General features: G+C 36.6%; 64 protein-coding genes, 1 other RNA gene, 1 pseudogene, 2 riboswitches and 2 other annotated features (1 of these 70 running past the window's edge). Of the genes and pseudogenes, 15 read left to right on the forward strand and 51 right to left on the reverse strand.

What is annotated here, in order from left to right; genetic code table 11:
• From gcvPB to comGA, 10 genes are all read right to left on the reverse strand, one after another.
• Window positions 1–44 carry the 5' end (the start) of an aminomethyl-transferring glycine dehydrogenase subunit GcvPB gene (gene gcvPB, locus O7776_RS12310; RefSeq protein WP_241368867.1) on the reverse strand. 1,441 nt of this gene lie to the left of the window's left edge, so the window shows 44 of its 1,485 coding nt (coding positions 1–44); the start codon lies at window positions 42–44; its stop codon lies beyond the left edge, outside the window.
• On the reverse strand, window positions 37–1,383 hold the full coding sequence (gcvPA, locus tag O7776_RS12315; protein ID WP_274307351.1) for an aminomethyl-transferring glycine dehydrogenase subunit GcvPA: 1,347 nt from the start codon (window positions 1,381–1,383) through the stop codon (window positions 37–39). The genes gcvPB and gcvPA overlap by 8 nt, the downstream gene beginning before the upstream one ends.
• Before the next feature lie 24 nt (window positions 1,384–1,407).
• The gene (gene gcvT, locus O7776_RS12320) at window positions 1,408–2,511 is read right to left on the reverse strand and encodes a glycine cleavage system aminomethyltransferase GcvT (RefSeq protein ID WP_274307352.1); all 1,104 of its coding nucleotides are present in this window, start codon (window positions 2,509–2,511) and stop codon (window positions 1,408–1,410) included.
• 161 nt (window positions 2,512–2,672) lie between these two features.
• A riboswitch (glycine riboswitch) is annotated at window positions 2,673–2,775 on the reverse strand.
• A 3-nt stretch (window positions 2,776–2,778) separates the two neighbouring features.
• A riboswitch (glycine riboswitch) is annotated at window positions 2,779–2,872 on the reverse strand.
• Between the two features lie 129 nt (window positions 2,873–3,001).
• Window positions 3,002–3,514 carry a shikimate kinase gene (locus O7776_RS12325; RefSeq protein WP_274307353.1) on the reverse strand — a complete coding sequence of 171 codons (513 nt, stop codon included), beginning with the start codon at window positions 3,512–3,514 and terminating at the stop codon, window positions 3,002–3,004.
• A 198-nt stretch (window positions 3,515–3,712) separates the two neighbouring features.
• Window positions 3,713–4,171 (reverse strand): competence type IV pilus minor pilin ComGF, encoded by a 459-nt coding sequence (gene comGF, locus O7776_RS12330; RefSeq protein ID WP_274307354.1) that lies wholly within the window; start codon window positions 4,169–4,171, stop codon window positions 3,713–3,715.
• Complete coding sequence (locus tag O7776_RS12335) at window positions 4,162–4,362, reverse strand: hypothetical protein (RefSeq protein WP_274307355.1); 201 nt, start codon at window positions 4,360–4,362, stop codon at window positions 4,162–4,164. The genes comGF and O7776_RS12335 overlap by 10 nt, the downstream gene beginning before the upstream one ends.
• Before the next feature lies 1 nt (window position 4,363).
• Complete coding sequence (comGD, locus tag O7776_RS12340; RefSeq protein ID WP_274307356.1) at window positions 4,364–4,906, reverse strand: competence type IV pilus minor pilin ComGD; 543 nt, start codon at window positions 4,904–4,906, stop codon at window positions 4,364–4,366.
• A 1-nt stretch (window position 4,907) separates the two neighbouring features.
• Window positions 4,908–5,225, reverse strand: a complete 318-nt coding sequence (gene comGC, locus O7776_RS12345; protein WP_274307357.1) for a competence type IV pilus major pilin ComGC — start codon at window positions 5,223–5,225, stop codon at window positions 4,908–4,910.
• A 13-nt stretch (window positions 5,226–5,238) separates the two neighbouring features.
• Window positions 5,239–6,315 (reverse strand): competence type IV pilus assembly protein ComGB, encoded by a 1,077-nt coding sequence (gene comGB / locus O7776_RS12350; protein ID WP_274307358.1) that lies wholly within the window; start codon window positions 6,313–6,315, stop codon window positions 5,239–5,241.
• Window positions 6,296–7,303, reverse strand: coding sequence for a competence type IV pilus ATPase ComGA (gene comGA / locus O7776_RS12355; protein WP_274310497.1), 1,008 nt, complete (start codon window positions 7,301–7,303; stop codon window positions 6,296–6,298). Before comGA ends, comGB begins: the two co-directional genes overlap by 20 nt.
• Before the next feature lie 179 nt (window positions 7,304–7,482).
• Between comGA and O7776_RS12360 the strand changes: the two genes are divergently transcribed.
• Together O7776_RS12360 and O7776_RS12365 are read left to right on the forward strand one after the other, a co-directional pair.
• Window positions 7,483–8,181, forward strand: coding sequence for a helix-turn-helix transcriptional regulator (locus tag O7776_RS12360; protein ID WP_274307359.1), 699 nt, complete (start codon window positions 7,483–7,485; stop codon window positions 8,179–8,181).
• Between the two features lie 120 nt (window positions 8,182–8,301).
• On the forward strand, window positions 8,302–8,544 hold the full coding sequence (locus tag O7776_RS12365; protein ID WP_274307360.1) for a DUF2626 family protein: 243 nt from the start codon (window positions 8,302–8,304) through the stop codon (window positions 8,542–8,544).
• Between the two features lie 44 nt (window positions 8,545–8,588).
• Here the strand turns inward: O7776_RS12365 and O7776_RS12370 are convergent, their stop codons facing one another.
• Window positions 8,589–9,233 carry an MBL fold metallo-hydrolase gene (locus O7776_RS12370; protein WP_274307361.1) on the reverse strand — a complete coding sequence of 215 codons (645 nt, stop codon included), beginning with the start codon at window positions 9,231–9,233 and terminating at the stop codon, window positions 8,589–8,591.
• 174 nt (window positions 9,234–9,407) lie between these two features.
• Between O7776_RS12370 and O7776_RS12375 the strand changes: the two genes are divergently transcribed.
• Window positions 9,408–9,587, forward strand: a complete 180-nt coding sequence (locus O7776_RS12375) for a DUF2759 domain-containing protein (protein WP_241368791.1) — start codon at window positions 9,408–9,410, stop codon at window positions 9,585–9,587.
• 263 nt (window positions 9,588–9,850) lie between these two features.
• Here O7776_RS12375 and O7776_RS12380 read toward each other — a convergent pair whose 3' ends face one another.
• The 4 genes from O7776_RS12380 to rpmG all read right to left on the reverse strand — a co-directional run bounded on the left by O7776_RS12380 (window position 9,851) and on the right by rpmG (window position 13,192).
• Window positions 9,851–11,743, reverse strand: coding sequence for an LTA synthase family protein (locus O7776_RS12380; protein WP_274307362.1), 1,893 nt, complete (start codon window positions 11,741–11,743; stop codon window positions 9,851–9,853).
• Between the two features lie 293 nt (window positions 11,744–12,036).
• Complete coding sequence (locus tag O7776_RS12385) at window positions 12,037–12,240, reverse strand: YqgQ family protein (protein WP_274307363.1); 204 nt, start codon at window positions 12,238–12,240, stop codon at window positions 12,037–12,039.
• 3 nt (window positions 12,241–12,243) lie between these two features.
• The gene (locus tag O7776_RS12390) at window positions 12,244–12,822 is read right to left on the reverse strand and encodes a 5-formyltetrahydrofolate cyclo-ligase (protein ID WP_274307364.1); all 579 of its coding nucleotides are present in this window, start codon (window positions 12,820–12,822) and stop codon (window positions 12,244–12,246) included.
• 220 nt (window positions 12,823–13,042) lie between these two features.
• Window positions 13,043–13,192, reverse strand: a complete 150-nt coding sequence (rpmG, locus tag O7776_RS12395; protein WP_008408521.1) for a 50S ribosomal protein L33 — start codon at window positions 13,190–13,192, stop codon at window positions 13,043–13,045.
• Window positions 13,193–13,354: 162 nt separating this feature from the next.
• Between rpmG and O7776_RS12400 the strand changes: the two genes are divergently transcribed.
• Both O7776_RS12400 and O7776_RS12405 read left to right on the forward strand, forming a co-directional pair.
• The gene (locus O7776_RS12400) at window positions 13,355–13,813 is read left to right on the forward strand and encodes a hypothetical protein (RefSeq protein WP_274307365.1); all 459 of its coding nucleotides are present in this window, start codon (window positions 13,355–13,357) and stop codon (window positions 13,811–13,813) included.
• Window positions 13,810–14,328 carry an MltG/YceG/YrrL family protein gene (locus O7776_RS12405; protein ID WP_274307366.1) on the forward strand — a complete coding sequence of 173 codons (519 nt, stop codon included), beginning with the start codon at window positions 13,810–13,812 and terminating at the stop codon, window positions 14,326–14,328. The genes O7776_RS12400 and O7776_RS12405 overlap by 4 nt, the downstream gene beginning before the upstream one ends.
• A gap of 28 nt (window positions 14,329–14,356) precedes the next feature.
• Here the strand turns inward: O7776_RS12405 and O7776_RS12410 are convergent, their stop codons facing one another.
• Entirely contained in the window at window positions 14,357–15,241 is an 885-nt protein-coding gene (locus O7776_RS12410; RefSeq protein WP_274307367.1) for a LysR family transcriptional regulator, read from the reverse strand.
• 136 nt (window positions 15,242–15,377) lie between these two features.
• Between O7776_RS12410 and O7776_RS12415 the strand changes: the two genes are divergently transcribed.
• Complete coding sequence (locus O7776_RS12415) at window positions 15,378–16,589, forward strand: MFS transporter (RefSeq protein ID WP_274307368.1); 1,212 nt, start codon at window positions 15,378–15,380, stop codon at window positions 16,587–16,589.
• A 104-nt stretch (window positions 16,590–16,693) separates the two neighbouring features.
• Here the strand turns inward: O7776_RS12415 and O7776_RS12420 are convergent, their stop codons facing one another.
• Window positions 16,694–17,545 (reverse strand): DegV family protein, encoded by an 852-nt coding sequence (locus O7776_RS12420; protein WP_274307369.1) that lies wholly within the window; start codon window positions 17,543–17,545, stop codon window positions 16,694–16,696.
• 329 nt (window positions 17,546–17,874) lie between these two features.
• On the opposite strand from O7776_RS12420, the gene O7776_RS12425 reads away from it, so the two are divergent.
• Window positions 17,875–18,354, forward strand: coding sequence for a glutathione peroxidase (locus tag O7776_RS12425; protein ID WP_274307370.1), 480 nt, complete (start codon window positions 17,875–17,877; stop codon window positions 18,352–18,354).
• Between the two features lie 102 nt (window positions 18,355–18,456).
• Entirely contained in the window at window positions 18,457–19,191 is a 735-nt protein-coding gene (locus O7776_RS12430; protein ID WP_274307371.1) for a glucose 1-dehydrogenase, read from the forward strand.
• Between the two features lie 48 nt (window positions 19,192–19,239).
• On the opposite strand, the gene O7776_RS12435 is transcribed toward O7776_RS12430, so the two are convergent.
• The 9 genes from O7776_RS12435 to cymR form a co-directional block, all read right to left on the reverse strand.
• Window positions 19,240–20,109: a hypothetical protein gene (locus tag O7776_RS12435; protein WP_274307372.1), complete on the reverse strand. Its 870-nt coding sequence runs from the start codon at window positions 20,107–20,109 to the stop codon at window positions 19,240–19,242.
• Window positions 20,102–20,596 carry an RNA polymerase sigma factor gene (locus tag O7776_RS12440; protein WP_274307373.1) on the reverse strand — a complete coding sequence of 165 codons (495 nt, stop codon included), beginning with the start codon at window positions 20,594–20,596 and terminating at the stop codon, window positions 20,102–20,104. Before O7776_RS12440 ends, O7776_RS12435 begins: the two co-directional genes overlap by 8 nt.
• 105 nt (window positions 20,597–20,701) lie before the next feature.
• On the reverse strand, window positions 20,702–21,070 hold the full coding sequence (locus O7776_RS12445) for a DUF5071 domain-containing protein (protein WP_274307374.1): 369 nt from the start codon (window positions 21,068–21,070) through the stop codon (window positions 20,702–20,704).
• Window positions 21,067–21,648 (reverse strand): anthranilate synthase component II, encoded by a 582-nt coding sequence (locus O7776_RS12450; RefSeq protein WP_274307375.1) that lies wholly within the window; start codon window positions 21,646–21,648, stop codon window positions 21,067–21,069. The genes O7776_RS12445 and O7776_RS12450 overlap by 4 nt, the downstream gene beginning before the upstream one ends.
• A complete protein-coding gene (gene trpE, locus O7776_RS12455) occupies window positions 21,645–23,030 on the reverse strand; it encodes an anthranilate synthase component I (RefSeq protein ID WP_274307376.1) in 1,386 nt (461 codons plus the stop codon). The genes O7776_RS12450 and trpE overlap by 4 nt, the downstream gene beginning before the upstream one ends.
• A 53-nt stretch (window positions 23,031–23,083) precedes the next feature.
• Window positions 23,084–23,287 (reverse strand) — a binding site (T-box leader).
• 113 nt (window positions 23,288–23,400) lie between these two features.
• The gene (locus tag O7776_RS12460) at window positions 23,401–24,066 is read right to left on the reverse strand and encodes a tetratricopeptide repeat protein (RefSeq protein WP_274307377.1); all 666 of its coding nucleotides are present in this window, start codon (window positions 24,064–24,066) and stop codon (window positions 23,401–23,403) included.
• A 60-nt stretch (window positions 24,067–24,126) separates the two neighbouring features.
• Complete coding sequence (gene mnmA / locus O7776_RS12465) at window positions 24,127–25,245, reverse strand: tRNA 2-thiouridine(34) synthase MnmA (RefSeq protein ID WP_274307378.1); 1,119 nt, start codon at window positions 25,243–25,245, stop codon at window positions 24,127–24,129.
• Between the two features lie 57 nt (window positions 25,246–25,302).
• Window positions 25,303–26,448, reverse strand: coding sequence for a cysteine desulfurase family protein (locus O7776_RS12470; protein ID WP_274307379.1), 1,146 nt, complete (start codon window positions 26,446–26,448; stop codon window positions 25,303–25,305).
• A gap of 25 nt (window positions 26,449–26,473) precedes the next feature.
• Window positions 26,474–26,893 carry a cysteine metabolism transcriptional regulator CymR gene (gene cymR / locus O7776_RS12475; RefSeq protein ID WP_241368772.1) on the reverse strand — a complete coding sequence of 140 codons (420 nt, stop codon included), beginning with the start codon at window positions 26,891–26,893 and terminating at the stop codon, window positions 26,474–26,476.
• Window positions 26,894–27,012: 119 nt separating this feature from the next.
• Here cymR and O7776_RS12480 point away from each other — a divergent pair, with 119 nt between their 5' ends.
• Window positions 27,013–28,293: a replication-associated recombination protein A gene (locus O7776_RS12480; RefSeq protein ID WP_274307380.1), complete on the forward strand. Its 1,281-nt coding sequence runs from the start codon at window positions 27,013–27,015 to the stop codon at window positions 28,291–28,293.
• 269 nt (window positions 28,294–28,562) lie between these two features.
• On the opposite strand, the gene O7776_RS12485 is transcribed toward O7776_RS12480, so the two are convergent.
• Together O7776_RS12485 and O7776_RS12490 are read right to left on the reverse strand one after the other, a co-directional pair.
• A complete protein-coding gene (locus O7776_RS12485; protein WP_274307381.1) occupies window positions 28,563–29,054 on the reverse strand; it encodes a GTPase in 492 nt (163 codons plus the stop codon).
• 172 nt (window positions 29,055–29,226) lie between these two features.
• On the reverse strand, window positions 29,227–29,631 hold the full coding sequence (locus O7776_RS12490) for an aminopeptidase (RefSeq protein ID WP_274307382.1): 405 nt from the start codon (window positions 29,629–29,631) through the stop codon (window positions 29,227–29,229).
• Between the two features lie 169 nt (window positions 29,632–29,800).
• Here O7776_RS12490 and O7776_RS12495 point away from each other — a divergent pair, with 169 nt between their 5' ends.
• Complete coding sequence (locus O7776_RS12495) at window positions 29,801–31,258, forward strand: methyl-accepting chemotaxis protein (RefSeq protein ID WP_274307383.1); 1,458 nt, start codon at window positions 29,801–29,803, stop codon at window positions 31,256–31,258.
• 43 nt (window positions 31,259–31,301) lie between these two features.
• Here the strand turns inward: O7776_RS12495 and O7776_RS12500 are convergent, their stop codons facing one another.
• The 4 genes from O7776_RS12500 to hisS form a co-directional block, all read right to left on the reverse strand.
• Window positions 31,302–32,063, reverse strand: coding sequence for a tRNA threonylcarbamoyladenosine dehydratase (locus tag O7776_RS12500; RefSeq protein WP_274310498.1), 762 nt, complete (start codon window positions 32,061–32,063; stop codon window positions 31,302–31,304).
• A gap of 156 nt (window positions 32,064–32,219) precedes the next feature.
• Window positions 32,220–32,419, reverse strand: a non-coding RNA gene (gene ssrS / locus O7776_RS12505) — 6S RNA.
• A gap of 247 nt (window positions 32,420–32,666) precedes the next feature.
• Window positions 32,667–34,436 (reverse strand): aspartate--tRNA ligase, encoded by a 1,770-nt coding sequence (gene aspS, locus O7776_RS12510; RefSeq protein WP_274307384.1) that lies wholly within the window; start codon window positions 34,434–34,436, stop codon window positions 32,667–32,669.
• A 15-nt stretch (window positions 34,437–34,451) separates the two neighbouring features.
• The gene (gene hisS / locus O7776_RS12515) at window positions 34,452–35,720 is read right to left on the reverse strand and encodes a histidine--tRNA ligase (protein ID WP_274307385.1); all 1,269 of its coding nucleotides are present in this window, start codon (window positions 35,718–35,720) and stop codon (window positions 34,452–34,454) included.
• 167 nt (window positions 35,721–35,887) lie between these two features.
• Window positions 35,888–36,123 (reverse strand) — a binding site (T-box leader).
• A gap of 249 nt (window positions 36,124–36,372) precedes the next feature.
• Here hisS and O7776_RS12520 point away from each other — a divergent pair.
• A complete protein-coding gene (locus tag O7776_RS12520) occupies window positions 36,373–37,971 on the forward strand; it encodes an N-acetylmuramoyl-L-alanine amidase family protein (RefSeq protein ID WP_274307386.1) in 1,599 nt (532 codons plus the stop codon).
• 213 nt (window positions 37,972–38,184) lie between these two features.
• Here the strand turns inward: O7776_RS12520 and O7776_RS12525 are convergent, their stop codons facing one another.
• From O7776_RS12525 to O7776_RS12545, 5 genes and pseudogenes are all read right to left on the reverse strand, one after another.
• A complete protein-coding gene (locus O7776_RS12525) occupies window positions 38,185–38,787 on the reverse strand; it encodes an SET domain-containing protein (RefSeq protein ID WP_274310499.1) in 603 nt (200 codons plus the stop codon).
• 252 nt (window positions 38,788–39,039) lie between these two features.
• Window positions 39,040–39,403 (reverse strand): annotated as a pseudogene (locus O7776_RS12530) (ATP-binding cassette domain-containing protein); the annotation flags it as partial.
• Window positions 39,404–39,484: 81 nt separating this feature from the next.
• Window positions 39,485–40,684: an iron-containing alcohol dehydrogenase gene (locus tag O7776_RS12535; protein WP_274307387.1), complete on the reverse strand. Its 1,200-nt coding sequence runs from the start codon at window positions 40,682–40,684 to the stop codon at window positions 39,485–39,487.
• A gap of 141 nt (window positions 40,685–40,825) precedes the next feature.
• Window positions 40,826–41,611, reverse strand: coding sequence for a hypothetical protein (locus O7776_RS12540; RefSeq protein ID WP_274307388.1), 786 nt, complete (start codon window positions 41,609–41,611; stop codon window positions 40,826–40,828).
• A 148-nt stretch (window positions 41,612–41,759) separates the two neighbouring features.
• The gene (locus O7776_RS12545; protein ID WP_241368761.1) at window positions 41,760–41,981 is read right to left on the reverse strand and encodes a phosphate-starvation-inducible protein PsiE; all 222 of its coding nucleotides are present in this window, start codon (window positions 41,979–41,981) and stop codon (window positions 41,760–41,762) included.
• Between the two features lie 399 nt (window positions 41,982–42,380).
• On the opposite strand from O7776_RS12545, the gene O7776_RS12550 reads away from it, so the two are divergent.
• Window positions 42,381–43,286: a hypothetical protein gene (locus tag O7776_RS12550; RefSeq protein WP_274307389.1), complete on the forward strand. Its 906-nt coding sequence runs from the start codon at window positions 42,381–42,383 to the stop codon at window positions 43,284–43,286.
• A 158-nt stretch (window positions 43,287–43,444) separates the two neighbouring features.
• On the opposite strand, the gene O7776_RS12555 is transcribed toward O7776_RS12550, so the two are convergent.
• The 9 genes from O7776_RS12555 to O7776_RS12595 form a co-directional block, all read right to left on the reverse strand.
• Window positions 43,445–44,008 (reverse strand): NUDIX hydrolase, encoded by a 564-nt coding sequence (locus O7776_RS12555; protein WP_274307390.1) that lies wholly within the window; start codon window positions 44,006–44,008, stop codon window positions 43,445–43,447.
• A 113-nt stretch (window positions 44,009–44,121) separates the two neighbouring features.
• Entirely contained in the window at window positions 44,122–44,550 is a 429-nt protein-coding gene (locus O7776_RS12560; RefSeq protein ID WP_274307391.1) for a GatB/YqeY domain-containing protein, read from the reverse strand.
• 214 nt (window positions 44,551–44,764) lie between these two features.
• Window positions 44,765–45,418, reverse strand: coding sequence for a phosphate signaling complex protein PhoU (gene phoU / locus O7776_RS12565; protein WP_274310500.1), 654 nt, complete (start codon window positions 45,416–45,418; stop codon window positions 44,765–44,767).
• Between the two features lie 19 nt (window positions 45,419–45,437).
• Window positions 45,438–46,253, reverse strand: a complete 816-nt coding sequence (gene pstB, locus O7776_RS12570) for a phosphate ABC transporter ATP-binding protein PstB (protein WP_274307392.1) — start codon at window positions 46,251–46,253, stop codon at window positions 45,438–45,440.
• Between the two features lie 11 nt (window positions 46,254–46,264).
• Complete coding sequence (gene pstA, locus O7776_RS12575) at window positions 46,265–47,143, reverse strand: phosphate ABC transporter permease PstA (protein ID WP_274307393.1); 879 nt, start codon at window positions 47,141–47,143, stop codon at window positions 46,265–46,267.
• A 1-nt stretch (window position 47,144) separates the two neighbouring features.
• Window positions 47,145–48,089: a phosphate ABC transporter permease subunit PstC gene (pstC, locus tag O7776_RS12580; RefSeq protein ID WP_274307394.1), complete on the reverse strand. Its 945-nt coding sequence runs from the start codon at window positions 48,087–48,089 to the stop codon at window positions 47,145–47,147.
• A 125-nt stretch (window positions 48,090–48,214) separates the two neighbouring features.
• Window positions 48,215–49,180 (reverse strand): PstS family phosphate ABC transporter substrate-binding protein, encoded by a 966-nt coding sequence (locus tag O7776_RS12585; protein WP_274307395.1) that lies wholly within the window; start codon window positions 49,178–49,180, stop codon window positions 48,215–48,217.
• 221 nt (window positions 49,181–49,401) lie between these two features.
• On the reverse strand, window positions 49,402–49,815 hold the full coding sequence (locus O7776_RS12590; RefSeq protein ID WP_274307396.1) for a response regulator: 414 nt from the start codon (window positions 49,813–49,815) through the stop codon (window positions 49,402–49,404).
• A 54-nt stretch (window positions 49,816–49,869) separates the two neighbouring features.
• Window positions 49,870–52,083: a peptidoglycan D,D-transpeptidase FtsI family protein gene (locus O7776_RS12595; RefSeq protein ID WP_274307397.1), complete on the reverse strand. Its 2,214-nt coding sequence runs from the start codon at window positions 52,081–52,083 to the stop codon at window positions 49,870–49,872.
• A 187-nt stretch (window positions 52,084–52,270) separates the two neighbouring features.
• On the opposite strand from O7776_RS12595, the gene crcB (O7776_RS12600) reads away from it, so the two are divergent.
• Both crcB (O7776_RS12600) and crcB (O7776_RS12605) read left to right on the forward strand, forming a co-directional pair.
• Entirely contained in the window at window positions 52,271–52,639 is a 369-nt protein-coding gene (gene crcB, locus O7776_RS12600; protein ID WP_274307398.1) for a fluoride efflux transporter CrcB, read from the forward strand.
• On the forward strand, window positions 52,636–52,974 hold the full coding sequence (gene crcB, locus O7776_RS12605) for a fluoride efflux transporter CrcB (protein ID WP_274307399.1): 339 nt from the start codon (window positions 52,636–52,638) through the stop codon (window positions 52,972–52,974). The genes crcB (O7776_RS12600) and crcB (O7776_RS12605) overlap by 4 nt, the downstream gene beginning before the upstream one ends.
• A 38-nt stretch (window positions 52,975–53,012) precedes the next feature.
• On the opposite strand, the gene O7776_RS12610 is transcribed toward crcB (O7776_RS12605), so the two are convergent.
• Window positions 53,013–53,456: a universal stress protein gene (locus O7776_RS12610; protein WP_274310501.1), complete on the reverse strand. Its 444-nt coding sequence runs from the start codon at window positions 53,454–53,456 to the stop codon at window positions 53,013–53,015.
• Between the two features lie 401 nt (window positions 53,457–53,857).
• Window positions 53,858–54,616 (reverse strand): SDR family oxidoreductase, encoded by a 759-nt coding sequence (locus O7776_RS12615; protein WP_274307400.1) that lies wholly within the window; start codon window positions 54,614–54,616, stop codon window positions 53,858–53,860.
• 156 nt (window positions 54,617–54,772) lie between these two features.
• Between O7776_RS12615 and O7776_RS12620 the strand changes: the two genes are divergently transcribed.
• On the forward strand, window positions 54,773–55,339 hold the full coding sequence (locus tag O7776_RS12620; RefSeq protein WP_274307401.1) for a TetR/AcrR family transcriptional regulator: 567 nt from the start codon (window positions 54,773–54,775) through the stop codon (window positions 55,337–55,339).
• A 34-nt stretch (window positions 55,340–55,373) separates the two neighbouring features.
• Here the strand turns inward: O7776_RS12620 and O7776_RS12625 are convergent, their stop codons facing one another.
• The 3 genes from O7776_RS12625 to O7776_RS12635 form a co-directional block, all read right to left on the reverse strand.
• Complete coding sequence (locus O7776_RS12625; protein ID WP_274307402.1) at window positions 55,374–55,811, reverse strand: DUF1801 domain-containing protein; 438 nt, start codon at window positions 55,809–55,811, stop codon at window positions 55,374–55,376.
• Window positions 55,812–56,023: 212 nt separating this feature from the next.
• Complete coding sequence (locus tag O7776_RS12630) at window positions 56,024–56,629, reverse strand: superoxide dismutase (protein WP_274307403.1); 606 nt, start codon at window positions 56,627–56,629, stop codon at window positions 56,024–56,026.
• Between the two features lie 201 nt (window positions 56,630–56,830).
• Window positions 56,831–57,310: a DUF456 domain-containing protein gene (locus tag O7776_RS12635; protein ID WP_274307404.1), complete on the reverse strand. Its 480-nt coding sequence runs from the start codon at window positions 57,308–57,310 to the stop codon at window positions 56,831–56,833.
• Between the last annotated feature and the right edge of the window lie 180 nt (window positions 57,311–57,490).

Consider the following 57,490-nt stretch of genomic DNA (forward strand, 5'->3'; position numbering starts at 1 on the left):
GGTTTTGTAATTTCAAAGATAAGTGATTGGTTTTCGTTAAGCATTGTAAGCCCCCATCTCTGCAACTAGTGCATCAATTTCTTCTTTCGTACGGATCTCTGTAACTGCGATTAACGCATGATTTGCTAATTCCGGGTAAACGCGACCTAAATCGAAACCACCGATAATGCCTTTTTCAATTAATTTTTTATTGATATCTGTAACGCTTGCATTTGTTTTCACAACGATTTCGTTGAAGTGCGAACCTTGATATGCTACTTCAAATCCAGCTGCTTCAAAGGCATTTTTCGCATAGCGTGTTTTTACGATGTTTTGCTTCGCCATTTCTTGTACACCTTGTTTACCAAGTGCAGTCATTGCAACAGAAGCTGCTAATGCTAATAACGCTTGGTTCGAACAAATGTTAGAAGTCGCTTTGTCACGGCGGATATGTTGCTCACGAGCTTGTAATGTTAAAACGTAACCACGACGGCCATCTTGGTCAACTGTCTCACCAACTAAACGGCCTGGTACTTTACGCATTAATTTGTTTGTTACTGCGAAGAAACCACAGTGAGGACCACCGAATGCTTCAGCGATACCGAATGGTTGTGCATCACCAACTGTAATGTCTGCGCCTAATTTACCTGGTGGTGTTAATACGCCAAGTGCTAATGGGTTTGAAGAAACGATAAATAACCCTTTTGCATCATGTGTAATATCCGCTAATGGCTGTAAGTTCTCCACTTGGCCAAAAAAGTTCGGATATTGAACGATTACACCAGCAGTTTGATCATCTACTAAGCCTTTTAATGCTTCGATGTCTGTTACGCCGTCTTTTGTTGGAATTGTAATAACTTCAATTGATTGACCATATGCATAAGTCGCAACAACATCTTTATATTCTGGGTGTACTGCACCAGAAACTAATAATTTTTTACGACGTGTATGACCTGCTGCTAACATACCAGCCTCTGCTAAAGACGTACCGCCATCATACATAGAAGAGTTTGCTAAATCCATACCTGTTAATTCAGCAATCATTGTTTGGAATTCAAAAATCGCTTGTAATTCCCCTTGAGAAATTTCAGGTTGGTATGGAGTATATGCTGTGTAAAACTCTGAACGAGAAATTACATGATCTACGATAATTGGTTTGTAGTGATTATATACCCCTGCACCAAGAAATGATACGTTTGTTGCTGTATCTTTGTTTTTTGCTGCTAATTGTGCTAACTCTTTCATTAAAGCTGCTTCTGATTTTGCTTCTTTAATGTTGTATTGGCCTTTAAATCGTACTTTTTCTGGAATGTCTGCGAAAAGTTCATCGATTGTAGCAACACCAATAGTTGCTAGCATTTCTTGCTGATCTTGTTCCGTCATTGGTAAATAACGATGTTTCATTACATAACCCTCTTTTCAAAAGTTTTATTTATTACGTTTATAAAATGGTGTTTCAACAATTACTGCTTTTGCGAGTTTACCGCGAATTTCGATTTCTACTTCTATTCCGACTTCAGCAAATTTTGCGTCAATTAATACCAACCCGATGTTACGCTTTGTCATTGGCGATTGTGTACCAGTTGTCACGATTCCAATTTCTACGCCGTCTTTAAATACTTTATAGTCATGACGTGGAATCCCTTTATCAATCATTTCAATTCCAACTAACTTACGCGGTAAACCCTTTTCTTTTAATTCGATTAATGCTTGTTGACCGATAAATTGTGGCTCTTTCGCTAATTTCACTGCAAAGCCGATACCCGCTTCAAGTGGAGTAATATCTTTTGATAATTCTTGACCGTAAAGTGGTAAGCAAGATTCAAAGCGCAATGTATCACGAGCACCTAAGCCTGCTGCTACAACACCTTTGTCTTTACCAGCTTCTAAAATTTTGTTCCAAAGATCCTTGATTGCTGCTGGTGTCCCGTAAATTTCAAAACCGTCTTCACCAGTATATCCAGAGCGGGATACAAGAACTGAATAACCGCCAACTGTTACGTTATCTTGGAATTTGAAATACTTAATAGTTGATAAATCTGTGTCCGTTAATGTTTGTAAAACTTCTTCAGATACAGGACCTTGCAATGCAATTTGAGCGTAGTCAGCTGATGCATTTGTTAGTGTTACATCACCTTCAACATGTTGTTGTAACCATTCAAAATCTTTTTCAATATTTGCAGCGTTAACACAAAGCAAATAACGATTATCTTCTAAACGGTACGTTAATAAATCATCTACAACGCCACCATTTTCGTAGCAAAGCGCACTATATTGAGCTCCACCAATTGCAATTTTTGAAATATCATTTGATAACATTTTTTGTAAGTAGCTTAACGCATCTGTACCTTCTACAAAAATTTCACCCATGTGAGATACATCAAATAGACCAGCGCGATTACGAACTGCATCATGCTCTTCTTTAATTGATGAAAATTGAACAGGTAACTCCCAACCACCAAAATCAATTGTTTTGCCACCATATTTTGCATATTCATCGAAAAGCGGTGTACGTTTTAACTCATTTGTCATGTTCAAAGTCCTCCTTATTGTTATGTATTTTTTAGGTTTTTTAATATAAACCTGCTGGAAAAACACTTTTCGTTTCAAATAATGTATTTCCTATGTGGATATGAGAGTTGATAATCTCAAATCCACAAAAAAAAGACAGACGAACCCCTTATCAAGAGATTCTCTGTCCTTGCACCTGAAAGTTACACCTATTGTTGAATTTCGATCACACAATAGGCTTTCCCCTTTGGTGGCTGTATTGTACTAATACAGCACTCTCCAGAGTTGCGTCCAATACGAGTCTTTTTGCCTGAGAGATTCATAGCACTTGCTACTTGCTCCTTCGGCGACGTGACTTCACGTTCTCTCCCCGTATCATCATCCGCGTTAGCTTCAATTAATTAAATCATTAAGATTACTCTCAGCAATATCCTAACATTGAACGCTATATAAACGCAATCTTTTTTTAATTTTACTTCAAAACCGAACGATTATTGATTTTATTGTTTTTTCATTCGCCTTTCAAACGATTTACCTGAAATGCAATATACTCTACAATTTGACGTAATGTACGACTGGGAGTTAAAACCTGTATATGACCTGCATCACGATAAGATCTCCGTCTGTTGTTATACAGTATTTCTAATTCCTGCTCGGTGGACTTTTGGACAATTGGACGGTTTTTATCATTACGGATTCGCATATAAATGTCCTCAAATTTAGCATCCAGGAAAAATACTAATCCTGTGTGACGCATAATTTTACGATTTTCTTCATTGACTGCTACCCCTCCGCCAGTGGCAATTATGCATGCTTCATCACGAAAACTTTTCAAAAATTCCGTTTCTATTTCGCGGAACCGCGCCTCACCGAATTTTTCAAAGAGTTCAGGAATCGACATTCCCTGTTGTCGGACAATTTCATGATCCATATCATAATAAGGCATTTTCAAGTAATAACTTAACCGTCTACCAATTGCACTTTTCCCGCATCCCATAAATCCTACTAAATATATTTTTCGCATGCCAATCACCTTCTTCTAATTACGAACTACTCCATCTAACTTTACTCACTATTAAGTATATTTATCGTAGCACGAACGTAAATAGATTCCAATGAATTATATATCATAAATTGGCTAGAAAATGCATTTGTATAAAATAAAGCAGCTCCCGTAACAATAAATAACAAAAAAACTGCTAAAAGAAATAAAAAGCCACGTTCATTCACGAGGTAACGGCAAAACAATGACCCTTTCCCGTAATTTCCCATCTTGTGTCACAACTTTCATAATAATTTCATTTCCTTCTTGTCTATATTGTAAACCTTGCACGTTTGGAAGCATGATTTCATTGCCGCCCTTATTTGAACGTTTACGCACGTGATTATTCGGCTGTTCAATATAAAATTCACGATTATCTGGATCATTAGCTGGCTCTAACATCAATATTTTAGGCGAAACAATTTCCCCTGATATAGAATTTTCATTGTATTGATGCACATCATAGACAAAAAGTTCCCAATTTACATCATGCTTTATTTGGTTAATATTTTGAATATCTCGCACCCAAATAACAATCAATAAACTAATCGAAGCAAACAATACGAGCACAGCTAAATGAAATAAACTTTCTAATAATGTAAAGCCACGCTGATTTTTTATTTTCGAAATTAAACACATCGCTCCTTTATCACTCCATTTAGCTCATATGTTACACATATTTGTCCCTCATTATAAATCCATGAATAGAATGTGCCTTCAATTTGCTGATCACCTGACACTTCTTGATATCGTTTGTATTTTAATGCACCATTGAATGCCACTTCTGCAGCATGTGCTTGTTTTTGTTGTATGGTAATATTTTGTTTCATATTAAAGGTGATCGGAATCAATGTTGACGTTAGAAAAAATAAGATTACTGCTGCTAGAAGCGTATCCACAAGAGTTAATCCTGTCTGGTGTTTCAATAACATTTTTTAATATCTGCCTCCCTTTGCCCATATTAATTGTAAAGTGATAAGCATAATTATTGAAATGGTACATAATCGTACCACTGCTTCGAATATTCCCGCTATTATTAAATAATATTTTTGAGTGAGTCGTTGACAAAAAAATCTCAATGCCTGCTGGTAATTCTTGATCAAATAGAACTTCATCACGCTGCGAAAAATTCCTAACGGTTATTCTACGACAATTAAATACTTGGAATTCATAATTGGATTTTGTTTCAATGGCCTTTGCCTGCGCTAAACGGATTAACAGTTCTGTTTGGTCAATAAATTGTTCATTCGTATAATTCGTCAATTTTTCAGTTGTAAAAAATAATACCGAAGAACAAATGATTGTAAAGATTACTAAAACTACAAGCATTTCGATTAATGTGAAGCCTTTTTCGTTTTGGATTGCGTTATTCATCTTACGGTAAACTCGAATCATTAGGAATAGTAGCCATTTTACCATTAAAAGTTATCACAGTTTTATCAGGGCATTTCGGTACTTCTTCTGTAATATATCCATTATCAAATAACTCATTAAAACTTGCAGGATAATCTCCTGTACTAATTCTATAAGCTTCAATTTGACCGTTAAGCATTAGCACATAAGAATCACAGCCCTTCTCATCTATCGTTGCAAAATGCTTGGATACATTGGGAATCGTGATTAAGATTAATATCGATATAATAAACAACACAACTAACATTTCTACTAAAGTAAATCCTTTTTCGTTTTTCACATTTTCCACCTCATTATATAAAGTCAATCACATCATACATTGGCAATAGAATGCTTAAATACGCAGCAATTACACATAATGCAATTACCATAAATAACAATGGCTGAATAATTGCTAGCGATTTGGTGATAATTTTTTCTAGTTTTTCATCTAACAAATCGCAATATAAAACAAGCTCTCTACCTAAAAAACCACTGGCTTCACCATGTGCAATAAAATGTTCAAATTTCGGATAAAAATAACCAACCATTTGTACTGCATTTGCCAATGGGTCACCTAAGATTATTCGTTTGTGTAAGACGTGTGAAATATGAGCGATTTGTTCTTGGTGCTGCTGTATTTTCAACTGTTCGAATGCCTGTTGCAATGATAAACCCGCTAACAATAGGTTTCCAAGATTTCTCGAAAATTGCCTTGTCAAAATTATTCGCCAAAACAAACTAATATAAGGTATACGAAATAATAAATTCAGTTGAAGATCAACACGTTTCTTTTTTACATAAAAGGTAAAACATATCAATGTAATCACAATGAATACGCTAAATATTACAATTAAATCAGGGATGTGTAAGAAAAATGTGGACCATCGGATGCTTGTTGACGAGGTTACGTCAGCTCTAGAAGAAATTACAGAGGACATATTTGGTAAGAAATACGTACGAAAAGCCAAAAATAGCAATACTAAAAATCCAAATAACAATACTGGGTACGATAATACTTTCAATAGCTTGGATTTTGCTTGCTGTTGAAAGGTTAACTGCTTGGACACAATGTAAATCGTGTCATTTAAACGACCTGAAACTTCAGCTAGTTCTATCGAGATTAAATATTGTTTTTCAAGACCTATAGCTTCAAATACTTGTGTCACACTACCGCCACTCGACAATATTTCCTTTATTTGCTGTTGCACAGGTTCATAATTTTTTACGTGGTATGGCAGCAACATTTCAATGCTATGTGCAAATGTATAGCCTTCATTTAATAATGTTGCCGTACGTTCTAATAAGGTAGGGAATTCATGTGCTCTCATAACCGGTTTAGCAAAAAATTGCCGCTTCCAAATCGATTTTTTAACTAGAGGTATATTCATAGCAACCTCCTGATAATTTTTTCTTTTGACCAACAAGCGTTGCGTCTGCGGATAATGCATAGCCCAAATCATTTCGGATTGCTTCAATCACATTGACTAACTCCTTATCATGAAGCACTTCAAATAACGCTTTGTATTCTCCGTCCCGTTCTATTAATGTTTGACAGATAACGGCCTGCAACATTTGGCGCATTTCCTCGTAAGAAACCGATAAATCATGTAAACGATATAAACTGTTTATGCTATCTTTGGCATGGATAGTCGAGATGACTAAATGTCCAGTAAATGCAGATTCAATTGCAATTTTTGCCGTTTCCTTATCGCGTATCTCCCCAATCATCAATACTTGTGGCGAATGTCGTAATATCGCTTTTAATGAAGTTGCATACGTTATGCCTGCGTTTTCATTTACCTGAATTTGCAAAAGTTCTGATTGAATACTTTCAACTGGGTCCTCGATTGTGATGACATGACGATTTAGCTGATACGCACAATAATGAAGTAATGAATACAATGTCGTTGTTTTACCACTGCCCGTTGCACCGCTTACTAAGATCAGACCACTTTCTTGCTGTACTAAACTTTCCAGCAGCTGAGCAGTTCCACGAAAATGGCATAACTCGTGTAGTGGCATCGAATGGTTTTGTTTTAGGATACGAATTGCTAAGCTTTCTTTTTGGTAGGCTGATGGTAAGGTTGAAATTCGCAGAGAATATTGAAAATCTTGAAATTGTCGTTGGAAGGCTCCACTTTGAGGCTTTCGCTTTTCACTAATATCTAATGAGGATAAAAATTTAAAATAAGAAATCATACGAATTGAAAGGTCATTTGAAATGTCTCGTATTTTTTGAAACTGACCATATTTGCGAAACATTAACTGATAATGGTCTTCTCTTGGCAATAAGTGAACATCAGAAGCTTGAAAATCAATTGCTTGCTTTATAAGCTGTACGCACTTTTGTTCAATAATTGATTCTTGTTCGATTATGTTTCACCCCCTTCATCTAATTTATCGAAAGTATATAAGAAGCAAGGTAATATGTGAATATATTTTCTAAAAATTTCTTTTTATGTGATATTTTTGTGTAAAACAGACATTTTCAAGCTCGATTCGTGTAGAATAAAAGAGATGCAATACTATAATTGCCAATGATTGGAGGTTAGAAAATGCTACATCCAATAAAAGTAACAAGTACTTTAGCCGATGAAACACGCTTTTCAATTTATGAATACATGGTACAGTACAAAAGACCGATTTCTGTACAAGAAATTGCCGATGAATTCCAAATACATTCGAATGTAGCACGCCTACATTTAACCAAGCTCGCTGAAATTGGTGCTATTACCGCTGAATTTCTTAAAACCGGAAAGGGTGGTCGCCCCGGACGAGTTTATCAAGTAAAACAAGAAGGGATTCAACTTAGCTTTCCATATCGAGACTCTTCATCACTCTTGAATTGGTGTATTCAATTAATCGATCAGCTTGGTGATGATGCTTTACAACAAGCGAAGAAAATTAGCTACGAAGATGGACGTCGAATGATGCGCGAACTCATAACAACACAATCTGAACATTCTCCACAATCTTTTGATGAAAAATTAGCGCTATTAACAAAAAGCGCACATCAAATTGGTTATGTTCCCGAAGTCCTTAATGAAAATCATTCAAAGACCGTGTTCTTTGCTATTTACAATTGCCCTTTTTATAAACAAATGACTACTAATGGTAAAATCACATGTCAATTACACGAATCATTTTTGCGTGGACAAGTTGAAATATTGTTTGGCAACAGTGAATTTGCTCAATTTGAAAGTATGTTACATAACTGTGATTATTGTAAATACAAAATTACCATAAACAATTAATGGAAAAAAAACACGCGATTGTCACAACTCTTCCATAAGTTCTAGTTTACATTGTTCGGAACATTGCCTTATAATAGATGAGAGATTAGTCTATTTTACGTAAAAGGAGGGAAAATCTAAATGAGCAATATGTATAAAGTTATGGCATTCTGGACAGCTATTTTCGCCGTTATGTTCTACCTTGGTGGTATGAACGAGGTTTCGCTATTATTCATAGGTAATACAGGGTTATTTTTATTATTAGGCTTCTTAAATCTGTCAGAACGCATGTATCTATACATTTTCGGGGCTTACTTAACTGTTTTCTTCGCAGGATTCACGTATTTTACAACATTCATGCACTCTCCTGGTGGAGGACACTAATAAAAAAACGACTGCCATTCTTGCGCAGTCGTTTTTTTATATTGTTAAAACCCATTTAAAAAGGGATTATGATTCATCTCAGCAGCTGGAGTTGTATAGTCACCGTGACCTGGGTAAATAATCGTGTCTTCTGGTAAAGATAGCAACTTATCATGAATCGATTTAAGTAATACTTCCATCGAACCCCCAATTAAATCAGTACGACCTATACTTTGTTCAAATAATGTATCTCCAACAATTGCAAAGCCATCTTCTTTAAAGATAAATGACACACTACCTGGAGAATGACCTGGCGTATGTACCACATCAAATGTAAAGTCACCAATTGCCAGTTCGCCTTCTGTACGAAGAATATGTTCCTCCTTTGGTGCCTTTACAATATAGTTTGGCAACTCGGCATACTTACCTGACCCATTTTTTAGTGGGTCCCCTAACCAATCTACTTCTTTTTCGTGTACATATAGTGGTACATTAAATACTTCTTGTAAAGCCTCTACCGCGCCAATATGATCAAAGTGTGTATGCGTTAATAAAATCGCTAGGGGCTTTAATCCATTACTACGCAACTGTTTTACAATATGTGCCCCCTCTTCACCTGGATCGAAAATTAAACATTCTTTATTTTTATTGCTTACAATATAGCAATTAGTTTGGATTGGCCCAAGTGGATACATTCTGATATTGAGCATTTCATTCACCTCAAAAATTATAATATCTATCACTTCTAGTGTACCATGACTTAATCGTTCATATAAACGTCATTTTTAGTCCTCGACAAACGAAAAGGAAACATTTACAATAAAAGAGGAATATTGTTGCGACATTATTTGGAAAATGATGTCGAAAGGAGTGTCAATTTTTTTATGAACTTATTAATGGTTATTTTTGGTTTAATTGCAATTTTTGGCGTAGTTGGCATATTCCAATCAATCAAAGAAAAAAACATCTTAGCAGTTTTATTTAACGCAGCTGCAGCAGGTGTATTTGGTTGGTTCGTTATTATGACGATTCTTAATCAGGGCTATCCACCGGTACATCAATAATTGTGAAAAATACCCGCACATATGTTGCGGGTATTTTTTATACATTTTTTTGTATCCTACAATTCCAACCAGAATGGGGTGCGCAACTTTTGAACAGTACGCCCCTCACATGATAATAATCCGCTTTAGACTGTCTTCTTCGGTTTCGCAAGTAAAGCGCGAATGTCACTTCTTGTGATAACACATTCATGATTAGTTTCTAGCTAACCTCCATAATCAGCGCAAAAGGGGCTCCCAGAATCACTTCTCGGACGCCCCCTTTGTTACTTTTCATCAACAGTTAGATTACCCGTTTCCACATCATAGAAGCGCAGTAAATCGCCGTTAATAATTTGATCAGAATAACCTAGCTCTTTTGTTGCTCGTTCAATATATGGCTGACAGTTCACCATATCAATCTCTTCGCCAGTTTCACGGTCATAGCATACTTCACCAGCATACACTACTTTATCTGTAATAAATCGACCATCACGGAAAACAACAAAATCCTCATGCTCTTCAGAGAATAAATCTGCACCTAACTGCATGTCCTTAGACGTGTCGATACCTAATAAATGTAATAATGTTGGACGCAAATCTATTTGCCCAGAAACTTCTTCCATCACTTGTCCATCATTTGAGCCTGGAATATGGATGAATAATGGCACTGATTGTAATAATGCACTATCATATGCTGTAATTTCATCTTTACCTAAATATTGTGCCATCGCTTTATTATGATTTTCTGAAATCCCATAATGGTCGCCATACATCACAATAATTGAATTTTCATATAAACCTTGTTCTTTTAAATCATCGAAGAATTCTTTTACAGATTCGTCTAAATAACGAACTGTTTGGAAATAACGATTTAATGTACCAGAACTTGAATCAAATTCATTAATCATCATATCTTCAGGATCTAGATAGAATGGATAGTGGTTTGTTAATGTAATTAAACGACTATAAAAAGGTTGTGGCATGTCTTTCATCAATTTTGTTGATTGCTCGAAGAATGGGATATCCTTTAATCCCCAGTTCACTGAGTTCTCATCATTAACATCATATGATTCAACATCATAAAAGTTATCTAAATTGAATGATTTGTAAATCATGTCGCGGTTCCAGAATGATTTATTATTGGCATGCATGACATTTGTATAGTACCCATTTTCACCTAAGCTTTCTGCAAATGAGTTATACGTGTTCTCACCATGTGTGAAGAATACCGCACCACGACCCAATCCGAATAATGAGTTTTCAAAAATAAACTCTGAATCAGATGTTTTTCCTAACCCTGTTTGGTGATAGAAATTATTAAAATAATACGTATCTTTATCTTGTGTTAGTGAGTTTAAAAATGGTGTAATCACTTCGCCATTCATTTCATTGTTAATCACAAAAGTTTGTAATGATTCTAGTGAAACAGCAATGACGTTACGACCTTCATATTTACCAAACATCTGTACGTATGGCTCTGCTTGATTGGCACGAACATAGTTGTTTACTTCGACTAATTCACTGCCATCTGCTAAAGCACGTTGCGCAGATGATTTTGATTGTACATAAATATCATATAAATGGTAGTTGTACGTACCGATATTTTTCACTAAAAGTTCACGGTCAAATGCACGTGTTAATAATTGGGGGCGCTCGGTTTCAGCTAACCCTAAGTTTAAAAACAATACGGCTGCCGCCATTACAAAGTATGCTTTACGAGCATCTTTGCGCACTGGCTTATAATTTTGAACTTTCGGTAAAAATTTCAATGCTATTAAAATGATGAATACATCTACAAAGTATAAAATATCCATCCAGCTAATAATTGCCGCAGCAGATGTCCCTAATTCCCCAAAGTTACTTGTTTGGAATAATACAGGTAATGTAACAAAGTCATTATAGAATCTGAAAAATGCTACATTCCCATAAAGGATAAACGCAAGTAAAATACTGCCGCCTACGATATAACGATTTTGTGCTTTTGGAGATTTTAAGAATAATGATATGCCATAGAAAAATAATAAAAAGCTTAGCGGGTTAATAATTAAAATTAACATTTGCATCGCATTTTCTACATCCATATCAAAACTAGTTTCGTAAACAATAACTGTCTTAATCCAAGTTGCTATTACAGCAATCGCTAATATCGAATGTTTAGGCCACTTAAGATTTCTCATATCCTATACATCCTCTCTACAGTAGTACTTTTTATTTTATATAAAAAAATAAATTTCGAATTGAAACAAAGTATATCTTAGTCCTTTTTGATGCCATGTGCAACATAAATTCTCACTGCATCAAAAAGTAAATAGTTTCGAAATTTATAAGTTACACATTATTAGTTAGTACGTTCGAATAAAAGAAAGGTTTCACAAAATAGTAAAACAGCGAATTTTTCCGCTGTTTCAAGGGAATATTTGTTAAACACGTTTTTATTCCTCGTAAAACAATCAGCGTAAAACGATTGAAATTATCGATTTTCTATTTTCAGTCTTTGCTCTTCTTGGCGAAGAATTAGTAATGCCATTTGGAAATCTTTTGTATCCATAAATTTTGATTTATACAATTCTTTTATTTCATCTTCCATTAAATGCAAATCACCAATTCGATCCTTCGTATAAATGTATATGCCATATTGTTTTAATAAGTGAATAATATCTAACATTGATTGCATAAATCAGTCCTCCAAATCATTGTCCAAAATAGCGCTCATGTGTTCTCCTACTAATATATGTACCGGCAGATCATGTGATTCTCGCGGTACTTCGTTTATCAATTGTTCATCAAATGCCAATGCTATTTTCATTCCTGTATAGCCTTGTAAATATCGGTCGTAATAGCCCCCGCCAAAACCAATGCGGTAGCCCTCATCATCAAAAACAACACCTGGTACTACGATGACATCGATTTGTTGCTTTTCTACTGGGTCACAAAGCTCTGGAATTGGCTCTAAAATACTTTTATATGCACGTTCAGTTTGGGAAAACGTGTCAATTTCATAAAATTGCATGGCACGTTCAGGTACTGCACATTTTGGAACAGCAACTTTTTTATTCATTTTCCACAGTTGTTCAATTATAAAACTTGTATCCACTTCCGGTTTGTTTGATAAAGTAATACCAATCATCGTTGCATTAATTATTGCCGGCTGTTTCAATAAATTTTGCGCTATTGCATAAGAACGATCCCGATACTGCTGATACGACATGTCATTTAATTGCTGTAAAACTCTATTTCGAAGTTGTTTTTTATCCATGCAAATCCCCCGTTTCAAATTAGAAAAACACATTTCGCGCCAAATAACGTGAAATGATGTCTTTTTTGTGTGGATTACATTGAAAAACGAATACTATCTTATCCACCAAGTTAAAAGCTATTATCATTCTTTAATGTATGATAAAAAATCATAATAAGTTTTAACAAAATGAATGTAAAAAGCCAAAACCAACAAGTGGCTTTGGCTAATTGAGCGATTATTACTTTGTTTCACGGTGAAGAGTGTACTTCTTCTCGCGAGAGCAATATTTTTTAAGTTCAAGACGCTCTGGATTGTTACGCTTGTTCTTTTTAGAAATGTAGTTACGTTCGCCGCAGTCTGTGCAAGCTAAAGTAATGTTTACGCGCATTATTAACCCTCCCACTCTAAATTAAGAATATAAATTTATTTGAGCATGATTTATACGACTTACCTATTATAACACACTCTTCGAAAAAATCTAGCATGATTTATTATTAACTTTTGATATGGTAAAATATATTTAATATTAGCTGTTCAGGGGGACTACATAATGGAAATTTCATCAATCATTATGATTGTTGGTATAGTTTTTATCGTTTTATCTTTGTTTTTCAAAGACAAGTCATCTAAATTGGAAAAAGAATTAGATGATTTATCCATTAATATCTATCAGGAAACAAATTCTTTAAAGCGACGTATTAAAACATTAGAGGAAGAATTACTTGTTGAACCAAACTTCCAAGTAAAATCACCAAACTTAAGTCAAAAAAAACAACAAGATGCAATGGGTACATTTCAACAAGTAGCCGCGCAAGTTAAAGCGGCACAAAGCTATGGTGCTCATTCTCAATATACACCAAAAGCAAATAGTAAACCGATTAACAGTATTTTAGTAAGCCAAGTACTAGCACTTAACGGACAAGGTCTATCTATCGACGAAATTAGCAAACGCTCTACCCTTTCACATGCTCAGATCCAAACGATTATTGCAAATGGAGGCATCCAATGAAAAAGTCTATGCGCGCATTCGGTATTGGAGTTTTTTTAGCTGGTGCTGCGATCGCAGGCTACGATCATTTCTTTCCAGACCAACAAACTGCTGATACACGAGCACTTGAAAAGCAAATCAAAAAATATGAACAGCAAATTGATCTATTAAATAATCAACTTGCTAAGCAAGAGGCTACAGATGTAGTAGCAACAACTGAAAATGAAGAAAATAAAACAACATCAGCTTCACAAGAATCAACTAGCTTTGTTGAAACAGTAAAAGATTCATCGGAATCACCTGAGTCTGGCACGGATATTATTGAAGCGACAATCTACATATATGAAAATGTATCGATCTATACAATAGGTAAACAAGCAGAAGATTTAGGGATCGTCAAAAATGGGCGTGAATTAGAGCTTTTCTTAGCAAAACCTGAATATTCTCGCTCAATTCAAAAAGGAGCATTCGATTTACACTCGGATATGACGATTGAAGAAATCGCGAAAACATTAACAGGAAAAAAAGTGAACTAATTATGGGTGATAGAATCTCAACATTCTATCACCCATTCCATTTGAAGTATTCCTTAATGAACGCGATAAACTGCTTTGTTGTCGTTGATAGCAATTGATTATTTACATGGGCAAACCCTACTTCACGCTTACAATTTTCGGCATCTACAGGAATTACACGTACTTTATATTGATCAATGCCTTTAATCACTGGGATAAGTGAGATCCCTAACCCACTTTCAACTAAGCCAGCTAACGTATGAACCTCCTCCCCTTCAAAAGCAACATTTAATTCAAAACCTTCTTGACGATACAAATCATCGACCGATTTACGTAAAGAATTACCCTTTTTAATCGAAATGAACGGGCGCGCAGCAAAATCCTTTACTTTTACCCGCTCTTTTTCAGCAAGCATATCCCCCTCTGGAACAATTAAAAATAGCTCCTCTTCCCACAATTTCTCCCAATAAATTGATGACTTGTAATTTAATGAAGATATTAAGCAAATATCAATTTCACGTTTTTCTAGCTTCTCTAGTAACACCCCGGTATTACTTTGTGTTAATTGAAATTGCATGTTCGGATAGACTGTGCGAATATCGTTCATTAGTGACGGTATAACTTGAAGTCCTAACGTATGCATAAAGCCTATCGATACTTCCCCGTGCCCCGGTGACACTAAACTCAATAGATCTTCACGCGCTTGATCGTAATCATATAATATTCTTTCCACACGCTTTAAGAAAAAATGACCATAGCGGTTTAATTTAATCGATCGGCCATTGTGATCAAACAGTTCTACACCTAAGCTCGCTTCAAACTGTGAAATCGACTTACTAAGCGCTGGCTGCGAAATATGAAGCTTTTCTGCAGCACGAGACATATTTTCTAACCGTGCTACCTCTCTAAAATACAGTAATGATAACAGCTCCACTTCCAACACCTCTTATAACTTTTATTTATAAGGTACATAAAAACAATGAATTATCTTTATTATGACATGTCAACTATACTTGAAGAAAGTATTTGGACAATAAATAGTCACATTTTCAATGATTGAAGGGATATTTGTGGATTACATACAAAAAGGAACAAAGAATTATACATTAACGAATTTGGCATTGTTTGCTGCCGGTTTTATTACATTTGCCAATCTTTACATTACACAGCCACTGATGCCACAATTTACAAAAGATTACGGCGTTTCACCAGCAGTAGCAAGTTTGTCCCTCTCTGTTGCAACATGCATGTTAGCTTTTAGCCTGATTTTATTTGGTTCACTATCGGAAGCTTGGGGGCGTAAAACATTGATGACGTTTTCAATTTTTGCAGCCTCGATTTTTACCTTAACACTTGCATTTGCTCCAAGCTTTGAAGTGTTATTATTATTGCGTCTTGTTCAGGGCTTTGTGTTTGCGGGTGTACCTGCAATTGCGATGGCTTATTTAGGCGAGGAAATGGAAGCTGCTAGTTTAGGGTCTGCAATGGGACTTTATATTAGCGGCAATGCGATTGGTGGACTATCAGGACGTGTCATTATGGGCACGATGACACACTATTTTAATTGGCATGTTGGCATGATTACACTAAGTGTAATTAGCTTGATTGTTAGTGCGATTTTTGTTTGGGCACTACCAGAATCAAAGCATTTTTCTGCGCGCCCACTTCAATTGAAAGCATTAACGAAATCTTTAGTACAGCACCTTAAAAATCCAGGACTTGTTTGTTTATTTGGCATCGGCTTTACGCTGATGGGAAGCTTTGTAACAATGTTTAATTATATTGGCTTTAAATTAGTTGAGCCACCATTCAATTTGAGTACCGCAATTGTCGGTTGGATATTTGTCGTGTATTTAGTTGGTTCATGGAGTTCAGCGTGGTTTGGTAGCTTGTCGGATCGTTTCGGACGCCAACATGTTTTATATTGTGGTATTGCGATTATGCTAAGCGGTGCATTATTAACATTACCAAATAGCTTAGTTGTAAAAATTATCGGGCTAGTCATCTTTACATTTGGCTTTTTCGGCTCGCATTCAACTGCAAGTGGTTGGGTAAGTGCAGCTGCTAAACAAGATAAAGCACAGGCGTCTTCACTTTATTTATTTGCGTATTACATTGGCTCAAGTATTGGAGGGACTGCTGGCGGTGTATTTTGGGCAACATTCGGCTGGACAGGAGTTGTGCTATTTATGGCTAGTGCACTTGTCATTACATTTATTTTAGCTGCAACCATTCAAACGATTAAACATCGTCAAATTATTCATTCTGAAGTGACACCATAAAAACTTCGAACAAAACCTACCTTCTAAAAGTGCAAAAATCGGAATTGCCTACCGCAATTCCGATTTTTTATTTGAACTGAAACTAATCTGTCCCAACCCACTTTCTATTCACGAACCCAAGTTAATCCAAGTGTACCTTCCCCCGCATGCACACCTACACATGCTGAAAGTGGAGTTGGTGTAAATGTAATGTATGGAAATAGTTGTAGTAGCTCTTGCTTCCACTCATTTGCACCTTTCTCATTATTACAATTAATAATTGCTACTTCGTTCACTGGTGACTTTTCCATTGCACACTGTAATTTTTCGATTACCGCTTTTTTTGCACGTTTATCTGCACGAACTTTTTGTACAACTTCAACGCCACCCTCCTTATTGTACTCAATTACTAATTTAATATTTAATAGATTACTTAAAAACATCGCTGTTCCGGATACGCGGCCACTTTTATTAAGTTGCTCTAAGCTTTCAGGAATAAATGCTAACTCAGCCTTTTCACGCATCGTTAAAATTTGCTCAACAATTTGCTCTGGCTCTAGCCCTTGTTTTTCTAACTCCATCCCTTTTTCAATCATAACCTGCATTGGGTATGAACCAATTAACGAATCAATTGGATAGTTTTTAAACCCGGCTTGTTGTGCAGCCATTGGTGAACTTGCTACAGTACCTGATAAGCGCTCAGATGTATGAATAGCAATTGCACAGTCATAGCCTTGTTTTTTTAATTGCTCATATAATGCCACATGCTCCCCAAAGGCTGGTTGTGATGTTTTCGGATGTGTATTGGCGTTGCGTAATTTATCATAAAATTCATCATGTGTCATATCTATTGTTTCACGTAATGCACCTTCTTCAAAAACAATATGTAATGGTAATACATGAATATTATGTTTTTTAATAAAGTCCGGCGATAAATATGCTGCCGTATCTGTAACCCATGCAATCTTTATAGTCATTTAATAGCCCCTCAAGTTTTTTTAGTAGATATGAGCCTCATCTATTTTCCAAAGAAATCGACATAATACGAGACATCATTTCACACTATTTAGCTTAAAATATGTTTTTCTTACCTCCAAACAATGTAAGCGGATTCACATTAGGGACAAAGTGACAAATGTCATATTGTCGAAAAAAAATTATTTCATAGACAATATTTCGACACGCATTTTCAAAGTTCTTCAAATTTTAATAGAGGACAATCATTTTACAGGCAATAATTTTTCTAGTACGATAAATGTATAATTAGTAGTTTTGCTCTAAATTTCTTCATAAAGGGGACTTTTCAATGAATATTTACGATATTTCTGTCAAGAATGAAAAAGGCGAGTCGTATCGATTAGATGCCTATAAAGGACAAGTAATGATGATTGTCAATACTGCGAGTAAATGTGGTTTTACGAAGCAATTTACTCAATTGGAAGCACTCTACGCAAAATATAATAAAGATGGCTTTGTTGTTTTAGGTTTCCCTTCTGATCAATTTAAACAAGAACTAGCAAATGGTGAGGAAGCGGCTCAATTTTGTCGTCTCGATTATGGTGTAACCTTTCCAATGCATGAATTGATTAAAGTAAATGGTGCAGAGGCACACCCATTATTTCAACACTTAACATCTGAAGCGAAAGGATTACTCGGCCAAGCTATCAAGTGGAATTTCACTAAATTTCTCGTTGATCGCGATGGCAACGTCGTAAAACGATATGCCCCACAAGACAATCCACTTAAAGCTGAACAGGAAATTTCAATGCTTTTAAAGAATTCATAATACCCAGTGCTTTTTAGATGACGAAATAATAGTTTACAGGTATACTATTATCGAAATGTACGCAATGACGTATGTTAATTATAAAATTTAGGAGTGTTTATTATGGGTCGTTTAGACAACAAAGTAGCAATTATTACAGGTTCAGCGCAAGGTATGGGTGCAGCACATGCTAAACTATTCGTAGAACAAGGTGCAAAAGTAGTTTTAACAGATTTAAACGAAGAAAAAGGTAACGCATTTGCTGCAGAGCTTGGCGAAAATGCAATTTTTGTTAAACAAAATGTTGCAAGTGAAGAAGATTGGGCAACAGTTGTCGCAAAAACAGAAGAAGCATTCGGTCCAGTAAACGTTTTAGTAAACAATGCTGGTATTACAATGGCTAAAAACATGTTAGACGTTACGGTTGAAGAATACCGTCGTATCGTTGAAATTAACCAAGTTTCAGTATTTTTAGGTATGAAAACTGTAGCAGCTTCTATGGCGAAAGCTGGCGGCGGTTCAATCGTTAACATTTCTTCATTAAATGGTTTAGTAGCTGGTGCAATCGGTTATACAGATACTAAATTCGCAGTACGTGGTATGACAAAAGCAGCAGCAATTAACTTAGCGCCAATGGGCATTCGCGTAAACTCTGTACACCCAGGTGTTATCGCTACGCCAATGGTTGTTCAAGAAGATACTAAAGCGGCTGTTGAAGCATTCTCTAAAATGATTCCATTAAAACGCGTTGCACAACCAGAAGAAGTTTCAAACATGGTATTATTCTTAGCTTCAGATGAGTCTAGCTACTCAACTGGTTCTGAATTCATTATTGATGGCGGTATGTCAGCACAATAATAGTTAAATAACGAAAGCAGCCGAGGCGATGTTCCTCTGGCTGCTTTTTTAAAATAGAGGTTTTTCTTCGCCTTCCAATTGTAAATATAATGGAAGCAAGAAATAGGTTACAGCTGCATACATCGAGATTCCACAAGTAAAAGCAACCCCGAATGGAACCCCAAAATTTACAGGAATTATCAATAATGCACTCATTATAAGTGTAATAATCCCCGATGCCTGACGTGTCTGTTTTGCATAATACAATTTACCATTACATTGATGACAACGTAGGTCCATTTTAAAATACATCATTAATTTCCGTTTTTCTTTCGACAAAAATTCATGCTGACAATGTGGACAATAAACTTTTTTTACAATATTCCGAGCACCAAATAAAACACTTAAATATGCAAACACGGTAATTAATAAATAAATCATGATGATTTTCACTTGCTCTGACAGGATTACAAGTGAGGCGATAACTGCAAAGCTATAGATCAAAAACGGTACTAAAAACATTAGAATATAACGTAACTTAATAATGATTTTGCGGATTTTCCGAACAGTCGTTTGTTGCCAACGCTTTGTTTTCATGACGATGAGAATTGTCATAAATCCATTAATAATGATACCTATGCTAATGGCTAAACTTAGACGCATTTTTAATTGAAAATATTTCGAATGGTCTATGTCTGATAAGCCACCAGGTGACTTAGACGCTTGATGAATGCGCGTTCCACTTGCCAAATCCGTGAAAATTAACAGCACACAAAACGCAAGTAATAGGATAAATGCTGGCGCAATAATTACTGGCCAATTAAATGTTTTTTTTCGGGTTATGTATTGTTGATCGAACACGCGTTCTTTCATGTTCTTTTTTTGTTCTTTTGATAACTTCAGCTTTAGTAATTCCTGTTTCCACTGCTTTTTATTCATCATATGTCACCTCCCATTGCAACTTTGGCTTTAATTTTGCTCGTGCTCGTTGTAAGCGCGATTTCACCGTTGAAACCGCTACCTCTAAAACCTCAGCAATTTCAAATACTGTCATTTCCTCATAATAATAAAGCAGAAGTACTTCTCGGTCCTTAACTGGTAATGTTAAAACAGCTGCAGTAATTTCCGCTCGTAGCTCCTGTTCTACATATAGTTGTTCTGTCCCTTTTGTAGCACCTTGAAAATACTCGACCAACATATGCTTTTTATTTTTCCAGCTGCGTAAATAATCATAACTACGATTGATTGTGATTTTGATTAAATACGTTTTTAATGATGCTTCCCCTTTAAATTGTTCGGAGGTATGATAGTATTTCACAAATACATCTTGTACGACTTCTTCTGCAACAAGACGGTCTTTCGTATAAATAAAGGCTATGCGATATAAATAATCGCTATATGTATCAATTAATAGTTCAATGTCCATTTTGCTACCTCCCTTCACCCGTATAGACGGAGAATATTTCAATATGGACGCAAAATATAAAAAAAAATTAAAAACGCCTAACAAGTTTCATTAGGCGTGAATGGATTATGGTTTAAAACTTTGTAAGGCTTCTTGCGCTAACTCTATGACATCTTCATCAAATCCTCGTTGCCCAGATGCAATTTGTTCAACAACCTCTGCTAACACAAGTTTTGAGTAAAACGGCAATTTCGGTACGAGTTCAACTAAACACCAATAGATCCACATATCGTCATCACCCGCTAATACTTCATCAATTAGCGGTGTTATTTCGGTTGGATATGTTAATAATAGTTCTGCTACATGTTTTGAGACCGGCCAATTCATATCTTGCATCCAAGTCATAAGTTCTGGAAGTAAGGGCACGACTTCATTTGCTGGCTTATTTCTTAATAACTCGACAGCCTCAATATCAAATTTATTTTTTGGAATCATACACGCGCCTCAATTCGCTGTAAAAACGCATGAATTATTTTATGACCTGTCTCTGTTCCAATTGACTCAGGGTGGAATTGCAAACCGTAAATTGGGTAGTTTTTATGCTGAATCGCCATAATTTCACCATCATCTTTACTCGTGGCAACGACTTCAAATTCATCGGATAATGTACGCGCTTCAATAATTAATGAATGGTAGCGCATTACTTCAATATCATCATTAAATCCAGCAAATAACCCCTTCGGCTCATACTCTAACTCACTTGTCTTCCCATGCATAATATTTTTTGCGCGGCTAACAGTTGCACCAAAAGCTTCCCCAATGGATTGATGACCTAAGCATATCCCTAACATCGGGAACTCCTTATATAGAGCTTGAATCATCTCAATGACAATGCCCGCCTCTTTTGGCTCACCGGGACCTGGAGAAATGACAATTGCTTTTGGCTTTAGAATGCGAATATCTTCTACAGTTAACGCGTCATTTCGAACAACTTTGATATTTTCATAAAACTGTCCAATTTGATGATATAAATTATACGTAAACGAATCATAATTATCGATGAGTAAAATCATTTTCGCACCTCCAATAACGCTTTTGCTTTATTTAGGGTTTCTTCGTATTCAGACTCTGGCACCGAATCATAGACAATTCCTGCACCTGCTTGCACATATGCTTTACCATCTTTTACAATCATCGTACGAATTGCAAGCGCTAAATCCATATTACCTGACGTCGATAAATAACCAATCGCTCCTGCATAAATGCCTCGCTTTCGTTTCTCCAATGCATTAATAATTTGCATCGCACGAATTTTCGGAGCACCGGATACCGTTCCAGCAGGTAAGCTTGATGCTAATACATCGACTAAATGCGCATTATCACGTAGCGTTCCAATCACTTCCGATACTATGTGCATTACATATTTATATTTTTCAATTTGCATATATTTTTTCACTTCTACCGTGCCAATTTTTGAAACACGACCGACATCGTTTCTACCTAGGTCTACTAACATTTTATGTTCTGCAATTTCCTTAGCATCTTGCAATAACATTTGTGCTATAACCTCATCTTCCTGAGGTGTTTTGCCACGCGGTTTTGTACCAGCAATTGGGTTTGTTGTGACAATACCATTTAGCACTTTTACCAAGCTTTCTGGCGATGTTCCTAAAATCGTGTACGGACCGAAATCCATGTAAAACATATATGGCGACGGGTTAGTTGTACGCAATTTGCGGTAAAGTGCAAATGGATTTTCATTAAAATTTGCTTCAAACGTTTGGGATAACACAACTTGGAAAATATCACCGCGTCGAATATGGTCTTTTGCTGTTTCAACCATTTCAATGAAACGCTGTTTTTCAATTGTTGGTTCAAAATTTACTTGATTTACTTCTTGTTGTTGAATGACATTTGCAGTCATTTGCAATTCAATTTGCTGTATTTTTTCGAGCATTTCTTGTTCACTTCGCCCTTGTTGCAATAGATCAATCACAACAATGGACACTTGCTGCAGTAAATGATCCATCACGATAAATGTGTCATAGAAAAATACATGCACATCCGGCATATTGTAGACATCACCAATAATTTCACCAATTTGCTCAAAGTGAAAAGCGGTTTCATATCCGAAATAACCAATTACTCCTCCAAAAAATGCAAATGGCAATGCTTCCGTTCGAATTGGTAATAGCTCTTTTAACACGGTTAGAACCGGCTTTTCTACTGTTTTTTCCACATCTTCGCTCAACTTATACGTACTAATTTTGGCGTCACCTTTTAACTCGCCAATTGGGTCTAGAGCAATAAATGAATAGCGTCCACTATCTTTAAATTTCGCATTCGATTCAAACAATACTTTTTGCTTTGCTTGTAATGCCTCATAAATAGCAATCGGCGTTAATGTATCACCGTTCAATTGCTTCATTACATAACCTTTCGTCTCAACTACCATACTCATCTCTCCTCAACTCATGCTTTTGCGCACACAAAAAGGCCCTTTCGTTTGTAAAGGACGAAAGAGCCGTGGTGCCACCTTTATTGACTATACAAAATATAGTCCACTCATTTCTCGTAACGTGAGAGGTACGGCATAGCATTTCCTCTATGCAGCTAGAAAGTCCATTTCGTAAAGTGCATTTACTAACTCCCACCAACCGTTAGCTCTCTAAAAAACACAACCTCACTACTTTTCTTCATCATTGCTTTTATATTAGTTAATATTGTATAACGACTTCGATAGTTTTTCAAATTATTTTAAATACATAGACATTTATACACAAAAATTCCCACTTCACAAAATGCAAAATGGGGATTGAGCGTTATTAATTGTCACGTTGACAAATCATATCATATATATATTTTGCTTGATCAAATTCAGGCTGCAATGTATATGCCTGCTTCAAGTGGTACTTCGCTTTTTCTGTATCTGTCGTTGAAACTGCATATAACACACCTAAGTTGTAATGTGCATCTGCGTTATTCCAATCTTCTTCAATAACAAAATCAAGTTCTACTTTGGCATAATCGAACATTTCTAACGTACATAATAAAATCCCGTACGCTAAACGAATTTGAATATCCTTTGGCGCAAGTTCAGCTGCACGTTGCATGTATGGTAGTGCTAATTTGTACTGTTCACCGCGCTCAAAGCATTTTGCAAGCATATAATAGGCATCTGCACCTTGAATTCCATGATCAATTGATTTTTGATAAAGCTTTGCTGCTTCTGTATAGCGCTCTGCTTCATAGTAAAGATTAGCTAAGCCGTAGTAAGCTGTTGCTGCAGTCTCATCAACTGTAATCGCTTTTTGGAAGAAACGTTCTGCACGTTCAATATCGTTCATTGCTGCAAGTAAAGTACCAAAATTGACATAGCCTACTGCATCTTCAGGATTCACTTCAATCGCTTGTGTGAATGCCTGTGCAGCATCCTCATATCGTTTTTCTTGGAAGGCCTTTATGCCAATTTCATTGTAATTTGTATCCATTCTATTCACCTCTAAATTAGAAAAACACAAATCGCGCATTGATTGCGCGATTTGCTATTTTTACCCAACGTACGTTAGTTTTTCACTATTTTTAAATACTTCATTAATTGTACCGCCACCTAGGCACTCTTCACCATCATATAATACAACAGCTTGACCTGGAGTAATGGCACGTACTGACTCTGCAAATTCAATGTAAGCTGTACCGTCTTCGCGCATCGTTACTGTAACTGGCGAATCTTCTTGACGATAACGGAATTTCGCCGTGCAATTGAATGTGCCAGTTTTCACCTCTGATGTAAAGCTCATTTTCACTGCCGATAAAGCATCTGAATATAATGCATCATGGTGGAACCCTTGTCCAACGATTAAAACGTTGCGCGCTAAGTCCTTACCGATTACGAACCAAGGCTCACCGTCTCCACCTATTCCTAAACCGTGACGTTGCCCTAATGTATAGTACATCAACCCGTCATGCTTGCCTTTTACTTCGCCATCAAAAGTTTCCATATTTCCTGGCTGTGCAGGTAAGTACTGACTTAAAAATTCTTTAAAGTTACGCTCTCCGATGAAGCAAATCCCTGTTGAATCCTTTTTCTTCGCCGTTGCCAGACCTGCTTGTTCCGCAATTTTACGCACTTCTGGCTTAGGTAAATGTCCGATTGGGAACATGACTTTTTCTAATTGTTGTTCTGTTAATTGATTTAAGAAATATGTTTGGTCTTTATTATTATCAATGCCTCGTAGCATGCGCACACCGTTTTCATCACGGTCAACACGTGCATAGTGACCTGTTGCTAAATAATCTGCCCCAAGTGCCATTGCATGCTCTAAAAACGCCTTGAATTTAATTTCTTTGTTACACATAACATCTGGATTTGGTGTACGACCTGCTTTGTATTCTTCAAGGAAGTACGTAAATACTTTATCCCAATATTGTTTTTCAAAATTAACTGCATAATACGGAATGCCGATTTGGTTACATACAGCGATTACATCTTCGTAATCTTCTGTCGCTGTACATACACCGTTTTCGTCCGTGTCATCCCAGTTTTTCATAAAAATACCGATAACATCATAGCCTTGCTGTTTTAATAAATAAGCGGCTACTGATGAGTCTACGCCGCCACTCATCCCTACTACTACTCGAATTTGTGATGGATCTCTTGTTTCTACCATTTACTATTCACCTTTTCTTAGACAAATCGCGTAAAAGGCGCGAAGTCTTTCATTAAATTATTGAGCTAATCGCTTCACAATATCAGCTGTACGCTTACCTGCTTCACGAACTTGCTCATTCGTTAATCCTAACCCAAAACTAAAGCGAATGGAACTACGAAGTTCTGGGGAATTTTCACCAAACATTGCTACTAGGACATGGGATGGATCAATCGAACCCGCTGTACATGCCGAACCACTTGAAACAAGTACGCCTGCCATATCTAAATTTATTAAAAATGACTCTACATTTGTTCCTTTAAACGTCACATTAAACACATGTGCTAACACATCTTTTTGATGACCATTCACTTTAAAATCAATGCCTGCTTGTTGAAATTCTTCCAATAAAATCGTTTTGAATGTATTGTACTGATTTGTACGTGTTTGTGCTTTTTCAGCAGCAAGTTCCGCAGCTTTTGCGAACGCAACTGCTGCTGGTACGTTTTCTGTACCCGCACGACGTTTCTTTTCCTGAGAGCCACCATACATGAAGTTTGCTAATTTTACGCCTGTTTTTGCATATAAAAAGCCAATTCCTTTAGGTCCATTGATTTTATGGGCAGACACACTTAATAAATCGATGTTCAATGATTCAACATCGATTTGATGTAAACCAAATGCTTGTACTGCATCTGTATGGAAAGTTGCTGGATGATTTTTTAACAATGCTCCAATTTCAGCAATCGGTTGAATAGTTCCAACCTCGTTATTGCCAAACATAATTGTTACTAAAATCGTGTCTTCACGCAACTCCTTTTCAATATCAGTAGTAGCAACACGACCTGTTTCATCAACAGGTAAAAAGGTTACTTCAAAGCCTTCACGTTGTAACTTTTCACACGCATGAAGTACCGCATGATGTTCGATCTGTGTCGTAATAATATGCTTTCCTTCATGTTGACGTGCATATGCTGTACCGAAAATCGCGTTATTATCAGCCTCTGTACCACCACTTGTGAAAATAATTTCCGTAGTTTTAGCATTAATTTTTTTCGCCAAAGATGCACGAGCTTCGTCTAATGCTTTACGAGCTCGACGTCCTACTGTATGAATACTTGACGCATTGCCACTTTCTTCTGCCATTGCTTTAGTCATTATTTCAATCACTTCTGGTGCAACGGGAGACGTAGCAGCATGATCAAGATAAATTGTGTTGTTCAACGTCTTTTTACTCCTTTAATACATACTAAATATAGAACATATAGCCGTCTGTTACTTCGTTGTTTGTATATTTTGCTAAGTCTTCGATTGTTGTTGTATCTAGTACATTTTTTACTGCATCTCGAATACGCATCCATAGCTCACGTTGAGGTGCTTCTTCATTTTCAATTCCTTCGACTGGCTGAATAGGCCCCTCTAATACGCGAATCACATCGGCTGCAGAAATTTCAGCTGGCTTTGATGCTAGCATATAACCACCATACGCTCCACGTACACTTTTCACTAAGCCTGCATTGCGTAGTGGAGATACAAGTTGCTCTAAATACGCTTCAGATAAATCTTTTTCTGCAGCAATTTGACGTAATGGAATTGGTCCTTCTCCGTAATGCTTTGCTAATTCAATCATAATCGTCAGACCATAACGTCCTTTTGTTGAAATTTTCATTAGTTACACCTCAAATTATTCTAGTCCTTTACTAACATTTATTATAACATAACTCCTTTTAAACCACTCGGAAATACTTTATCATATATTATACAATTCAAATAAAGGAGCGAAATCCCATGCAAAACGAACCGCTCGCTTATAAAATGAGACCGAAACGTATAGATGATATAGTCGGACAAAAACATATTCTTGGTCCCGATACGCCGCTTTATAAAATGATTGAAAAAGGTCATGTGCCATCCATGCTGCTATATGGGCCACCTGGAGTTGGTAAAACATCGATTGCTAATGCAATTTCCGGCAGCACAAAGCTACCTTTTTTTGCACTAAATGCCACACACGCAGGGAAAAAAGATATCGAACAAGTCGTGATGGATGCACGGATGAGTGGCAAGGTAATTCTGTTCCTAGATGAAATTCATAGGTTTAATAAATTACAGCAAGATACCCTTTTACCTCATGTTGAAAATGGCTCCATTGTGTTAATTGGAGCGACTACCGAAAACCCATTTCATGATGTCAATCCTGCTATTCGTTCCCGCTGTGGGGAAATATTGCAATTAGAGCGGCTAACAGAACAAGATGTATTACAACTACTAAAAAAAGCATTAGCTGACGAAGAGAGAGGTTTAGGTAGATTAGCAATTCATGCAACTGACGAACAATTAGAAAGAATTGCAAATGCTGCAAATGGAGATGCACGAAAGGCGCTTACCCTCTTAGAATCCGTGTACTATGCATCTGATGAAATTGACGGTACAACACTTTTAAATGACAATGCAATCGAAGCACTCGCGAAACGTATCGGGGTATTTGGAGACAAAGGCGGCTCAAACTTTTACAATTTGTTATCTGCATTACAAAAATCGGTTCGCGGCAGTGACGTAAACGCTGCACTTTATTATTTAGCTCATTTACTTGAAAGTGGTGATTTAATTGCGGTTTGTCGCCGTTTACTTGTGATGGCTTACGAGGATGTGGGGCTTGCAAATCCAGCAGTCGGCGCACATGTACAAGCAGCTACAGAAGCTGCTGTAAAACTCGGGCTTCCAGAAGCGCGCATCCCACTTGCCGCTGTAATAGTAGAAATGTGCTTATCCGATAAATCCAATTCTGCCTACCAAGCACTTGATGCTGCAATCCATGCTATTCATGAAGGCAAAACTGGAAATATTCCGAATCATTTAAAGGATGCCCATTATGCAGGGGCGAAAGAGCTCGGTCATGTTGGTTATCACTACCCACACGACACTCCAATTGGAACATTTGGCGGTTGGGTAAAGCAGCAATATTTACCGGATGAGCTAGAAGGAATAGAATTTTATAAACCTGTTATTGCTGGTGAGGAAAAACGAATGGCAGCGATTTATGAAAAATTAAAAACGTTTAAATCCTAACGAAGAAAGGGGGTGTCCGAGAAGTGATTCTGGGACACCTCCTTTGCGCCGAGGATGGAGGCCAGCACGATGCTGGTCATGAATGCGTTGTCATACGATGTGACGGTTTTAGCATTCGTTCCTATTTCGACCACCGCGAAAAGCAGCCTGCAGCGGATAATTAATACATGAACGAAGCACTGCGCGAGAAGTATTTACTTTTCGCGCAGCCCCCTTTATTATTTCACAAATAAAAAAGTGCCTGAAACAAGTTGTTCAGACACTTTTGTTTATTCCATTGTTTTTGATAATGCGTAAAACTTTTCAATACATGTATCTGTTTTCTCAGATGTCAAGAGTTCTAATTTTCGACCTGCTAATTTGTCAAGACTTTTTTGAACTTCTGAAATAAACTCTTCATTATCTTCTAGTGAAGCATTTGGTAAGCAACTAGCACTTGTTTTATATAATTCAATAATTTGCGCTGTCGCTTCTTGATCTTCAATAGCAATTAAATGAGATTTTGCTAGACCTGTAAAATACAATAGCTTTGCTACGATATCCATATACAAGACCCAATAAGTAGATGCTTTAGGTAACGCACCATTATTTCTTGCAATGTAGCCATTGAAATTTTGTGCACATTTTTGCAATAAGGTATTTAATTGCTCATAGGCTTTTGACCAATTTGGTTTCGAATCAATATAATCGAATACGATTGTATCGACCTGTGATTGTAACTGCGGTAAATTTAATAAATCATTTTTTAACTCAATATTCATCTTTAAAATTCCTCCTTACATCCCCAAACGTATTACAAATACGTACCCTTACTATAGCAAAAAAAAAAAGCCTTTCATTGAAAACGAAAAAATCACTTAAATTCCGCCATAATTTTGACATAATCATCCCTTTAGTAGAATATTATGCAATCCGGTGCCAGATTATTCCTTTTCATTTCAGACGATTCACATATTTTGAATAGTATTTTTGATTTTTTGTGGCAGACTGCACTAGCGATGAAATTTCCTCTATATGAATAATATGAAATTGCCCCTGTTCATATTCCTTAATCGTTTGTTTAGAACAATAAAAAACCCAACGATGCGCCTCAACCCATTCTAATAACATTAATTCCTTGTGACCTAAAAATAGAGGTTTCGCTTGAATAACACCTGCCATTTTGTAAAATCCTTCACTTAATCGATAGCCTTTTGTGACAAAATCATATTCTGGCTCAACGACTTGCTGTGTATCATATACATGCACTGTATTTCTCATGGCATCAATTGCAATTTCAACCGTACTAACCACATCCATTAAGTTAAGACCTTTATATTCTAACTGTTGAATTTGCATATGAATCCCCCTTCTAAGCGTTCGTGTTATTATACCATAATAATATTCACATAAAGATAATGAATAGTCATTCAAAAAACCGTGACAGTAACTTGAAAATAATGTATAAATTAATATATACTGTAGATTTTTATTGTTTTATCACAATAGCAAGGGAGAGGTTAAATTAATGATTAAGCAGTTAAAAGCAAAAGATCTAACCGAAAAAAACACCATTTTAATGCTTGTTTATGGTATCGCGGCTGTATTAGGAACAGTAGCACAATTATTCATTGACCGCCCTATTGGTGTAGCGCTTTCACTTTTCATCCCTGTTAGTTTTACGTTTGTTTTTTATGTAATTCAACGCAAATTACCTGTGCTTCATGCCTACTTTCCTTATGTCGTGATTGTAGCTGCTGTATTCACTGTTTTAGGAACAATCGTTACAAACAAAGTAACATTAGCAACGATTATTTTAAGTATTTTTGTGTTAATCTTATCAAGTGTTCACAACAAAATAACTGTATTAGTTACTGGCTACATTGGCTCTATATTAGGGCTACTTTTTAATTTCATGCTTGACACAGGCGGCTATGCCGTGGATCCAGCAAATGTTTTTGTTACACAAACACTTATGTTCGTAGCGATTTTACTTCAAGTTCGCCAAAATCGATCTTTGCTTAACAATGTCGAAAAGCTAATGATCGAGGCAAATGACCGTGCTGTTCAAGAAGGACAATTACATGATCATCTTGAAAATTCGGTACAATCCATTACATCAAAGCTTCAGCTTATTACCGATAGTACGAATCATTCGAGTGCAACACATCAGCAAATGCTCGCTTCATTAAAAGAAGTAAGTATTGGCGCGCACAAGCAATCACATTTTGTTCAAAATATTGTGCAAAGTACCGAGCAAACGAATCAATCCATTCATTCCATCGTTTCTGAATTAACAAATATTGTTGATCGTGCAGAACAAGCAAGTAGCCGAGCGGTAGATGGCGCAAATTCAATGTCCAAGCTTCAGCAAGAAATTAATAGTTTTACGTCTTTCTTTAACGAATTAAATACGACCTTTCTTTCATTATCAGATAAAATTTCAGAGACAAATGATTTTGCCTATTCGATTCATCAAATTACCGAACAAACGAATTTATTAGCACTTAATGCGTCGATTGAAGCAGCACGCGCAGGTGAACACGGTAAGGGCTTTGCTATTGTTGCCGATGAAATCCGTAAACTAGCTAGTAATACCGACGATATGGTACTAAAAATCGATCAAAATTTAGCACACGTAAATAGCTATAACAAACTTGCACTTAGTAGATTACAGAACGGGCTTATGCATGTCTCAAACCAAGAACAAACAGTACAAGACTCAAGTAAAACGTTTAATAATTTATTTGGCGCTATGAAAACTTTGCAGCAAAATTTACAACAGTTTTCTACAAATGTTCAAGCAATTGAGCACAATGCAGGGGCAATTGAAATAGCGACGAATGAATTTGCTGCTATTATTGAACAAAGTACCAATTCAATCGACCAGCTATGTCTTGTGCTAGAAAATATCAACGAAGCTCAACACAATGTTACAAAAAATATTGAAGAAACATACAAACAAGCTGTACAAATTATTGGTTAATAAAAATCAGCTGTTCTCTACTATTGAGAACAGCTGATTCTAATTAACCTTGTACGCGAGTAATTTTCACGTCTTTTAAAATGGTATTGATTACCCAGCTTGCTGCAATTAAGCCCGCTACAGATGGCACAAAAGCGTTTGACGATGGTGGTAATTGCGCTTTACGGATTTCCGCTTCGGGTTTTCCAACATACTGCGCTACATCAGGACGTACAACGATGGGTGATTCATCTGAAAATACGACTGTTACACCTTTCTTAATCCCCTCTTTTCGAAGCTTAGTTCGAATAACTTTCGCTAAAGGATCTGTATGTGTTTTTGAAATATCAGCAATTTGAAAACGCGTTGGATCCATTTTATTAGCCGCGCCCATGCTTGAAATCATTGGAATATTACGTTTTAAACATTCCTTCATAATATGGATTTTGTACATTACTGTATCTGAAGCGTCAATGACATAATCAATGCCTTGCGCAAAAAATTGCTCATACGTTTCTTCCGTATAGAACATATGCATATCAATCACTTCACATTCAGGGTTAATGTCAGCGATCCGTTCCTTCATGACACCCGATTTGGATTGTCCAACTGTTGATAGGTAGGCCACTAATTGACGATTAACGTTAGTAATATCTACATTATCTTTGTCTACTAAAATAATACGGCCTATTCCACTACGTGCACATGCTTCTGCAGCAAATGAACCGACGCCGCCTACACCTAAAATGGCAACTGTTGTGCTTTTTAATTTTTCTAGCCCTTCTGTACCGATAGCTAGCTCGTTACGAGAAAATTGATGCAACATCATTTGTACCCCTCAATCTTTATAATTCTACTAGGAATTATAACGACTCCATCCAGTACATGCAAGTAACAATCTAATTTACTTTAGAAAGGCAATTATTTCCTTCCACAAAAAAACTCCTCCACTTTTAAAGTAGAAGAGTAAGCCAAGGAATAGACGAACCCCAAATATGCCGTCTTGCTAAAAACATCGTTTTGATCCCGCATCATTAGCAAGGGGGTGCACTAATCGTAGTGTTAAACTTCCCGCTCTAAATGGGGCATGTTTGCTTCTACGGTAATAAGTTGCTCCCAACGATTAAATGTTCGGTCAAATGTGTTTAGTAACAATTTACGTGACAAACATCTTAGGATTCGTGTTACCATCATGTTACCATCAATATTCTGATAATTCAAACAAAAATAATATATTGCTCAAAAATATTGTTTTTGAACTAGATACATGGAAAAAACTATAAATAAAGCATGACTCACTCTCAGAAATACACAGTTCACACGAATTAATGTATTTTCATATAAGGACCACATTGAAAAACTAATACTTTCCTAACCATCGAAAAAAGCACTAAACGAAATAATTCGCCTAGTGCCATTGAACATTCAATTATTGCTTTGTAACCGCTACTCGTAAGCTTAATTCTTCAAGCTGTGCGTCTGAAACTGGTGACGGTGCGTCAGTTAATAAGCAGCTAGCCGTAGCTGTTTTCGGGAACGCAATTGTGTCACGTAAGTTTGTACGCCCTGCAAGTAACATAATTAATCGGTCAAGACCCATTGCTAAACCACCGTGTGGAGGAACTCCGTAGTCAAATGCTTCTAATAAGAAACCAAACTGTGCACGAGCTTCTTCTTCAGAGAAGCCAAGTAATTCGAACATTTTCGCTTGTAAGTCTGGCTCATAAATACGTAATGAACCACCGCCTAGCTCATAGCCGTTTAATACGATATCGTACGCTTGTGCACGAACTTCTTTCGGATTAGTATTCATTAATTCTAAGTCTTCATCGAATGGACGTGTGAATGGGTGGTGCGCTGCATAATAGCGACCTTCTGCTTCGTCGTATTCGAATAATGGCCAGTCCACAATCCATAAGAACGCAAATTGTGATTCATCGATTAAACCTAATTCTTTACCCAGTTTTAAACGTAATGCGCCTAATGCATCTGCTACTACAGAAGATTTGTCCGCTACAAATAATAATAAGTCGCCTGCTTCTGCTTCTGTTGCAGAGATAATTGCAGCTGCTGCATCACCTTCGAAGAACTTCGCGATTGGGCCGTTTAATCCTTCTTCTGTTACTTTTAACCAAGCTAAACCTTTTGCACCGTATCGACCAGCGTATTCGCCTAATGCATCGATGTCTTTACGAGAATAGTTTGCCGCAGCACCTTTTACATTAATAGCTTTAACTTCGCCGCCATTAGCTACAGCACCTGCAAACACTCCGAATGCTGAGTCTTTTACGATTTCTGAAAGTTGCTTTAATTCTAAGCCGAAGCGTACATCGGGCTTATCTGAACCGAAACGATCCATTGCTTCTTTATAGCTCATGCGTTGGAATGGCGTTACAACATCGATTCCTTTTACATCTTTCATTACTTGCGTTAGTAAACGCTCGTTCATTGCAATGATTTCGTCCATTGATAAGAATGACGTTTCGATATCGACTTGCGTGAACTCAGGTTGACGGTCAGCACGTAAGTCTTCATCACGGAAGCAACGAGCGATTTGGAAGTACTTCTCAAAGCCACCCACCATTAATAATTGTTTAAATAATTGTGGTGATTGTGGTAATGCATAAAATTCACCATCATGGACACGAGAAGGTACTAAATAGTCACGTGCACCTTCAGGAGTTGATTTCGTTAAAATTGGTGTTTCCACTTCTAAGAAGCCTTCTGTTTGTAAGAAATTACGAATTGTACGTGTTACATCAGAACGTAATTTAAATGTGTCATACATTACTGGTCGACGTAAATCTAAATAACGATATTTTAAACGTAACTCTTCCGAAACCTCTACGTTATTATCAATCGCAAATGGTGGGTTTTTCGCTTCATTAATAATTGTTAATTCAGAAGCTACTACTTCGATTTCGCCTGTTTTCATATTTGGGTTTACTTGAGAAGCGTCACGTAAAACAACTTTCCCTTTAACCTCAATAACATATTCACTACGAATTTTTTCGGCTTTTGCTAATGCATCTTTTGCTTGATCGCCGAATACAACTTGTACGATACCTTCGCGATCACGCATATCTACGAAAATAAGTCCACCTAAATCACGACGCTTTTGTACCCACCCTTTTAATACTACCTCTTGTTCTGCTTGTGCAGCCGTTACTTGACCACATGCATGTGTTCTTTGTGCCATTGTTTATTCCTCCAACTATTTGTTTTCTAAAACGTACTGTACTAAGTGACCGAATTCTACTTTTGATTGGTCGCCTGTTGCCATTGTTTTCACGTTTACTGCTTGCTCTTCTAATTCTTTCTCACCTAACACAATGACAAATTTTGCATTGGCACGATCAGCCGCTTTCATTTGTGCTTTCATTTTGCGCCCTGCATAATCAATTTCTGCTGTAATGCCTTTTGCACGGAAAGAGCTAAGTAATTCTACAGCTTTAAGCTTCGCCTCATCATCCATTGCAACAACATATAAATCAAGTGTATCTTTCGTTTCCAGCTCAATACCCTTTGCCTCAAGCGCTAAAAGTAATCGCTCGATGGACATTGCAAACCCAATACCAGGCGATTCTGGTCCCCCAATATCTTCTACTAGGCCGTTATATCGACCACCGCCACAAAGTGTTGTAATCGAACCAAAGCCATCGCCTGTAATCATTATTTCAAATGCTGTGTGGTTGTAATAATCTAACCCACGCACTAAGTTAGGGTCGACTTCATAAGATATCCCTAAAACATCAAGGTAGCCCTTCACTTTTGTGAAATACTCTGAAGAGAATTCCGTTAAATAGTTCGTCAACGCTGGAGCAGTTGCCATTGCAGGGTGTTTCGCGTCTACTTTACAATCTAAAATACGTAATGGATTTTTTTCTAAACGACTTTGGCAATCACTGCAAAGCTCGCCAATTACTGGCGTAAAGTGATTCATTAACGCGGTGCGGTGAGCATCACGTGTTTCTTTATCTCCAAGTGAGTTAATCACTAGTTTTAAATCTTTTAAGCCAAGTGATGTGTATACGTCCATCGCAAGTGCCATTACTTCTGCATCAATTGCTGGATCAGCCGAACCAATTGCTTCTACACCAAATTGTACAAATTGGCGATAACGACCCGCTTGTTGACGTTCATATCTGAACATTGGCCCTGTGTAATATAGCTTCACAGGCTGATCTGGGTAGCCGAACATTTTGTGCTCCACATACGCACGTACTGCTGACGCGGTACCTTCTGGACGTAGTGTTAATGAGCGATTACCTTTGTCGGTAAATGTGTACATCTCTTTTTGCACGATATCTGTTGTATCGCCTACACCGCGTTGAAATAATTCTGTCGACTCAAACATTGGTGTACGGATTTCTTTATAGCGGTAAACATGACATAGTTCACGAATTGTTTGTTCTACTTTTTGCCATTTTTCCGTTTGTCCTGGTAAAATGTCCTGTGTTCCTTTAGGTACTTTAAAATTCATGTAAAGCACTCCTTTCATAGCTGTATAAACCAATTTAGATTTGACAAGGATTTCGTGCCTGTCCAACTTTGACAAACATTGAAGGGACCGAAATGGCCGGGAATTAGCGTGAATGCCGAGAAATTTTTTGGAAAACAAAAAAAGCTTTCGTCCCCTGCAAAAATTTTGCAAGGGACGAAAGCTTAATAGTCTACTTCCGCGGTTCCACCCTAATTGATGTATACATACATCCTCTCGAACTCGGATAACGGCCGATTCCGTTTTCCCCTACTAAAAATTTTTTTCGAGGAAACGCCTCTCAAGTGTTGTTCACATGTTACATACTGTAGGAAAGATTTCAGCCTGTGTCTTTCCCTCTCTTGTCAGAAGTGGCAACCGCTACTTATTTGGTCATTGGCAATGTTACTTTTTTTAAATTAACACTAATGTTAATGATGTCACTCGCCCTTGTCAACTATTTAAAGAAAAAAAACAAAACTCGCACAAAAATAACACGAGTTGGTGACTTACTTATGTAGATTCCATTGGAAAATTCATATTTATTGCACCATCAAAAAAAACGCTATATTTTTTTCTTATAAATCCTTTTATAATAGAAGCGTATACAATTTCTACAGTTACATATCAATTTATTACTAAAAAGGAGGCGCCTATGTACAATAAGCGTTTGGCGATTATACTATCGCTACTTTTAGTATTCACAGCAATTTTTACACTCCCTATAGGTAAAGAGCCTGCTCATGCTGAAGGTGAGCAACTTTATGTGAATGCAGAAATATTATATTTACGTGAAGGTCCTGGCCTTTCGTATCCTATTTTAGAAACATTAAAAGATGGTACAGCCGTTACTTCATTAGGGAAAGATGGTGACTGGCATAAGGTTCGTGTAGGAAATCAAGAAGGTTTTGTTGCATCTTGGCTCGTAGAATCTGCCAAAAAATCATCCGCTGCAACAAATCAAAAAACTGTCGTTGCTCGAGTTAATACATTGAATTTACGTGCAGAACCATCATTATCTGCAGCCGTTTTGACAAAAATCTCTTCTGGCACTGAAAGTACATTTTTACAGCAAAAAGGTGATTGGATTCAAATTCAATTTGATGGGATGACCGGCTGGGTATTTGGCGATTACGTTACAATAAAAGAGGCAACTGTTTTACAAGACCTTTCAAGTGATGCAAACGAAGACAGCGAAGTAAAAAACATACAATCCGCTGAAAATGACCCAAACACATTTACGATAAATGTGAATGCTGTTAACATTCGAAAAAAACCAGACTTAACCGCCAAAAAATTAAAACTGGCTACAAAAAACGAGCAATTTACGGTAGTAAGTCGTGATCATAATTGGGTGCAAATCGAATATGAAGAAGGTAAAAAAGGGTGGATTTATAGCTTTTACGGCACATTTACAAAACAAAAAAAGACTACAAAAAAACAAAAAGAAACAACATCAACCAATGAAAACGTCACAATCATTTATAACGGCACAAACTTACGTGAACAACCAACTACGTCCTCTAATGTTGTAGCACGTGTCGATGCAGGGACTACATATAAAATCATTGAGACTGAAGGCGAATGGTACAAAATCGCATTAAACGATGATAATACAGCGTATGTTGCCGATTGGGTTGTGACAAACGATCAAGGAACGGAAAAAGCTATTAGTGCAAACAAAGAAAAACGGAAAAAAGGCACATTAAAAGGCTTAACGCTAGTTGTTGACGCTGGGCATGGTGGTAATGACCGAGGTACAACAGGTGTCCGTAATACGGATGAAAAGGATATAACCATTTTAACCGCTGAATTATTACGTTCAAAATTACAAGCAGCCGGCGCAAATGTTATTATGACACGAGAATCAGATGTTTACGTGGATTTACGAAAACGTGTAGCTGTTTCGCACCAATCAAATGCTGATGCCTTTATTAGTATTCACTATGATGCATTAGAAGATAGCTCGGTGCATGGCTTTACAACCTATTACACGAACAGCTATCAACAAGAATTAGCCGAATATATAAACGCTGGCATTGCCGAAAAAATATCATTAAAAGATCGTGGCGCACGCTTTGGTAACTATTTGGTATTACGTGAAAATCGTCAACCCTCTGTACTATTAGAACTTGGTTATTTAAGTAATCCGACAGAAGAACGAACGATTACAACGGATTATTTCCGTGAACAAGCAACACTCGGTATTTATCAGGGATTACTCGATTATTTTGATGATCAATTAGAGAAATAATTTCAAACAAGACAGGCATGTTCGGATAATTTCCGTACATGCTCTTTTAATTTCCTATTAGCACTTAGAGGCGGTTTTTATAAACGAAAGACCAGTTATGCTGGTCTTTTATATAGGTTATAATATGAAATTAGTGATTTTAATTTAGTTTGTTTAACATGGTATACGGTTATGAAGGAGAATATGTCCTTTAAAGCAAGAATGAAGGAACCTTTACTGAGTGTCATCCCCTTCTTCATCAATAAATAAAGTGAGGATGGAATCTAGGGGTTCTGTTCCATTAGCAACCGCATTTACCTTATCAATATATAGCTTACTAATTAAATGTTTTAGCGGTTGTTTTACCATATTGAAAAACCTAAACGCCTCTATTGCCATCCTGTCCCACTGTTCATAATAGATTAAATAGTCATCTGAAGTCACTTTTGTTCTTGTTGTTCCTTCTTCAGGTGCACATTCAAACTCTTCATCCTCACCGCATGCTCCATAATCAGATGTTAATTGTTCACCAGGTTGAATGTCTCTCGCAGCCAACTGAAAATCATAAGCTGTATCTACACAATTTGGATTGAAGCTATGATTCATATATTTTGCGTGATCCCAATGAAGAACATATATGCCGTCAGTATCTAAATAGGTGTATTTATTTATATACTCTTTTCGCAAATCATCAAGATTTCCAATATATTCCTCTGTAAGAATCATTTCCAATTCATCTTTAACCCAGACAATGGTTCCTTTAGGAATTAATTTTGTTGCAAACACACCAACGCCTATTTTCTCATCTACATATTGAATTTCTGTATCCGGATGCATCAATTTGCTAACTCCTCCTTACTATCGGGATCGTTTTATTCGTAAAAAATTGAGGGTTATACCTTCTTTGATATACTTTATATGTTTATGTGCATCTTTTACGTTTGGAATAGACTTTTGTTCTATTTGAAAGAGTTATAGCTAAAAATTCCTTAATCGCTGGTTGATTAGGTGTGGAGAACCGTATCATAAGTGAGTGCGGTTACTAAAAGAACCAGCTAGAACGATGATGTAAATACGTTTTAGGTGGTTTTAATAGCTGCCCTTTAATACCATTAATTCCTCATGTGTTCCTTTTTCAATGATTGTGCCGTGGTCTACAACAATAATGACATGAGTTTGCTGAATGGCACTTAAACGATGCGACGTAATAATCGCTGTCGGAATCTTTTCGTTCCTCTTTTAGCGCCTGTAAAATCACTTCCTCAGTACGTGCATCCATCGCAGATAACGAGTCATCTAAAATGAGTAATTCCGGCTTCATATATAGCGCACGTGCAATGGAAATCCGATGCTTTTGCCCGCCTGATAACGATACGCCCCGTTCCCCGACAACCGTTTTATAGCCATCAGTAAAGTCCATAATGTCATGATCAATAAAAGCCAATTTAGCCGCCGTTTTATAACAGTACAATATGTGCTCCTTGTGCAGATAAAAAAGCGTAATGTTACAATATAGCAACATTACGCTTCCCCATTATTGTTTTATTAGTTGATACAGATAAAACATTTCATCTTTATTCACTATTTTCGGTACCGGATAGAGTGGATTTGCTTCTTGTAAAGCACGTTCTACCATTAGCGGAACATCATGATTATCGATACCTTGAATTTTATTTGGAATATTCATTTTTACATTAAGCTGTTCGATTGCTTCGATAAAGAGCTGTGCCTTGCGTTCATCATTATCAGATACTTTGCCAATCCCTACTAAATTGGCTAGCTCAGCTAACGGTTTTGCCACGCTATCCCCATAATACTTCAAAACATGCGGTAAAATAATGGCATTAGCATAACCATGCGGAATTTGATAAAAACCACCTAATGTGTGCGCAATTGCATGCACGTAACCTACATAGGCACGAGTAAAGGCTAGTCCTGCTAAATACGAAGCGCGTTGCATTTGTGCACGAGCTTCTATATCTGTACCATCTTCATATGCTCGGTATAAATATTTAAATATCAAAATGACTGCTTCACGTGAATATTTACGTGTTTCTTTCGTATTGCTAAGCCCGATATATGCTTCAACCGCATGTGTTAATGCGTCCATGCCAGTAGTAGACGTAATATGCTTCGGCAAATTAACCGTTAATAGTGGGTCGAGTACCGCATAATGTGGCACAAGTGACGGATCCATTATCGCAAACTTTTCATGGGTTTCACTATTTGATACAACTGCAGCAATCGTCCCTTCACTTCCTGTCCCTGCAGTAGTCGGAACCGCAAACAATGGTGGTATTTCTTTACGTACCTTAAATAAGCCCTTCATGTCAGATAATGATTTATCGGGACGTCCTAGACGTGCCGCAACTCCTTTTGCACAATCCATCGGTGAACCACCACCAAATGCAATAATCCCTTGGGAATTATGTTCGTTATACAAGGAAAATGCCATTTCAATATTCGTAAATGTAGGATTAGGAACCGTTTCGTCATAAATAACAAACGAAATATGAAGTGCTTTCAATTGTGCTAATAAAGGATTCATTAAGCCAATCTTTTGTATGCCTTTATCTGTCACAATCAGAACTCGTTCAAGTTTTAAGTCTTGAATTAACTCTGGTAGTCTTAATAAACTATTTTCCCCTTCTACAATCTGCGGCGTTCTCCAATTAAGAAATTTCATACCCAAACGCATTGTTCCTTGAAATGTCCGACAATATGCGGTGTACATAATAACACTCCATTTCTCTCTATTTTAACTGGATATTATTAAAAGATTCGATTAAAAACAGAAAAGTCCTTTAAATATAAAAAACCACACCAATTTATTGTGTTTACCAATTGTGGACATTTCAGTATGAGATTATTGTTCTTATTCGTTGGCAAAGTATACTTTTTGTGCAAATGGAATGGGTTGTGTTTCAAAATTGATTTCACTCATCGCAATAACCGAAATATCAATGTCAAGTTTCTCAAAACGTGCAGCATAATCTTCTTGTATAAGCGATTGGTAGTCACTAAATAGATTATCTGTAATGATTATAACATCGCGCTCATTACACGCTGTATCCTCATTAAAAATTGCTAAAACTTGCTCAATCGCAGGTACAATCGTAGCTTCGTTATCCATATATTCATTAATAAAGCGGTCAAATAACGCTAATTGAAGTAAACCTTTTTTAAAAATCATCGGTTCTTGTACTGTTTTACTAAACGGAATAATAATTAAATCACGCTTTTGTGTCGCACATAAATGAAAGAATGGCGTAATAGTCCCTTTACAAAAAGTTTCACATGCCTTCAAAGTTTCTGATTGTTGCATTAGGACAATCATTGGTGAATAGACGTTTTCAACTTCATTGAATGGAACAAAGTAAACATTGCCTTCAACAACACTACGTTCTTTTAATAAGTGCTTTTGCCGCTCTAACGAAAGTAAACATTCTTTTTCTCGCATTTTTGGCATTGTTGCCTCAACTTCTTGAATTATTTCCTGAAGCGACATGGAAATTTCCATAATCTCTACAAAATTTTCGTCTTGACCGTAACGCTCTAATAATTGTTGCTGCTCGGTATTACCTAAACCTTGAATGGATGCATTTTTATATAAGAACTGAAGAATTTCATCGCTTAAAAGGGTCTTATGATCTTTTGCCATGTGAAATCCCTCCTTAATTTTTTATTCGATAGCGCTAGTATAGCCAAAACTCATAAAGATAAGTAGTAACAGGATTTGAGTATAATTTCTTTGCCTACAAAAAAACGGCATCCCAATTCGGAATGCCGTACCATACAAATGTATGTAATTAAAGTTTTTCAGTTAAGCCGTGTAATGTATCTTTTAATTCACGGTCGTGGTTTGAAAGCTCGATTAAGTTTTCTAAACGCTCATGTAAAATTGGACGCTCGATTACTAATTGCTCATCTAATACTTGTACGAATAATTCTAAAAGCATACGGTTTTGAATTAATAATGCTTCTTCTACACGCTCAGGAGCGATTGTTACTACTCTCTTTTTTTTCGCCATTGTTAAAACAGCCTCCCTTTTGTTTATACAACGTTATTTTAGCACAAGGAGGAACAACTTTGTGAAAATATTTCAAATCCATCATTAGTATTAAGCAAATCCCGTCAATTTTACATCTTTTTTAACATTATATTAACAAATTTCACGTATAGATTCCCGAAATATAGTCTTTATCTTCTATATAAAAGCAAATTAGTTCGTTGAGTCAATATCTTTTAGAAGCATAGATTTCCCAATGATAGCGTGTACATCATTTCGTATGTAATATACAAGAAAAATTCACATTTTATCATCCACAAAAATTTCTTTTCAAGATAGTTCATATGTTATAATTATTTGTACCTATTATTACAAATCAATTTGAATTACTGTTTTACTATTTCTGAAAGGAAGATTTTATTGCAAACAATAATATCACAAATAGACTATGAAATTCGTTTAGTACGATACCTACTTTCGAATCGTTTTTTACGCACTGAAAATGGGAAACTTGTAACATCTCGTTCGATTTCAGATGAATCAGTTGGATTTGAAACAGAGGATAGCTTATGTCGTGAATGGTTATTATCTATTTATAATAGTTACCACTTTTATAGTGGCTTCGAAACGCTTGAAATATGTCATCAATATATCCAATCTACTAATTATGAGAATAAGTTGTATCGAATCGTTCAATTTAATAGTCAGTTTTATGCTGTTGTTTATGAAAACGCACAACACCAACAAGTAATCGGAAAAGAATTATCTTATTTCACAAAAAACAATATCTTTCTTTGCGCCAAACGTCCTCCATCAAATTTAATGATTAAAGAACGTAACAAAATACCACCGATTCCACTGATCTATTATGAATTACATGCATTTGATCCAACTTTAAAAATTTATCAACTGCACGAAGAATCCAATTTATATATGGAAGTTCCTATACTAGAAGCTTTTGAATACGCTGTGCTATTGGGGATTAGCTTTAAAGACATTTGGTATGTATGCGATACTCCACATGCGATTGCTCACAATCGAGCTTTACTGAATTTATACTTCAGCCAAGGTCATAATTTAACATTGTTCGGTAAATATTCAAAGGCAATTGCTATTAACCCCTTCCAACGTATCGTCTATTTACAAAAAGGTAGAATCCAGCATTTCCAAATGGACATAGAAAACCCTCATTCACTGCAACGCATAATTCCTTATCGGGAAGTCCGACGTCTACAAGAAAATATGCGTATACGTCCTGTTCATTTTGAAGATTCGCAGCAACCTTTAAAAGAAAAACACATTTTGCGCCAAACAAGTAAGATTTGATGTCTTTATTTTTTGGGATTACTTTGAAATCTCACCTCATTTAATTGCGATTTATAGATTTTATTACATATTAAAAGTCGATTCACACTAAAATAATAGTGTAAATCGACTTTTTTAGTGCCCTTGAAAAAGATTAGGTGACTCTTCTTATTCTATAGTTAGATTTGCTGTTCTTTTATTTTGGCTAGAATTTTTTCATATACTGGAATCATGTGCTGTTCAGTACATTTTTGTTGAATTTCATCCGTTTGAATCCAGCCAACCGCGCTATTTTCATCTAACTTTGCTTTAAAATGCACATCATCCTGCACTTCAAAAACGTATGTCGCATTAAAATGTAGATGTGGCGCTACGTATTTACCTTTTTTCATATGACCGATAACGGGTAATATATCGAGTGAAATCATTGCCTCTTGAATAGCCATTACTTCACTTAGCCCTGCCTCTTCCTTTAATTCCTTCTCAGCTACATGTAGTAAATCTGGGTCACCATCGGCATGTCCACCTGTCCAGCTCCACGACTTATAAATATTGTGGTATACCATTAATACTTTTGAACGATCCGGGTTGACAGCAAATGCAGAAGATGTAAAATGCAAAATTTCATTGTTGCGCGTCAATACATCGGATAATGTGACCATTGCACGCAAAATTAAATCACGGTCTTTCTTTTCTTGTTCATTGTACGGTTTGTATAACGTAATTTGATCATGTAAATTCATCGGAAATCCTCCCTATGTACCCATCGATAACTAAATTGTACCGTATCGGTTTAGAAAAATATAGAAAAAAAGCTTTACAAAATGGGTCATTTCGTAAAGCCTTTTTTTTGAACTTAAGAGATTAATGCTTTAACAACTTTCGACATTGTCGCGCCATCAGCCTTACCGTCTAATAAAGGTTTCGCAATTTTCATTGCATCGCCCATATTCATGCCGGAAGTAACACCTGCTGCTTGTAATTCTGCCGCGATTTCTTCTTCTGATAATTGCTTTGGTAGGAACTCTTTTAAAATTGCTAATTTTGCTTCTTCTTTTTCGATTAAATCCGCACGTTCAGCTTGCTTTGCACCGTCTAAAGCTTGATTTGTTTGTTTTACTTCACGATTAATAACCGCGATTTCTTCTTGTGGTGTTAGCTCTGCACCCTTTTCCTTTTCTGCAGCATCAAGTGCTGACTTAACAAGAGTTAATACACCTTTTGCTAGTACATCTTTATTTTTCATCGCTTGCTTTAGTTGATCGAATACAACTGTTTTTAACATTTTAAAAGCCCCTTTACAAATGAATAAGCATCGTAACTTATTCGAGTAATTCTTATTGTAACATGGATACAAAGCTTTCATAAATTAATTTGTCACTAATTGCAATAGGAAACTTTCGATTTTCCGCCTTCTTTCTTATATTGTAAACAATCAAAAAATACAATGCGTTTCAAAAATACAAAAAGCTACACGAATTTTTCGTATAGCTTTCACATTAATTATTTAATTCGTAGTGCTTGCCTTTTACAAGATAAAACAAATGCTCGGCAATATTCGTCGCATGGTCGGCTGAACGCTCAATACAGCGGCAAATGAATGATAAATTCGTCACTTGTGCTACATGCTCATTTGAAATCGAAAGCTTCATTAAATTACTAATCGTATTGCCAGTTAATTCGTCAACCTCATCATCTAGCTGAGCGATTGCCTTTGCCTTCACTGTATTTTCTTCGATAAATGCTTCAACAATTTGACGTAGCATCGAAATTGTTTTATGGAACATTTCTTCAATAGGCTCCATACTCGTAATAAATGGCTCCTTGCCAATTCGAATCGTTTCTTTCGCAATATTGACTGCATAATCACCAATTCGCTCCATATCTGCAGCGGCCTTTATGACTACGATTAATCGACGTAAATCAGTCGCAACCGGTTGCTGTTTAGCGATTAGCAAAATGACACGGTCATTAATCGTTTCTTCCAAACGATTAATTTTTACGTCTTGTTCAATCACCTGAAGTGCTAAATCAACATCCTTTTTCATTAACGACTCAAATGATAGTTGTAACGCGCCAATACTTGCATCACAGAGCTCCATTAAATCTTGCTGGACACTGATTAAATCATGTTCAAATCGTTCTCTTATCATATTTGACATCTTACACTCCTTATCCAAATCGCCCTGAAATATAGTCTTCTGTACGTTGATCAGATGGTGTTGAGAAAATAACATCTGTTTTATCAAATTCTACAACCTCACCATTTAAGAAGAAGGCTGTTTTATCAGAAATACGCGCAGCTTGTTGCATATTATGCGTAACAATAACAATCGAATACTGTTCTTTCAATTCTTGTACAAGCTCCTCTACCTTTAGCGTAGAAATTGGGTCAAGTGCACTTGTTGGTTCATCCATTAAAATGACATCTGGTTCAATTGCTAAACAGCGCGCGATACAAATACGTTGTTGCTGACCACCAGATAAGCCGTACGCATTTTGGTTTAAACGATCCTTTACTTCATCCCAAATAGCTGCTCCACGCAGAGATTTTTCAACAATCTCATCTAAAATCTTTTTGTTTTTGATCCCATGAATTCGTGGACCATATGCAATATTATCATAAATCGATTTTGGGAATGGATTCGGCTTTTGGAACACCATCCCTACTTTTGTACGTAGCTCTTCCACTTCATAACCTGCCCCAAAAATATTGCGTCCACGGTAATTTATTTCACCCGTTGTTTTTACGATTGGTACTAATTCAACCATACGATTTAATGCTTTAATGTATGTTGATTTCCCACAACCAGAAGGACCGATAATCGCCGTTACTTCATTTTCCTTCATATCTAAATTGATATCCTTTAACGCATGGTGCTCTCCGTACCATAAATTAAATTGATTCGACTGCATCACGATAGCTTTATGATCAGCTGTTACTATTAGCTGTTTCGCCTCAATTTGCTTTGATAAAACTTGAACCATATTTTTCACTCCTAGTATCGTTTTTGGAACTTATTACGAATGAAAATCGCAATTGAGTTCATCGTTAATAACACAATCATCAACACAATAATGCCGGCGGAAGCTACATATTGGAACTCTTCTTGTGGACGTTTTGCCCAGTCAAAAATTTGCATCGGTAATGCTGTAAATGTATCTAAATAGCTAGTAGGTAAAAATTGTAAAATCACTGGAATACCGATTACTACAAGCGGTGCCGTTTCACCAATTGCACGAGATAAAGCTAAAATACTCCCTGTCAATATCCCTGGGATCGCCGCCGGTAACACAACACGTACTATCGTTTGCCATTTCGTTGCGCCCATACCATACGAAGCTTCACGCTGTTCTTTCGGTACAGCACGAATTGCTTCTTGTGACGCTACAATAATGACCGGCAAAATAAGTAAACTCATTGTTAAACCCGCAGCTAAAATACTTTTGTCAAAACCGAATAGACGCACGAAAATTGTTAAACCAAGTAAACCAAACACAATTGAAGGTACACCTGCTAAATTCGAGATATTCATACGAATAAAATCATTCAATTTATTTTGCTTTGCGTATTCCTCTAAATAGATTGCGGTACTTACACCTAAAATGATAGATACCGGTGCAACCACACTCATTAACCATAGCGAACCAATAAGTGCAGCTTTAATTCCAGCGTTTTCTGGAATACGTGATGCAAAGCTCGTTAAAAACTGCATATCAAAGTAACTAACACCTTGCGATAAAATTCGACCAAGTAGCATTGCCAGTGAAACAAGCGCAAAGCTCGTCGCTAAAATGAAGATTAATTTCCATATTTTATTAGCCGAAAGTCTCTTCGACATACGTTTCATAACTACATCTTCCTGAATATAGCGCATGTTAATACTCCTCTCGGAAGCGTTTTGAAATATAGGTCGCTAGTAAATTCATCGTTAACGTAAAGATGAATAGTGTAAAACCTACTGCGTAGATTGAGTAATAAATCGTTGTCCCATAACCTGCATCACCTGTCGTAACTTGAACAATATAAGCAGTCATCGTTTGGATTGAATCCGTAAAGCCAAAATCAAATTTTGGTGTGGATCCTCCCGCAAGTGATACAATCATCGTTTCCCCAATCGCACGAGAAATACCAAGAACAACTGATGCCACAATACCTGATAGCGCTGCTGGTAATACTACTTTTACAGCAACCTCAAATTTCGTTGCCCCTAAGCCCAGTGCGCCTTCACGAATCGAACGTGGTACCGAGCTCATTGCATCTTCCGACATCGACGTAATCATTGGTAAGATCATAACGCCTACAACAATCCCTGGACTAATCGCATTGAAGATTTTTAAATTTGGAATTATGACCTGTAATAGTGGCGTAATAAACGATAATGCGAAAAATCCATATACAATTGTCGGTACTCCTGCAAGCACTTCTAAAATTGGTTTTACTACTTTTCGAACACCCTCTGATGCATATTCACTTAAATATATAGCTGCCCCTAAACCAAATGGTACTGCCACGACAATAGCTATAGCAGTAACTTTTAGCGTACCTAATATTAATGGTAAAATTCCGTATAGCGGCTCTTTTCCAGAAAACGGTAGCCACTCCTTACCAAATAAATAATCTGTTATAGATACTCGAGTAAAAAATTCAATCGTTTCAAAAATAAGCGTAAAAACAATTCCAAATGTTGTTAATACCGAAATCGTAGCAGCTAAAAATAATAAAACCGGTACGCACTTCTCTATGAATTTTTTTCCCTTGCGATTGCGTGCCTGTTCAATTAAATGCTGTACACTTTGTCGCTCCTGTTGTTTGAGCGTCATAGGAAAACCCCTTCCACAAATAAATAAAAATCGTGCATGGTGCGAGGCCCACACACGATAACATATCAATTACGCCTCGGCCCCCCACTTATAGAAGTGGAGGACTTCCGCTGAAACAAGTTAAATTACTTTAAGCCTTCTAACACTTTTAAGCTAGCTTCGTATTTATCAGCAGGTAAGCTTACATAACCTACAACTTCTGCCATTTCACCAGCATTCTCAAGTGTAAATTTCATAAAGTCAAATGTTGCTTCATTGTCTTTTAGTGCGCTGTTTTTCACGTATACAAATAACGGACGTGATAATGGTGAGTATTCACCTGATTCAATTGTTTCGTTTGTTGGCTCAACACCTTCTACTGAAACAACTTGTAATTTATCTTTATTTTCTAAGTAGTAAGCATAACCAAAGTAACCAATTGCGTTTACATCACCTGTTACACCTTGTACTAAAACGTTGTCATCTTCTGAAAGCATAGCGTCTTTTGCGATATCTTCACCATCTAAGATCACTTCATCAAAGTAGTCATACGTACCTGAATCAGAACCTGGTGAGTAATAAACGATTTCTTCAGCTGGCCAAGATGGGTCGATATCAGACCATTTTTTCTTAGTACCATCTTCAATCCAAATTTTCTTTAATTGATCAACTGTTAGGTTTTTCGCCCATGTGTTATCTGGGTGAACTACAACTGATAATCCATCATAAGCTACTTCAAATTCCGTGTATTCTATTCCTGCATTTTTTAATTCTTCCGCTTCTGTGTCTTTAATTGGACGTGATGCGTTTGAGAAATCTGTTTCACCATTGATGAACTTTTCGAAACCGCCGCCTGTACCAGATACACCAACTGCTACACGAACATCTTTTTGTACTGCTGCATATTCTTCAACTAATGCTTCTGTAATAGGCGCTACTGTTGATGAACCATCACCTACTACATTGCCTGTTAATTGTGCTGTACCAGTCTCAGCTTGCTCTGTGCTATTTTCAGCTGATGTTGATGAGGTATCTTCACTGTCGCTACATGCTGCTAAAAATAATGCCGATCCTAGTAATGCTGTTGATGTTAAGTACTGCCACTTTTTCATTTGTTTTTCCTCCGCTTGTTTAAAGAATTGTTTTCCTTACAATTCAAACTATAAAGCGAATTTATTGAGTTCATATATTCGATTGGTAAAGTGAATGTAAATGATTGTAAACAAAAAAGACAATTTGCAAATTTCTTTAGCAAATTGTCTTAATCATTTAATAGTTTATCGTTTATTGTAAATATTTTAATAGATTGTATTGTTTAAATTACATAATCCTATTACTGAATCTTCTTTACATCTTTTATATCGAATAACTTTACTTCATGCTCCGTAACAGTTGATGCAACTTTTTTAGTTTTTACTGTATGTACGTTTAACAAGATCGTTTTGGCATCACGTTTGTTAGCATAGCCTTCGAATGTTACATTGTAATAAATAGTTCCATCACGTAATGTAACAGTTGCTTTTTTTGCATCTTTTAAATCCCTAAAAAATGAATATGCCTGAACATTTCGCTCTCGTTCAGCACGTACAAGTCTTGGCTCTAGCACATATAATAGTACTTGGAAAATAGCGACATATAGTATCGTCATCACGATTATTAACCAAATCGACATTTCCATGAAAGCTAAAATAATCGCATTACTAAGTGCACCAACAATAACAATTCCTTGCATTACCTTTTTACGCATAATACTCTCCTTGAAAAAGCTCCTGTAGCATATTCACTACAGGAGCCCTGTTATTTATTCAGTAACTTTTTCTACTTCTTCATCCTCAGATAATTTTTCATCTGAATCTTTAATAATTGGTTTTTCAACTTTACTAGTAGAAATACCTTCTTCTACATATTTATTTTTCAATTCAAAATACGCATCTAAAAACTCTCTTGCTGTCAAATTCGCATGAGGTAAGTAATTACTATCACTAAAATTCGTCGTTGCCCACGGATAAATAATCGCATACGCAATTTCTGGATCCTCAAACGGTGCATATCCTACATTAACGATATTAATCGTATCCGTACCATATTTCTCTTTTTGAGGTCCATAATAAACTACTTGCGCTGTACCAGTTTTACCGGCGGCTGTGTAATCTGCAGTTTCAAATTGTCTACGTGCTGACCCTTTTGAGCCAAAATAAACGCGACGTAGGCCTTCTTGAACTTGTTGAATTTCTTCTTCACTATTTTCAATACGGTTTAAAATTGTAGGTGTTACTTCATCAACTACTTGACCTAAATTTTCACCATCTGGAGAAGGTTTACGAATTTCTTTTAGCAAGCGAGGTTGAATGCGATAGCCTCCATTGGCAATCGTCGAAATATACTGCGCTAATTGCATCGTTGTATACGTATCAAACTGACCGATTGCTAAGTTTAATAATTTTACATCTGTATCTGGATCAGCTTGATAGCCGATTGCTTCACCAGGTAAATCAATACCAGTAGGAACACCTAAGCCAAACTGTGCATATTGATTTCTCATTGTTTGCAATGTACCTTTATCTAAACTAAAACGTGCGCCAGGTGTATACGTACGCCCCCCTATACCCATTGCAATTTTAAACATGTAAACATTTGATGAACGCTCAAGTGCAGTTAAATCGTCCACCATCACACTGCCTGTTTTGTTGAATAATGAGTTTAATGTTATATTCCCTATATGCATTGGAGCATCGAGCATGACAGAACCTGGTTTAATCACGTCTTCATTATACCCCATTAATACCGTTGCAGCTTTAACAGCAGAGCCCGCCTCATAAGCAGTTGTAAAAGTACCATAAGAATAGTCGACAATGTATGGCTTGCCTGTTTCTTTATCCTTTTCGATTTTCTTACCAACTACTGAGAGCAGTTCACCCGTTTTTGGATTCATAGCTACCATAAAAGCACGATCTAATAAATCGGAGCCCCCTCTAGATTTTAATTCTAGTAATTGGCGCTCAACAATTTCTTCCGCCTTTTTTTGTAATTCATTATCAATTGTTGTAACTAAATCCTTACCTGGTTCCCCTTCGAACGTCGTCATCGTCTCCACAACTTGACCTTTTTTGTTCGTTACGTTTTTAACAACGGATTTTTCCCCTTGTAAAATGTCTTCGTATTGTGCTTCAAAATAAGATTCTCCAACACGATCATTTCGAGAATAATCACGTGCTAAATAGTGATTTAGCTGCGACTTGGGAACCCCTTTACTTGGGATTGTTGTACGCCCTAAAACTGCTAGTGGCGTTAATCGAACACGTTTCCAATCCGTTGTTGTATTGACACCTGGTAACTCAGAAAGCTGTTCAGAGACACGTGCAAACTCTTCATCTGATACATTTTCACCTTTAATAATCTGTGGTGATAAGTTGTAACCTGTCATCATTTCACGATAGATGGCTAACACTTCTAAATCAAAATCAGATAACTGTGCAAGCTCCGCATCAGTAATACGTTCACGAATACGTTTGTCATATTCCTGATTGATTTCTTTTGTTTCCAATTCTTCATTTTGATTTCGGAATTCCGTCATTTCTTGTTCTGTTACTTTCGCCTTGGCATCATCAGGGTTACGTAAAATCCAGAAATCCAGTTTATCGCGTTGTGTTACTTTTTCAGTTGGTTGTTCGATTAAACCAGCAAGTTTTTCTGCAATTTCAAGCATTTCAGATGATTTTGTCGTTTGCATTTTTGTGTAAGTAATAGCATTTTCGGGCTGATTATCTACTAAAATCCTTCCATAGCGGTCAAAAATGCGCCCACGCGGTACACTTGTATTGACACGTACTTCTTCTGTACGCTCAAGCGCGCGCACATAATCTTCACCTTTTACAATTTGTAAATATCCTAAACGGAAAATTAAAATAGAGAAAAGGACAAATATCGAAAAGAAAAGGACGTTCATCCGAAATGTTAGACTAGCACGTTGTTGCGCTTTTGGATTCGGCTTACGATTTTGCGTTATTTTTCGCAAAAGAAACTCCCCTTTCTTAGTTGTGTATTAGCTGTTTAATACTTAGTCATACCTTTAAGTATAACACCCGAAACAGCTTGAAAAAAGAGGTGACTTCGCAAATGTTCACCTTTTAGACGGACAATATAAATAAAAGTTTCCATTTTGAATCAACTTGCGTGAAAATAATCATAATGAGGTGATAAAATTGAATAGTTTAGCTGTTGGAATTGGTGGTATGCTAGGCTCCATGACACGTTATATGCTTAGTGACATCTTTCCGTCAAATGGAGGATTTCCATACATAACCATGCTCATTAACTGGAGTGGTAGCCTGTTATTTGCATTTATTTTTGTAAAACTATCTACAAAAAAGGAATGGTTAAAGCTCGGTACTACTACCGGCTTTTTAGGTGGCTTTACAACATTTTCGACGTTTAGTGTTGAGGCCATTCAATTAGTAGAGCAGCAGTTACTTGGGCAAGCATTTTTATACTGTTTAGCAAGCATAATTGGTTCAATAGCTTGTTGTTATTTTGCTTACCGCTTCGTTACTAAAGGAGTGAAAACAGATTGATTGCAGTAGCAATTGGTGGATTTTTTGGCGCTATTTTACGATTTAAAGTGAGCCAATGGAGTCAAAAGAAATTAAAGCAAGAAAAGTTTTTTGCGACATTTTTGGTGAATATAATAGGCTCATTTTTACTTGGGATATTCGTCGGAGGGGCATACATTAATTTTTTTACACAGCTCATTGCTATTGGCTTTTTAGGCGCTTTTACAACATTTTCAACTTTTTCATTTGAGATCGTGCAATTAATAGAAGAACGACGAGTGAAAACCGCGCTTCTTTACGCTATTAGCTCGTGCATTGTGAGTATTACTTTTGCAAGTATTGGATATCTATTATAAAAAAGGAAGTGACATTTAGATAGTCACTTCCTTTTTCACTATAAATTACGTACAACAAGTACATCGCATTTTGCCATATGAACTATCGATTCTGATACAGAGCCCATTAAAATTCGTTCGACCTCACCTTTTCCTGTTACCCCACAAATGATTAAATGGATTTGCTTTGCCTTTGGGATATCTCTAGCAATAATTTGGCGCGGGGCTCCGTATTCTATAATCATTTCCACATTTTCTAAACCTGCTTCTTTTGCCATTGCAATATGCGAGTTTAGCAATTCAGTTGCAAGATCGTATGCCCTGTCGACCATGTTTAAGTTGTATGATTCATAGAAAGCAAAAGACCTCGTATCAATGACATGGACAACATATAACTTCGAGTTGAAATTATAAAGAGCCACTTGAATAGCACGCTTAAATGCAAGCTTCGATTCATTTGATTCATCAACCGCAACCAAAATATTTTTGTATGTTAAGCTCAGAAAAACGCCTCCTTTTACTCAATACTAATTAATTACCCTATGAGATTTATATGTAAGACATTAATCAATTACGCCTCGGCGTAATTGCGTCCAGATTTTTTCAAGCTCGCTTGAAAAACTCCCGTAAAAAATCTGTGACATCCGACGGGGCTTAACATGATTCAGCGCTGAAACAAGGTAAAAATAACAAAATGCTTGTCCAGAAGTGATTTCTGAACAAGCATTTATAGCCGAGGTTGGAGGCTAGCACGAAGCTAGTTATGAATGCATTGTCACAAGAAATGGCGTGTTATGCATTTGTTTTTTACTTACTACTTTCGCGTAAAGCGGATAATTCACACATAAAAGGGGCACTGTCCAAAAAGTAATCACTTTTTGGAAGCCCCCCTCTTCAAAAAATATTAATAAGTTGTCCAACCTGCATCGGCAGTAATGATTTGACCGTTAATAAAGCTCGAATCGTCAGAGCCTAAGAATACTGCTAATTGTGCGATTTCTTCTGGTTGTCCAGCTCGTGGAATTAATCCTGAACCTTTTTGCTGCTGAGCTGCACCATACTGACTAATATTTTGCATAGATTGTTGAATATTTGTCATTACTGCACCTGGTGCGATACCGTTTACACGAATACCAGATTGAGAATACATGAACGCTGTATTTTTCGTTAAACCAACAACCGCGTGTTTTGAAGCTGTATATGCTGCACCTGCACGACCACCGTTTAAACCACCTGCAGAAATGTTGTTTACAATGATACCTGATCCTTGTTTTAGGAACATATCCATTGCAATACGCATTGATTTCATTACTGCAGTAGTGTTCACTGCAAAAATCATATCCCAACGTGCGTCTGTAATTTCGTTAACCGGCTCAAAACCATCCATAATTCCCGCATTGTTTACTAAAATATCTAACTTACCATAGTTTTCAACTGTAGCATCGAACAATTTTTGTAAATCTTCGTCTTTTGCTACGTTTGTAGTGATTGCAAATGCAGTACCACCGTTTGTAACAATTTCATCTGCAACAGTTTTTGCACCTTCTTCATTTAAATCAGAAACTACTACTTTTGCACCTTCTTTTGCATAGGCTTCAGCAATTGCTTTTCCCATACCAGATGCTGCACCAGTTACGATTGCTACTTTATCTTGTAATTTCATGTAAATATTCCCCTTTTCGTTGAATTTTATTGTACAACTGTTCAATAAAAATTATAATCGAAGCAATATACTTACACAAACAACATAATATTTGATTTATGTTCTTTATTAAACATATTTATAAATTTCTGTACAATAAGGAGAAAAATAATTTTTATGGATTTACGTGTAAAAAAGACACATAATAATATTCAGCAAGCCCTTCTCGTTTTATTAAAACAAAAGTCACTCGAAGATATTTCAATTGCAGAACTTTGTCGCATCGCTGAAATCAATCGCGGGACATTCTATTTACATTATAAAAACGTTCATGCTGTATTTGAACGCTATTTTAATGAAATTGTGGATGATTTAAAAACATCGTATGAGCTGCCATACGATTTAACACGAGATAACATTTCAAATATCACACCTGAAATGATAAAAATTTTTCACCATGTGAATAAGTATGAAGCCTTTTACCGCATTGTATTTGATGAAAAAATTCCGCTGAACTACTACAAAATGCTTTTTGAAACAATTCGTTCGTTTATAAAATCGTATCACAACCATCATTTAATCAATTTAACCGATGATGAGCTTGAATTTTTCTTGAGCTATACCTCCAATTCAATAATAGGGGTTATTTTACAATGGCATTATAATGATTACAAGCAAACACCTAAGCAGCTAAATGAAATATTAATGAAGCTTATTAAACTTAAACAATTTGATTTAAACTAAAAAAAGTCGCCTAATTGTTGGCGACTTTTTTTGTTTAACGTGCAAGTTCTTTTTCATATAATGTAATCCAGTTCTCTGGTGTCATCTTTTGACAGAGCTGTCCAATTAACTCATATGGAATATGCTTTGTTGATGTCCAGCGAATACAGCTTTTTCCCATATTTAATTTTGTCGGAACTACTTTGGCATATTCCTCTTGAAACCATGTAAGCAATTGTGGGTCACTATAGATTCCCATATGATACAACGCAATATGACGTTTCTGTGGTGCAATCGCTAAAAATGGTAGTGGTGTATTTGGTGTACAGTGATAACCGTTTGGATATGTAGCAAGTGGTACACTATAGGCCATCATATTTCGATCCAATGATTTTTCAAAACCTTGTGGTAAATTTTCTTCAATTGTTATCATTAGTTTCACGAAGGCATCATGCCATTTTTCATCAATTTGCGCAATAAATTCATCGAACAATTTCAGTCCCCCTTTTCTGATAGTAAATTGAGCGTATCAAAAAATTTACATTCTGAACAGAAAAAACGCATGAGAACGAAATGTCTCATGCGTTTTGATAAGCTGTTATTTTGCACCTATTATTTCAGCTCTCGGTACAAAACTACATTCATTTTGCACCTGTCGCTTTGCTTTCGGTGCAGATATAATTATATTTGAAGTTTCAAATATAATTATTTAGCAGCGTTGAATTTAGCTTCAACAACATCCCAGTTTACTACATTCCAGAAAGCACCGATGTAGTCTGGACGACGGTTTTGGTAATTTAAGTAGTAAGCGTGCTCCCAAACGTCTAAGCCTAATACTGGCGTTTTACCTTCCATAACTGGAGAGTCTTGGTTTGGTGTAGAAGTTACAGCAACACCATCACCGTCAACGATTAACCAAGCCCAGCCTGAACCGAAACGAGTAGTTGCAGCTTTTGCGAACTCTTCTTTGAAAGCGTCGAAAGAACCGAATTTAGCATCGATAGCAGCTGCTACGTTGCCTACTGGTGTGTTTGAACCGCCTGGAGCGATTACTTCCCAGAATAATGTGTGGTTAGCATGTCCGCCACCATTGTTACGAACAGCAGCTTGTTTGTCAGCTGGTAAAGCGTTGATGTCAGCGATTAATTCGTTGATGTCTTTATCAGCATATTCAGTGCCTTCTACAGCAGCGTTTAAGTTTGTTACGTAAGTGTTGTGGTGTTTAGAGTGGTGAATTTCCATTGTTTGTGCATCGATATGTGGTGCTAAAGCATCGTATGCGTAAGTTAATTCTGGTAATTTGAATGCCATAATTTATTCCTCCCTGGAACAATAAGTTTAATGTTGATTACAGTACTAGGTTATCAAAAACTGACATGGCATTCAATGAAAAAATAAACAATTCAGCCTTTTGACCGAAGAAGCTTTTTCATTAAATCCTCACCTGTTAGTAATCCTTTCCATACCTAGTGTATGCTAAGTATCAACTACTTTTCAAATAATAGGCTCACATTATATGGCAATAAAGAAAATGACGATCATAATTACCTGTAAAACCCCTTTTGTTGCAACTGAAGTCAAAAAACCAACAACCGATCCTACCCCAACCTTTACTGCCTTTTTAAAGTCCGTACGATCTACAAGTAATTCGCCAATGATTGCGCCAAGAAACGGCCCTACAATAATCCCAGCAAACGGAATTACAAATGGACCTATAAGTAATCCAATAGTTGATCCCCACATTCCCGCCTTGGAACCACCGAATTTTTTTACCCCAACTAAATTAGACACTGTATCTGCCACAAATAATAGAGCGACAAACAGTAATTCAATTAGCCAAAACCACCATGGGAGCTCACTAAAACTATTAAACAATCCGTACACAATAAATCCACCTAATAAAAACAGTACAGATGGAATAATCGGATATATTAAACCAACAAATGCGATAATAAACAGCCCAATGATGAGTGTCCATGCTACAATCTCCAAAACAACACTTCCTTCAATAATAGATTCTAACTAATAATGAGCAAATTCAATTCCAAAAAAAAAGATTAAGTACGTACAGTGTTACTTATTTTTGGCGGGCTACGGCATGACAGCATATTTAAAGTCAGCACCTTATGGCTGACTTTAAATACTGCGACGAAAGCGTAGCGACAGGAGCAT

It is taken from the genome of Solibacillus daqui (genome assembly GCF_028747805.1).
Classification (GTDB): Bacteria; Bacillota; Bacilli; order Bacillales_A; family Planococcaceae; genus Solibacillus; species Solibacillus daqui.

Bases quoted from the DNA above. Each gene is read 5' to 3' on its own strand.
- O7776_RS12495 (WP_274307383.1), top strand. From the start codon at position 29,801: ATGATTAAGCAGTTAAAAGCAAAAGATCTAACCGAAAAAAACACCATT.
- O7776_RS12590 (WP_274307396.1), bottom strand. From the start codon at position 49,815: ATGCGTAAAAAGGTAATGCAAGGAATTGTTATTGTTGGTGCACTTAGT.
- O7776_RS12365 (WP_274307360.1), top strand. From the start codon at position 8,302: ATGAGCAATATGTATAAAGTTATGGCATTCTGGACAGCTATTTTCGCC.
- O7776_RS12420 (WP_274307369.1), bottom strand. From the start codon at position 17,545: ATGACTATAAAGATTGCATGGGTTACAGATACGGCAGCATATTTATCG.
- mnmA (WP_274307378.1), bottom strand. From the start codon at position 25,245: ATGGTAGAAACAAGAGATCCATCACAAATTCGAGTAGTAGTAGGGATG.
- O7776_RS12400 (WP_274307365.1), top strand. From the start codon at position 13,355: ATGGAAATTTCATCAATCATTATGATTGTTGGTATAGTTTTTATCGTT.
- O7776_RS12560 (WP_274307391.1), bottom strand. From the start codon at position 44,550: ATGTTAAAAACAGTTGTATTCGATCAACTAAAGCAAGCGATGAAAAAT.
- O7776_RS12435 (WP_274307372.1), bottom strand. From the start codon at position 20,109: ATGAATAAAAAGCAGTGGAAACAGGAATTACTAAAGCTGAAGTTATCA.
- O7776_RS12360 (WP_274307359.1), top strand. From the start codon at position 7,483: ATGCTACATCCAATAAAAGTAACAAGTACTTTAGCCGATGAAACACGC.
- O7776_RS12380 (WP_274307362.1), bottom strand. From the start codon at position 11,743: ATGAGAAATCTTAAGTGGCCTAAACATTCGATATTAGCGATTGCTGTA.
- O7776_RS12525 (WP_274310499.1), bottom strand. From the start codon at position 38,787: ATGCATCCGGATACAGAAATTCAATATGTAGATGAGAAAATAGGCGTT.
- O7776_RS12500 (WP_274310498.1), bottom strand. From the start codon at position 32,063: ATGTTGCATCAATTTTCTCGTAACGAGCTAGCTATCGGTACAGAAGGG.
- O7776_RS12520 (WP_274307386.1), top strand. From the start codon at position 36,373: ATGTACAATAAGCGTTTGGCGATTATACTATCGCTACTTTTAGTATTC.
- comGB (WP_274307358.1), bottom strand. From the start codon at position 6,315: ATGAATATACCTCTAGTTAAAAAATCGATTTGGAAGCGGCAATTTTTT.
- O7776_RS12450 (WP_274307375.1), bottom strand. From the start codon at position 21,648: ATGATTTTACTCATCGATAATTATGATTCGTTTACGTATAATTTATAT.
- O7776_RS12485 (WP_274307381.1), bottom strand. From the start codon at position 29,054: ATGAATATTGAGTTAAAAAATGATTTATTAAATTTACCGCAGTTACAA.
- O7776_RS12585 (WP_274307395.1), bottom strand. From the start codon at position 49,180: ATGAAAAAGTGGCAGTACTTAACATCAACAGCATTACTAGGATCGGCA.
- aspS (WP_274307384.1), bottom strand. From the start codon at position 34,436: ATGGCACAAAGAACACATGCATGTGGTCAAGTAACGGCTGCACAAGCA.
- phoU (WP_274310500.1), bottom strand. From the start codon at position 45,418: ATGATAAGAGAACGATTTGAACATGATTTAATCAGTGTCCAGCAAGAT.
- O7776_RS12325 (WP_274307353.1), bottom strand. From the start codon at position 3,514: ATGCGAAAAATATATTTAGTAGGATTTATGGGATGCGGGAAAAGTGCA.
- comGD (WP_274307356.1), bottom strand. From the start codon at position 4,906: ATGAATAACGCAATCCAAAACGAAAAAGGCTTCACATTAATCGAAATG.
- hisS (WP_274307385.1), bottom strand. From the start codon at position 35,720: ATGAATTTTAAAGTACCTAAAGGAACACAGGACATTTTACCAGGACAA.
- O7776_RS12555 (WP_274307390.1), bottom strand. From the start codon at position 44,008: ATGAATTTACATGATCAAATTACGTTATACAAACCGTACAATGAACAA.
- O7776_RS12385 (WP_274307363.1), bottom strand. From the start codon at position 12,240: ATGCAATCAATGTTAGATATTATTCACTTATTAAAACAATATGGCATA.
- O7776_RS12545 (WP_241368761.1), bottom strand. From the start codon at position 41,981: ATGGCGAAAAAAAAGAGAGTAGTAACAATCGCTCCTGAGCGTGTAGAA.
- O7776_RS12335 (WP_274307355.1), bottom strand. From the start codon at position 4,362: ATGAAACAAAATATTACCATACAACAAAAACAAGCACATGCTGCAGAA.
- O7776_RS12620 (WP_274307401.1), top strand. From the start codon at position 54,773: ATGGATTTACGTGTAAAAAAGACACATAATAATATTCAGCAAGCCCTT.
- O7776_RS12375 (WP_241368791.1), top strand. From the start codon at position 9,408: ATGAACTTATTAATGGTTATTTTTGGTTTAATTGCAATTTTTGGCGTA.
- pstC (WP_274307394.1), bottom strand. From the start codon at position 48,089: ATGACGCTCAAACAACAGGAGCGACAAAGTGTACAGCATTTAATTGAA.
- O7776_RS12630 (WP_274307403.1), bottom strand. From the start codon at position 56,629: ATGGCATTCAAATTACCAGAATTAACTTACGCATACGATGCTTTAGCA.
- O7776_RS12540 (WP_274307388.1), bottom strand. From the start codon at position 41,611: ATGGCAAAAGATCATAAGACCCTTTTAAGCGATGAAATTCTTCAGTTC.
- O7776_RS12460 (WP_274307377.1), bottom strand. From the start codon at position 24,066: ATGGATACAAATTACAATGAAATTGGCATAAAGGCCTTCCAAGAAAAA.
- pstB (WP_274307392.1), bottom strand. From the start codon at position 46,253: ATGGTTCAAGTTTTATCAAAGCAAATTGAGGCGAAACAGCTAATAGTA.
- O7776_RS12425 (WP_274307370.1), top strand. From the start codon at position 17,875: ATGAATATTTACGATATTTCTGTCAAGAATGAAAAAGGCGAGTCGTAT.
- O7776_RS12490 (WP_274307382.1), bottom strand. From the start codon at position 29,631: ATGCAAATTCAACAGTTAGAATATAAAGGTCTTAACTTAATGGATGTG.
- O7776_RS12430 (WP_274307371.1), top strand. From the start codon at position 18,457: ATGGGTCGTTTAGACAACAAAGTAGCAATTATTACAGGTTCAGCGCAA.
- O7776_RS12480 (WP_274307380.1), top strand. From the start codon at position 27,013: ATGCAAAACGAACCGCTCGCTTATAAAATGAGACCGAAACGTATAGAT.
- pstA (WP_274307393.1), bottom strand. From the start codon at position 47,143: ATGCGCTATATTCAGGAAGATGTAGTTATGAAACGTATGTCGAAGAGA.
- gcvPA (WP_274307351.1), bottom strand. From the start codon at position 1,383: ATGAAACATCGTTATTTACCAATGACGGAACAAGATCAGCAAGAAATG.
- O7776_RS12440 (WP_274307373.1), bottom strand. From the start codon at position 20,596: ATGGACATTGAACTATTAATTGATACATATAGCGATTATTTATATCGC.
- rpmG (WP_008408521.1), bottom strand. From the start codon at position 13,192: ATGCGCGTAAACATTACTTTAGCTTGCACAGACTGCGGCGAACGTAAC.
- O7776_RS12390 (WP_274307364.1), bottom strand. From the start codon at position 12,822: ATGGATAAAAAACAACTTCGAAATAGAGTTTTACAGCAATTAAATGAC.
- O7776_RS12445 (WP_274307374.1), bottom strand. From the start codon at position 21,070: ATGATTCCAAAAAATAAATTTGATATTGAGGCTGTCGAGTTATTAAGA.
- O7776_RS12405 (WP_274307366.1), top strand. From the start codon at position 13,810: ATGAAAAAGTCTATGCGCGCATTCGGTATTGGAGTTTTTTTAGCTGGT.
- O7776_RS12535 (WP_274307387.1), bottom strand. From the start codon at position 40,684: ATGTACACCGCATATTGTCGGACATTTCAAGGAACAATGCGTTTGGGT.
- gcvT (WP_274307352.1), bottom strand. From the start codon at position 2,511: ATGACAAATGAGTTAAAACGTACACCGCTTTTCGATGAATATGCAAAA.
- O7776_RS12370 (WP_274307361.1), bottom strand. From the start codon at position 9,233: ATGCTCAATATCAGAATGTATCCACTTGGGCCAATCCAAACTAATTGC.
- trpE (WP_274307376.1), bottom strand. From the start codon at position 23,030: ATGGTAGTTGAGACGAAAGGTTATGTAATGAAGCAATTGAACGGTGAT.
- O7776_RS12615 (WP_274307400.1), bottom strand. From the start codon at position 54,616: ATGAAATTACAAGATAAAGTAGCAATCGTAACTGGTGCAGCATCTGGT.
- comGF (WP_274307354.1), bottom strand. From the start codon at position 4,171: ATGTGTTTAATTTCGAAAATAAAAAATCAGCGTGGCTTTACATTATTA.
- cymR (WP_241368772.1), bottom strand. From the start codon at position 26,893: ATGAAAATTTCAACAAAAGGACGTTATGGTCTGACGATTATGATTGAA.